A 55899-nucleotide genomic window follows, 5' to 3' on the forward strand; every position below is an offset into this window, starting at 1 on the left:
GCCTACCGGCTCCACCCACCCTAAGGGTGGGCGGAGCGCAGCGATACCCGCCAGCTTAGGTCAGCGATTGCGCAGGCGGATGCGACGGAAGCGCGCCTCCAGGCTGAACCGCTGCCCCAGCGCCAGGTAGAGCTGGTGTTGGCTATCGACATGGCGATAGACCCGGACCCGGTCTGCACCCAACAGCATCATGATTTCCAGATAGTTGAAGAAACCCATCCACTGGCCGCGTCCGTCGCGGTCGTCAAAATCGATGTCGCGCGCTACACGGCTGAGCAGGCCTTTGCCGACGTATTCGCGGTTGTCCTTCATCCATTGCAGCAGGTGGGCCGCGCATTCGCGGCCGTAGGCGCTGTCGGCGGGGTAATCCTTACGGGGCGTGGGCATTTGCCAGTAATGCCGATAGGTGCGGCCGGGACAGAGGCGGACGAAGGGAAGCAGGGCTTCCTGCTGCTCCAGCGAGTGCAGTTTGTAGCGGCGGCGACGGGGAAAGTTTTGAGCGTGATGCATGGTGTTTCTCCTGCTGTGACACAAGATAAACCACCTGCCGGGGAAGGCTGAGGTATTAGGCAGGCGCGTGGCAGGATTGGCGTACCGGGTGTGTACCAGACCGGTGAGTGCATGGCACTCTCCCACCATGCGCCTGCCAAACGGCACAGCCATGGTGAAACAGCCCGCGCAGTATGCAGCGTAGGCTGGTGGTACACACGAACGGGACGCCAATCCCGTGTGCCGCATGTGGGCGGCAACGGGGGGATTGTTGCCGAGGGGGCGATTGGGGTCAAGGTGGGGTGGTCAGTTTTGAATCCGCTGTGCGGATGATGATTTAGGAGCCGCTTCCGCGTTGACCGATCGAGGCAAGCGTAGCGTCGCGAGGGAATAAGACGGGGAGGGGGAGGGCCGCCGCCGCCTTCCTGCCCCGCTCGTCCCCTAGGGAGCGAAACCCGAAGCGCGCTCCGAGGGGACACTTGGGCGCTACACGAGGTGGTCTGCTCTCTTAAAAAAGATCAATGACTTGGCTTGGCAGGTCATTTTTGGGGATAACTATCCAGTTCCACCCGATCTGTGGATATCTCCAAAGAGCCAAGAATAAACCACGTATCCGACGCGCCCTGAGTCCCTTCCTGCCTGCCGGGCAGCCCCGGCAATGCAAACCATCATCCGCGCAGCGGATACAACAGAATAATCATTGGCACTTGCTAGCAATGCCGAGTGCTCCACCCGGCAGAGCCCCCTCACGCAAACACCAAAGCCCCGGTCAAATCCCCCGGCGGCTGCGCGCCGCGCGTGCGGAAGGCCGCATTGCGCGCGCTCACCCCCTCCAACTCCGGCAAGTTATGCAGCCGGCTGATGAAACGAATGATGGACGTCGTATCGTAAAAAGTGTGATCCACATGCCCGCGTTTGGCGAACGGCGAGACGATGATGGCCGGAATCCGCGAGCCCGGTCCCCAGCGGTCCCCCTGCGGCGGCGCCACATGATCCCACCAGCCGCCGTTCTCATCGTGGGTGATCACCACCAGCATATGCTTCCATTGCGGCCCGCTCATCAAATGCTGCAACACATTGGCCACGTGACGGTCTCCGGATTCCACGTCGGAATAGCCGGCATGCATGTTCAGATTGCCCTGCGGCTTGTAGAACGTCACCGCGGGCAGTTTGCCGGCCACGGCGTCGGCGATGAAGCGGTTGGAAATCGGGCTGTCGCCCAGGCCGCCGTCCAGCAGATGGCGCTCGCGGGCGGCGCTGCCGGGCGCGAACTGGCGGAAGTAATTGAAGGGTTGGTGATGGTACTGGAAGTTGGGCGCGTCGCCGCCGCCCTTGCCGTCCAGCGCCGCTTGCCAGCTGCCGCCGTACCAGGCCCAGCCGATGTGCTTCTCGGACAAGAGGTCGCCAATGGTGCGGTAGCTTTGCGGCGGCAGGGTGCTGGGGTCTTGCGGATCGGCGTAGCGTTTGTCTCCGCCTTCCGCCGGTCGTACGAAGCTGGGCTGGTAGGGCGGGGCCATGGTGTTCACCGCGTAGCCGTCAGGGGTGATGGCGCCGTTGTTGACGAATTTGGGCGGGCCGTCCAGCGCCGAGGCCGGGGATTTGGGGTCCAGCGCCAACTGGCGGCCGGTGGGGCCATCGGCCAGCACGGCGATTTTCTTCTTGGCCGGGGTCTGGGCGGCGTTGAAGTATTCCGGGGTGCGCGCGGCGATCAGGAACTGGTGGTTGAGGTAGGAGCCGCCGAAAGCCGCCATGAAGAAGTTGTCGCACAGGGTGAAGCGGCGGGCGATCTGCCATTGATTGAGGGTGTGCGCGGTGTTCGGGTAGTGGCCCATGACCAGGGCGCCGGAATCGGCCCAGGCGACGAATTGGTCGTTGCGGCCGTCGTTGATCTGCATCTGGTTGTGATAGAACAGATGACAGAGATCGCGGGTGATCACCGCTTCCGGCAAGGGCTGACCCTCGGCGTCTTTCAGCGGGAACGGCGCGTTGGGCAGGCCGTGAATGTCTTTTTCTTCGATGAAGTAGCGTTTGCCGGCCACGGTCTGCCCGGTGGGCACCAAGCCGCCCCAGATCTTGGGCAGGCCGGACAGCGGTTGGCCGTCGCGGTCGCGTTGCAGCGCCTGTTGCTGTCTGACCGCGCTCAGCGGCTGGGCCACGCCGGGGAAGTTGCCGTAGAGGTTGTTGAAGCTGCGGTTTTCCAGATAGATCACCACCACGTTCTTGATATTGGCCTTGAGCAGGGCGTCTAGCTGGCCGTGGCGCGGGTGGCTGCTTGCCGCCGGCGCGGCGGCGGCCGGCAGCGCGCAACTGGCGCCGATGGCGGCCAGGCCTTCGAACAGGCGGCGGCGGGAGGGGTCTTGCGGGGCGTCCGCTTCGGTTTGCGACGGGCTGTCCTGATCTTCGCTGGCGTTCATGCTGTGATCCTTGGTCTAGGGTGTGCGGTGGCGGCGCGCGTCAGCCGGATGGCCGGCGTGTTCCATTGTCCATCATCCCGCCGCGGTGTTGCGGCGGGATGTCGGCGTGCGGAGATAAGATTAATCGATGCGCAACGTGGCGGCGCGCGCTTCCGCCAGCGGTTGGATAATTTCTTCCGGTAGGAATTCGCGGAACAGCGTATCCGCCGGCGGCTGATCGCGCAGCAGTTCTATCGGGTCGCGGCCGTCTATGCTGCCGAGATTGGGCGCGTGGACAAAGTAGCCCAGCAGCCGTTGCAGCCGCGGCGGCAGCGCGCGGGCCAGTTCCCGGGAAACGGCGAGGTATTGGTTTTCCGCCTGGCGCAGCCAGCCCAGGTTGTAGCTGATGACGACGCCGGTGCGCGCTTGGGCGCTTTGGTTGGCGCCGCCGCCGTGGGTCAGCGAACCCAGGTAGATCAGAACGGAGCCGGCGGGCATGGCGGCGCTGATGACTTCTTCCGGCTGGGGATCGCGCGGTTCCGGCCAACGGTGGCTGCCGGGCACGACGCAGGTGGCGCCGTTCTGCTCGGTGAAGTCGTCCAGCGCGTACATGCAGTTGATCATTTTTTCCGATCCGGGCGCGGTGCCGGGAAACATCAGGTCGTCGCTGTGCAGGAATTGACGCGGTTCGCCGGGGCCGATGCTGATGGCCTGGGTGAGGTTGAGTTGGTATTCGCGGCAGCCGCGCAGCAGGAAGGCATCCATCACTTGCAGGATCAAGGGGTGGATGGCAAGTTCGCGGGCGGCGGGCACGCGCTCTATCAGGCCGCTGACCCTGCGGGTGGCGTAGCCGTAGAAGTCGCCCTGACAGGGGGCGGAGCGGTCCAGCAGCGGTTGCAGCTGGGAGCGGAACTGCGCCAGGCCATCCGGGGTCAACAGATGTTCTATCACGATGCCGCCGTCTTGTTCTAGCGCGGCGATCAGGGTTTCCGGCGCGGTGTCCGGGAGGAAGCGTTGCAGGCAGGGCATGTCTTGGGTTCCATCGCTTTATTAAAGAACCGGCGGCCGGGCCGCGGCGGTGTGGATGTCGAGAGATGTTATCTTCAGGATATTTACCGTGTCTGCGGAGCCGACCTTTAGGTCAGGTGGTAGATTATCTTTATGGTGAATGTATTTATTAATGTGAATTGGCGCCTGCCGCGCCTTGTAAGCTGCGGGTTTTCGACCTTACCCTGAGCCTTCCCCGCCACCCCTGTCTGGAGTCCACATGAGTGTGTCCTTGTTGAGCCGCTACGCTTTTTTCTCCTGTTGCCTGTTGTTCACGCTGTTCAGCTTGCCCTTCGTTCACTATGAGTGGCTGTGGCCGTTCACGCTGGCCGCCGCCGCGTTGACGCTGCTGGGGGTGTTCGATTTGCTGCAAACGCGCCACGCGGTGCGCCGCAACTATCCGATTTTGGGCAATATTCGTTACCTGGTGGAAAGCATCCGCCCGGAAATCCGCCAGTACTTGCTGGAGTCCGACCGCGAGCAACTGCCGTTCTCGCGCGCTCAGCGCTCGCTGGTGTACGCGCGCGCCAAGAACGAGGGCGCGGACAAACCGTTCGGCACCTTGATCGATGTGTATCAGCCGGGTTTCGAGTTCATCAGCCATTCGATGCGGCCGGCGCCGCTGAGCGATCCGGCCGGTTTTCGTGTGGAAATCGGCGGCCCGCAGTGTGCGCAGCCGTATTCGGCGTCTTTGTTCAATGTATCGGCGATGAGTTTTGGCGCGCTCAGCGCCAACGCCATCCGCGCCTTGAACCAGGGCGCGCAGCGCGGCGATTTCTATCACGACACCGGCGAGGGCAGCATCAGCCCTTACCACTTGGAGCATGGCGGCGCGCTGGTGTGGGAACTGGGCAGCGGTTATTTCGGCTGCCGAGACGCGACCGGCGGTTTCGATGCGGAGCGCTTTGCCGATCAGGCGCGCAACCCGCAGGTGAAAATGATTGAGATCAAGCTGAGCCAGGGCGCCAAGCCCGGCCACGGCGGCATTCTGCCCAAGCACAAGGTGACGCCGGAAATCGCCGCCACCCGCGGCGTGCCGCTGGGGCAGGATTGCGTGTCGCCGTCCCGCCACAGCGCGTTTTCAACGCCGATTGAGCTAATGCGTTTCATCGCCCGGCTGCGCGAGCTGTCCGGCGGCAAGCCGGTGGGCTTCAAGTTCTGTCTGGGTCACCCGTGGGAGTTCATGGGCATCGCCAAGGCGATGCTGGAAACGGGGATTCTGCCGGACTTCATCGTGGTGGACGGCAAGGAGGGCGGCACCGGGGCGGCGCCGCTGGAGTTCACCGACCATATCGGCGTGCCGCTGCGCGAGGGATTGCTGTTTGTCCACAATGTGCTGGTGGGCTTGAATCTGCGCGACAAGATCAAGATCGGCGCCAGCGGCAAGCTGGTCAGCGCTTTCGACATCGCCAGCGTGCTGGCCATCGGCGCGGACTGGGCCAATTCCGCGCGCGGCTTTATGTTCGCCATCGGCTGCATCCAGAGCCAGAGCTGCCACACCAACCGTTGCCCCACCGGGGTGGCGACGCAGGATGCCTTGCGTCAGCGCGCCCTGGTGGTGCCGGACAAGGCGGACCGGGTGTTCCATTTCCATCGCAACACCATGAAAGCCTTGGCGGAGATGCTGGCCTCGGCCGGGCTGGAGCACCCGTCGCAGTTGCGGCCGCACCATTTGGTGCGCCGCGTCAGCGACACCGAGATCAGGCTGTTCTCGCAGCTGCATGTCTTTTTGCAGCCGGGCGAGTTGCTGGAGCCTGAGATCAAGGCGGCGTTCTACGGCCGAATGTGGCAGATGGCGCGGGCGGACAGCTTCGAGGCGCAGCCTGTCTGAACCTATTGCGCAGAGGGCGCGGCGCCGGCCTCTTCGTCGTCCGCGTCTTTGGGCGGGGGCACGATGCGCCATTGGCCGTCCTGGCGGCTGAAGCGCATCCGCTGCTCGCGCTCCACCGGCTTGCCGGTAAGTTTGCGGCCCTGGTAGCTGACTTCGCAATCCAGGGTGGCGTTTTCCTCGTCGTTCTGACAGTCGCTCACCGAGGTGACGCGCAGGTCCTTGAGCATGGATTCCACCATCGAGCGCATCAGCAGGGTGTGGGTGGATTCCGGCTTGGCGTCGAACTCGGCGAGCGCCTGGGTTTTGAAGGCGGCTTCCGCCTCGGCCGGCGTCGGCTGTTCGCTCGGGGCGGCTTGGGCGAGTCCGGCGGCCAGGCCGGCGAGCGCCATGATGATGTATTGTTTCATGCCGCGACTTTAAGCCGGTTTGACCGGCGGCGGCAAGATGGCCGGCGGCTTGCCGGCCTTTACTTGCGGTGGTGGGCGATCAGCTTGGCCAGCGCGGCGCTGACCAGCGGGTTGCTGACGCTGGCGGCGGCCTCTTCCATGCCGTCCAATGCGTTCTGGCTGATCTTCAGCGTTTTTTCCTTGGGTTTGCGCGCCAGGCGGATATCCACTTTGACCCGCACTTTGCCGGCCACATAGCCTTGCTGCGCCAATTGCGGCAGCAGGCCGGGCGCCAGCATGCGCAGGCGGGCGGCGATGATGCCGGTATCGGTGTAAATCACCAGTTCGTCGTCGCGGATGCGCACGGCGCGGCAAGTGCCGGCCAGCAGCGGCGGCAGCAGTTTCTGGAAGGCTCGGTTCAGCTTCATCAGTGCTTGAGCCTCGGCGGTGAGCCGGGTCAAGGTGCTGTCTTTGCGGGCAATGTCGTTGAATTGGCGTCCGTACATGGCGGGCTGTCGAGTGAAAACAGTTCATTGTAGCCGCTGACGGGGGCGCTTGGGGAGGTCGCGGCCGACGCGCTTGCGCCGGCGGACCGGATTTGTCGACGGGACGGCCGGGCGCCTGCCCGGCCGGAGGCCTTATTGACCGCCTTCCACGTCTTCCAGGCTGAAGGTTTCGGTGTGGTCGTTGTAGGAGAAGATTTCCGCGTAGCGTCCCCAACTGATCACGGTGTCCAGCGTCTCCTCGGCGGTTTCGTCGGACAGCGAGTCTTCCAGCTCCTGGGCGAAGCGTAGCCGCGGCGCGCGCTGGCCCGGACGCTCCTGCAGCACTTTGCGGATGTGGGCTGCCATGGGCACGTGGCGCAGCAGGTGTTCGGCGAACTGCACTTTGCGTTCCTGGGTGCCGTAGTCGGCGAACAGCTTGCCGGCGGCGGTGAGCAGGATGTCGCCGTCCTTTAGTTCGGCAAAGCCCAAGTGTTCCAGGATTTCGGCCACCGGGAACAGTTCGTCCACTTCCAGCCTTAGTTTTTCCGCGATTTCCGGCATGTCCGCCTTGCCGTGATAGGGCGCTTGAGCCACTTCCTCAATCAAGCCGGCCATCAGGTTGGTGGACACCTCGCTTAACTGGCTGCCGATTTCCAGCGGCAACTTGTGCAGGGTGTGGGCGCTGCGGCGCGCGGTCATCAGCGCGTAGATGTCGTCCACCATTTTGCGGAAGGCCGGGTCCAGCCGGTTGCGGCGGTGCGGGAAGGGCACTTTGATTTCCGCCACCACGCGGCCGGGATTGGACGACAGCACCAGGATGCGGTCGCACATGAATACGGCTTCTTCGATGTTGTGGGTGACGATGAGCACGGACTGGATGGGCAACTGGCCTTCGCTCCACAGGTCCAGCATATCGGTGCGCAGCGTTTCGGCGGTGAGCACGTCCAGCGCGGAGAAGGGCTCGTCCATCAGGAGCAGGGTGGGGTTGACCACCAGGCCGCGGGCGAAGCCGACGCGCTGGCGCATGCCGCCGGACAGTTCGCGCGGGTAGGCGTTCTCAAAGCCGTCCAGGCCAATCAGGTCGATGGCGGCCAGCGCGCGGCGGCGACGCTCCTTGGCTTCCACGCCCAGCGCCTCCAGCCCGGCTTCCACGTTTTGCAGCACGGTCAGCCAGGGGAAGAGCGCGAAGGTCTGGAACACCATGGCGACGCCTTCGGCAGGGCCGGTCAGCGGCTTGCCGTGGTAGCTGACATCGCCGCTGCTTTGTTTGATCAGGCCGGCGATGATGCGCAGCAAGGTGGATTTGCCGGAGCCGGAACGGCCCAGCAGGCCGACGATCTCGCCTTCGCGCAGCGTCAGGTTGACGTCGTCCAGCACCTGGATTTCGTCATTGCCTTTGTTGAAGCCGCGGCAGACGTTTTCCAGCCGGAAGATTTCCCGCCCAAGGGTGGTGGTGTCTGGTGTCATGGTTGCCCCCTTAGTTGAGACGAAGTTTGTTTTCGGCGATGGCGTACAAAGGACGCCACAGCAGGCGGTTGAACAGGACGACAAAGATGGACATCACGGCGATGCCGAGCAGTATCTTGGGATAGTCGCCGGCGGCTGTGGTTTGGGCAATGTAGGCGCCCAGGCCGTGGGCGGCCAGCTTGTCGTCGCCCCAGGAGACGTATTCGGACACGATGCTGGCGTTCCAGGCGCCTCCCGATGCGGTAATCGCGCCGGTGACGTAGTAGGGGAAAATGCCGGGCAGCATCACTTGCCGCCACCATTGCCAGCCGCGGATGCGGAAATTGGCCGCCGCCTCGCGAAAATCGTTGGGAAAGGCGCTGGCGCCGGCCACCACATTGAACAGGATGTACCACTGGGTGCCCAGCACGATCAGCGGCGACAGCCAGATGTCCGGATTGAGCTTGAAGTGGACGATGAAGACCACGAACACCGGGAACAGCAGATTGGCCGGGAAGGCGGCGAGGAACTGGGCCAGCGGCTGGATCTTTTCCGCCAGCGCCGGACGCAGACCGATGTGCACGCCCAGCGGTACCCAGACGATGGAGGCGAGCAGTATCAGCAGGGATACCCGCACCAGGGTGATCAGGCCCAGGCCCAGCACGCGCAGGACTTCGGCCGGTCCCACTTCGGTGTGGATGAAGCTCACCAGTTTCCAGCTGGCCAGCAGACCCAGCGTCGCCACCAACAGCCACCAGACTACATCAATGCCGCGCGACACCGAGGTTTGCGCTTCCGAGTGCAGGCCTTGCGGCAGGCTGTAGTTGAGGCGCAGCCGGGCGGTTTTGCGCAGTAACTTGCCAAAGGGCTTGAGCAGCAGCTGGATGGCGCGGGTGCGCTGGATCAGCTTGAGCACCCAGGACTCCGGCGCGGATTGGCTGGCGGTGTCTTCCAGGCGGAATTTGTCCGCCCAGGCCACCATGGGGCGGAACAGGAATTGGTCGTAGATGACGATGACTACGGTCATGGTCAGAATCACCCAGCCCACGGCGGCCAGATCCTTATGTTGGATGGCCATGGCGAGGTAGGAGCCGACGCCGGGCAGGGTGACGGTCTTGTCGCCGACGGTGATGGCTTCCGAGGCCACCACGAAAAACCAGCCGCCGGACATGCTCATCATCATGTTCCAGATCATGCCGGGCATGGAGAACGGTACTTCCAGCTTCCAGAACTTCTGCCACGGCGTCAGCCGCAGATTGAGCGAGACTTCTTCCAGATCGCGCGGCACGGTGCGCAGCGATTGGTAGAAGCTGAAGGTCATGTTCCAGGCCTGGCTGGTGAAGATGGCGAAGATGGCGGCGAATTCCGCGCCCAGCACCCGGCCGGGAAACAGCGCCAGGAAGAAGGTGACGGTAAAGGAAATGTAGCCCAGCACCGGCACTGATTGCAGGATGTCCAGCATGGGCACCAGCAGCAGGCCGGCGCGGCGGCTCTTGGCCGCCAGCGTGCCGTAGATCAGGGTGAAGACGAGTGCGGCGGCCATGGCGGCCAGCATGCGCAGCGTGGTGCGCAGCGCGTATTCCGGCAGATTGGCCGGGTCCAGCGTGATGGGAACGGTTTGCAGCGCGGTCAGCGGCGCCCAGGTTTCGCGGATGCCGGTGGTGGCTATCAGCAGGAAGCCGAGCAGGAGCGGAAACGCGATCAGATCCCAGCGGTTGGGAATCAACCGTTTGGCCGTGGCGGGCATGAAATGGCGGACAACGGTAGTCATCTGGCCTCTCCGATTGAGCGCCGCCGACAGCGCCGCCAGCGGCGGTCAGCGGTTTTTTAGTCTGTTTTATTCGGGCGGAGCCGCGGCAGCGTGCCATGCGGCAGGAATCAGCATGCCTGTCACCTGAAGCATAGGCCAAGGGCATCGGGCGCAGACTGCCAGCAAGGCCATGCATCGGGAATGGGAGAGCAGGGCGTCGGCGCTGGATACTAGCAGAGTTGCGTGGACGGGAATGTTACCGACGCGGCAGATTTGTTGGGGTTTTGTGACGGATTGTACTGTTTGAAACTGAGTGGCGTTTCGCTCTCGGGCGCCCGGCTGGGCCGGGCGCTCGGAGCGTTTGGTTTGTGCTCGGGTTTACAGCACGTTGACGGCGGGGCTGCCGGCCGCCACCTCCACGGTTTTGACGCCGGCTGTGGCCGGGGTGGGGGCCGAGCCGCCGCTCAGCGCGCCCACTTTGTGGAAGGCGCAGCTGAGTTTGGCCGGCGTCAGCGTCACCAGCGCGTAGCCCTGGGCGTCGCTGTCCACGTATTTGAGCCAGCTGTTGAAGTTCTGCAAGGTGCTGGTGAAAGTGTTGACCACTTGGCCGCTGACCGTGGTGTAGATCAGGGGCTTGGCCTTGGAGAAGGCCGGCACGGTGTCCACCACGTTCTTGAAGTAACTGAACAGCGAGTTGCTGGACACGCCGGCGGTGACCAGGTCCACCATCACCGGGCTGGGGCTGGCGGCGTCGTAGTCATCCATCACCGGGCCGGCGAAGAAGGCGTGGATGTCGCCGGTGAGCGCCACCACATTGGCGATGCCCTGAGCTTTCAGATAGGCCATCAGCGCTTTGCGCTCGGCGTTGTAGCCGTCCCACTGGTCGGCGTTGAGGATGAATTTGTCGAAGAACATCGACGGCGGCAGGCTGGCGTCCAGACCGGGCTTGATGGCGGCGTTGAACACGCCGGCGGAGATCGCGCCGCCGCTGAGGGTGCTCAACAGCGGCTGGGTGTTGGTATAGCTGACCACGGGTGTGGCGCCGCTGGTGTTGGCGGCGGCCAGGTCCAGATAGAGCGCGCCTTGCAGCTGGGCGATCTGCGGCTGGGTCAGCGTCAGACCCATGCCGGCCAGTTGCGGCGCCAGGCCCTGGGTCAGCAGCGAGGCCACCGCGACGGTGCCGTCGAAACCCATGCGCAGCAGCGAGACTTCATTGCCCCACAGCTTCCAGGTGGTGGAGGCGGACTTCATCTGGTTCTGCCACCAGGCGCGCTGGGTTTCGCCCAGGATGGAGACATTGAGCAGATTGCCGCCGGTGGAGGCCATCTTGCTGGCTTCCACCTGGGCCAGAGTGTTTTTCTGCACGAAATAGCGGCTGCCTATCTCGCTGCCGGCCTGGGTTTCCGGAATGATGTGGTCGCTGCGGTACAGACGCTCGTCGGTCATCACCAGGGTGGCCAGGTCGCCGAAGGTGAAGCTGCGGTAGATCTGGATGTTCTGGAACGAGGGGGTGCTCAAATCCAATTGCACGTCGGCCGGCATGTTTTCGAACCAGGCCTGGCTGGCGCTGCGGCGGCGCGCGGTTTGTGGCGAGCTGTCGTCGGTGGCGGTGTATTCCTGGCGGTCCTGCCAGCAGTCGTCGGAAAACTCGTGGTCGTCCCAGATCGCTATCATCGGGAAGCTGGCGTGCAGCTTCTGCAAGCGGGCGTCGTTGCGGTAAGACTTGTACAGCGAGCGGTAGTCCGCCAGCGTGGTGGCGTAGCGGGCGCCGTCGGCGCGCTGGGTGCCGTTGGGCAGGCTCAGCGCCGGATGGCGGGTTTCGTTGCCGCCGCTCTGGAAGCCGGCGCCGACGGTTTCGTAGATGTAATCGCCCAGATGAACTATGAAGTCCAGGTCCTGATTGGCCAATTCCTCGAAAGCGCCCCAGTGGTTGACGCTCCAGTCCTGACAGGAAATGAAGGCGAACTTGAGCTGGGACAGTGGCGCGCCGGCGGCCGGCGCGGTCTTGGTGCGGCCGGTCATGCTGACCGCCTGGCCGGTGAGGAAGCGGTAGTAGTAGGTGGCGGCGCTGCCAAGGCCGGTGACTTTGTGGCGTATGGTGTAGTCCCAGTCAGGCTGGGCGCTGAGCTCCACGTTTACCAGCAGGGTGGAGAAGTCCGCGCGGTCGGACAATTGCAGCGTGACTTTGACGTTCTGGCCGCCGTCGCCGCCGTCGACACGGGTCCACAACACGATGCTGTCCGGCTTGGGGTCGCCGGAGGCCACACCCTGGCTAAAGCCGCTGCCGTTGACGCCGATCGCGGCGCCGGAGCCCCCGGGCAGGCTGCCCGCGCCCCCGCCGCCGCATGCGCTCAAGCCGCCGGTGGCGACGGAGGCGGTCAAGAAGCCGCTCCACTTCAGAAACTGTCTGCGATCCATCGATGTCTCCCCTCTATTGTCTATGCGTGCTTGTGCTTGAATCGGGCCGTGGACGGCCCTTGTTGGAAAGGCGCTATTGTTGGAGGGGATTATTAAAGTGGCATGACAGCCAGTGTCAATTTAATTGAGTGTTTGCTCGAATTCGTCCAGGAAACGTGGATTAAAACCAACACTTGTTTGAGTTCGGCTCGGCGCCGCCGGCAAGCGCGGCGCCATGGCCGCGCGCTTGCGGACGAGGCCGCGACGCGACGGGCGGTTTTCACGCGCGCCTCCGGCGGCGGTCGTGCGTAAACGAAAATAAAGACCGCGCGCAGGCGCTTGCCCCCTTGATACAGCGCAAGCGCGCCCCCATAAAATAAGGCGGCTAATGTGCTACACTTTCAAGCATTTTTGCGGACACCTTACTTAAACAGCCCGCTGGTCTCTGGAATTCGATTACATGATTTCTTCTTTGCTTAAAAAAGTATTCGGCAGCCGCAATGACCGGCTTCTGAAGCAATTCCACCAGACGGTGGTGCGCGTCAATGCTCTGGAAGAGGGCTTGAAAGCGTTGTCCGACGAGGCTTTGGCGGCCAAAACCGATGAGTTCAAGCAGCGTTTGGCCAAGGGCGAGACGGTGGACGAGCTGTTGCCGGAAGCCTTTGCGGTGTGCCGCGAGGCCTCGCGCCGCGTGCTGGGCATGCGCCACTTCGACGTGCAGCTGATCGGCGGCATGGTGCTGCACTACGGCAAGATCGCCGAGATGCGGACCGGCGAGGGCAAGACTCTGGTGGCCACGCTGCCGTCCTACCTGAACGCGCTGACCGGCGACGGCGTGCACGTCGTCACCGTCAACGACTACCTGGCCAGCCGCGACGCCGGCATCATGGCCAAGCTGTACAACTTCCTGGGCCTCTCCGTCGGCGTCAACCTGTCCCAGATGCCGCACGACGAGAAGCAGAGCGCCTACGCCTGCGACATCACCTACGGCACCAACAACGAATTCGGCTTTGACTATCTGCGCGACAATATGGTGTTCAGCGTGGAAGAGAAGGTGCAGCGCAAGCTCGCCTACGCGGTGATCGACGAGGTGGACTCCATCCTGATCGACGAAGCGCGCACCCCGCTGATCATCTCCGGCCCGGCCGACGACAATATCGACATGTACCAGCGCATGAACGCGGTGCCGCCGATGTTGAAGCGCCAGGAAACCGAAGAAGGCGAGGGCGATTACTGGGTGGACGAAAAGGCCAACTCGGTGATGATGTCCGAAGCCGGCCACGAGCACAGCGAAGAAATCCTGACCCGCTTGGGCCTGCTGAAGGAAGGCGACAGCCTGTATTCCGCCACCAACATCACGCTGATGCACCATCTGATGGCCGCCTTGCGCGCCCACTCGCTGTTCCATAAGGACCAGCACTACGTGGTGCAGGACGGCGAAGTGGTGATCGTGGATGAATTCACCGGCCGCCTGATGGCCGGCCGCCGCTGGTCCGAAGGCCTGCACCAGGCGGTGGAAGCCAAGGAAGGCGTGGAGATCAACCGCGAAAACCAGACGCTGGCCTCGATCACCTTCCAGAACTACTTCCGTCTGTACGGCAAGCTGGCCGGCATGACCGGCACCGCCGACACCGAAGCTTACGAATTCCAGAGCATTTACGGCCTGGAAACCGTGGTGATCCCGACTAACCGGCCGATGATACGCAAGGACGCGCAGGACAAGGTCTACCGTTCCGCCAAGGAAAAGTACGACGCCATCCTGGCCGACATCAAAGACTGCCACGAGCGCGGCCAGCCGGTGCTGGTGGGCACCACCAGCATCGAGAACTCCGAGCTGATCGCCAATCTGCTGCAAAAAGCCAAGCTGCCGCACAATGTGCTGAACGCCAAGGAACACGCGCGCGAAGCCGACATCGTGGTGCAGGCCGGCAGCCCCGGCGTGATCACTGTGGCCACCAATATGGCCGGCCGCGGCACCGACATCGTGCTGGGCGGCAATCCGGAGCCGGAAATCAAGGGCGTCGAGACCGACGACAGCCTGTCCGCCGAGGAAAAGCGCGCGTGCATCGACAAGATTCGCGCCGATTGGAAAGTGGTGCACGACCAGGTGTTGGCCGCCGGCGGCCTGCATATCGTGGGCACCGAGCGTCATGAGTCGCGCCGCATCGACAATCAGCTGCGCGGCCGTTCCGGCCGTCAGGGCGACCCAGGCTCTTCCCGCTTCTATCTGTGCCTGGAAGACCCGCTGCTGCGCATCTTCGCCTCCGACCGCGTCGCCGCGATCATGGACCGCCTGAAGATGCCGGAAGGCGAGGCGATCGAGCACCCGTGGGTGTCCCGCTCCATCGAGAACGCCCAGCGCAAGGTGGAAGGCCGCAACTTCGACATCCGCAAGCAATTGCTGGAGTACGACGACGTCGCCAATGACCAGCGCAAAGTGATCTACCAGCAGCGCAATGAAATCCTGGTGGAAAGCGATGTGTCCGACGTGGTGGTCAATATGCGCGAAGGCGTATTGTCCGATTTGGTGGACCAACACCTGCCGCCGGAATCCATGGAAGAGCAATGGGACCTGACCGGCCTGGAAAAAACGCTGGAAGCCGAATTCCTGCTGCCGATCAAGGTTAGCGAGTGGCTGAAGGCCGAGCCGGCGCTGGACATCGAAAGCATTCGCGAACGCATCATCGAGCAAGCCGCCGAGACCTATCAGGCCAAGGTGGAGCTGGCCGGCGACGGGGTGATGCGTCAGTTCGAGCGCAGCCTGGTGCTGCAGATGCTGGACAATCACTGGCGCGAGCACTTGGCGGCGATGGATCACCTGCGCCAGGGCATTCATCTGCGCGGTTATGCGCAGAAGAACCCGAAGCAGGAGTACAAGCGCGAAGCCTTCGAACTGTTCGCCGACATGCTGGAGCGCATCAAGCGCAGCGTGGTCAATGTGTTGATGACGGTGCAGATTCGCAGCCAGGAAGACGTGGACGCGGTGGAGCCGCACCAGGTGGGCGAGTACGAAATGCAGCATGCCGCGCCGGGTTCGGCGCTGGGCGATGACGAGGACAATCCGTTGTCTCCGGACGCGCTGGCTGCGCAGGGCCTGCGCATCGGCCGCAACGACGCTTGCCCTTGCGGCAGCGGCAAGAAGTACAAGCAGTGCCACGGCCGCCTGGAGTGATCCGGTAGCCGCAGGGCCAAAAGCCGACGCGAGAGCGTCGGCTTTTTTCATGTTCACGCGCTTTGCAAGCCGGCGGCGAGGTGTTAGCATCGTCGCGGGTCAACAGTTCACCCAGGCGTCGCCGGTGCCCCCACCACGCTAAACCTGTCTTGGCTAGATTCATCTCGCTTGGCTCGAACCCGTGCCAGGCCGTAAAGGCGACCGCGGCAGTCCCTCCCGACCTTGGCGCGACGACAGGATTCGAACCATGTCTCGTACGCTTTATCCCTTTTATTGCAGCGACATCTCCGCGCTGGCGCGTTCGCTCAAGCAGCAATGGGCGCAGGAAAGCGTTCCGCCCAGCCATGTGCACATTCTCAATATGCTGGCGCGTTCCGCCGGTTTTCAGAACTTCCAACACTGGCGCGCGGAATGCGAACGTCCGGCTCCGCCCGCAGGCCTGTCCGCGGAGACGACGCGGCTGTTGCGTCATTACGACGCCGAGGGGCGCTTGACGCGCTGGCCGAAAAAATTCAGCGAGCAGCGCGTCTGCCTATGGGCGCTGTGGGCCGGCTTGCCGCAGGGTGGGCAATGGTCCGAGCCGGAGGTAAACGCCATGATCCGCGCCGGCGAAGCCTTTGGCGATCATGTGCTGTTGCGGCGAGAACTGGTGGAGCAGGGCTTGCTGGGGCGGACGCCGGATTGCCGGCGCTATTGGCGCGTGGAGCGGCAATTGACGGCGGAGGCGGGGGAGCTCGCGGCGGAAGTGAGCCGGCGTAGAGCCGGCCGTTGAGGCGCGCTTGGCGGCGGTTGACGTCAGAGGCCGCCGCCGGCTGATTTACAACTGGGCTTTGATCGTCGCTTCCAGCTTTTTCTCGTCCAAGAGGCCGGTGAGCTTGGCGGCGATCTTGCCTTTGCGGTCCAGGATCAGGGTGTAAGGCAGGCCGCCGGTGGCGTTGCCCAGGCTGCGCATCAGGCCCAGGGTGTCGCTGTCGCCCAGCAGGATGGGGTAGCTTATCTTCAACTGGTTGACGAAGGCGCTGACTTCTTCCTTGTTGTCCAGCGCCACGCCCACCACTTCCACGCCTTTGGGCGCCAGCTTGGCGCGCAGGCGGTTCAGCATCGGCATTTCTTCGCGGCAAGGCCCGCACCAGGTGGCCCAGAAGTTCAGTACCGTGACCTTGCCCTTATAGGCGGCGATGGTGGTGTTGCCGCCTTGCAGCTTGGCGAAGTTGGTTTGTTCCAGCGTGGGCGCGGCCATGGCGGATAGCGGCAGCAGCGCGATCAGCGCGGGGGCGAGCAGTCGTTTCAGCATCGTGTTGAGCTTCCGATAGGTGTTTGAAGTGTATTGGATATCCGACAAGGTCAAAGTTCTCGACGTGAACCAAACAAATGTTTCATGTTAAAATGGTCGATTGACCTTTTTGCGGAGTGGGCATGTCTATCCTCGTCTGCGGGGCCCTCGCATACGATACCCTGTTCTCGTTTCATGGCCGTTTTGACAGCCAGATCCTGCCGGATCAGCTGCACAAAATTTCCACGACTTTCCTGGCCCCGACCATGCGCCGCGAATTTGGCGGCATGGCCGGCAATATCGCCTACAGCCTGTGTTTGCTGGGCGAAACCCCCATCGTCATGGGCGTGGTGGGTGAGGATTTCGAGCCGTATCGCCAACATCTGAAACGCGCTGGCGTGGACGACCGCTTCATTCGCTTGATCCGCAAGCAGTATACCTCGCAGTGCTTCGGCATCGCCGACAAGGATGGCAATCAATTGATGGCCTTCCATCCCGGCGCCATGGATTTTGCCATCGAAAACCACGTATCGGATATCCCGGATCCGATCGAGCTGGCGATTCTGTCGCCCGGCGGCTACAGTGCCTTCCTGCAGCACTCCAAGGAGCTGGCCGCGGCCGGCATTCCCTTCATCTTCGATCCGGGCCAGGAACTGCCGCTGCTGTCGCGCGACGAGATCCACGAGATCGTAGAGCTGGCCAGCTATGTGGCCATCAACGACTACGAGAGCGAGCTGATGCGCGAACGCGCCGGCCTGTCGGTGGAGGACTTGCGCAAAAAGGTGGAGGCGCTGATCGTCACCCGCGGCTCCAAGGGCGCGGAGATCTACGTCGGCGACACCGTGCACTTGATCCCGCGCGTGCAAATGCCGATCAAGCCGGTGGACCCGATGGGCTGCGGCGACGCCTTCCGCGCCGGCCTGCTCTACGGCATCAGCCGCGGCCTGGACTGGAAGATCACCGGCCGTCTGGCCAATGTGATCGGCGCGATCAAGGTCACCACTCCGGGTTGTCAGAATCACTTCTTCGACTGGGAGTCGCTGAAGGACTTGTATCAACAGGCTTACGGCGAGCCCTGGCCATTGTGACGAGGCGGCCTGCGGGCCAAACCGGCAAGGACGCGCAAGCGTCCTTTGCTTTTTGACGGTCCCAACACAACAAGTCTTGAATTCATCCCGCGCCACCCCCACCATTAGCGAATTCAATTCGAAAACCCAAGGGGATTCCATGCCGCCCGTTCCGCATCTGGCAACCGCACTGACCGGCCCGCTTTACGAACTGGAAAGCCGCATCCTGACTGCCCAGCCTCAGATCGAACACTGGTTCCGCAGTCAGTGGCATAATCACGCGGCGCCGTTCTACGGCTCGGTGGACCTGCGCAACAGCGGTTTCAAGCTGGCGCCGGTGGACATGAACCTGTTTCCCGGCGGCCACAATAACCTGAACCGCGATTTTCTGCCGCTGGCGGTGCACGCCGCGCAAAGCGCGGTGGAAAAAGTGTGTCCGGAAGCGCGCAGCGTGCTGCTGATTCCGGAAAACCACACCCGTAATACCTTCTACCTGCAGAACATCGCCGCGCTGGTGCATATTTTCGAACAGGCCGGCCTCAAAGTGCGCCTGGGCTCGCTGAACCCGGAAATCACCGAGCCGACCGAGCTGCAATCAGCCAACGGCGACACCGTCCGCCTGGAGCCCATCGAACGCCGCGGCAACCGCCTGGTGCTGGCGGACGGCTTTAATCCCTGCGTGGTTCTGCTCAACAACGATTTGTCCGGCGGCATTCCGGACCTGCTCAAGGGCTTGGAGCAGAATCTGTTGCCGCCGCTGCACGCCGGCTGGGCGGTGCGCCGCAAGAGCAACCATTTCGCCGCCTACGACAAGGTGTGCGAAGACTTCGCCCGCTTGATTTCCATTGATCCCTGGACCATCAATCCCTATTTCGCCAGCTGTAGCGGCCTGGATTTCCACGCCCGCACCGGCGAGGAGCAGTTGGCGGACGAGGTGTCGCGAATGCTGGATAAGATTCGCGTCAAATACCGCGAATACGGCATCGACAACGACCCCTTCGTCATCGTCAAGGCCGACGCCGGCACCTACGGCATGGGCGTGATGAGCGTGAAGAGCCCGGACGAGGTGTTGGGCCTGAACCGCAAAGCGCGCAACAAGATGTCGGTCGTCAAGGAAGGCTTGGAGGTGTCCGAGGTCATCGTGCAAGAAGGCGTGTACACCTTCGAAACGGTGGAGGACGCGGTGGCCGAGCCGGTGGTCTACATGATGGACCGCTACGTGACAGGCGGTTTTTACCGCGTGCACACCGGTCGCGGCATCGACGAAAATCTGAATGCGCCCGGCATGCACTTTGTGCCGCTGTCGTTCGAAACCGCCTGCCTGCCGGACAAGCAGGGCACGCCGGACTGCGCGCCCAACCGCTTCTACGCCTACGGCGTGATTTCGCGGCTGGCCTTGCTGGCCGCCTCGCTGGAGCTGGAAGCCACGGATCCGGACGCCGACGAATGAAGGCCTGGCTGAGCCTGGCCTTGTTGGCTGCCGCGGCCTCTGCGGCCGCCGACGAGGCCTTGACGCCGAAAGCGCTGGCGGAGCTGGTGGGCTGCGCGTCGTTCGAGCGCTATCAGGCCCTGCAGCCGGCCTTGCTGGACGTAGTGTTCGACAAGGGGCCGACCTGGATCCGCAAGAACGAGAAGGCCAGCAGCCTGGGCGTTTATGTGTACGATCTGCAACAGCCGATCCGGGTGTTCGGCGTCGAGGCGAAGCAGCTGGCGCTGCATCAGGAGTTTGTGTCGGTGCCCTTGCCGGCGGGTTGGAAGCTGGCGGATGCCGCGGCCAAACTGCAGCTGAAGCGGGCCCCGGTGAAAGCGGCGGAGCAACATTACCGTTTCGTCGGCGGCGATGGCCCGATGCTGTCGGCCTATGAGATGCCGGCCAACCCGATGGCGGCGCTGCTGGGCGCGCCGCAGGGCGAGCCGCTGCGCTACCTAGGCTGTTCCTATAATGGGGCCAGCGAAGAAACCTTTCTTTCCGTCGCCGCCCAGGCCGACGAGATGATGCAAAAAGCGCGCGGCGACATGGAGCGCATGTTGCGCGACGCCGCCAAGCCTAGCGAGGACCAATAAACATGCGCATCCTGTTCATTGCCGATCCCCTGGATCACTTCAAGCTTTACAAGGACACCACCTTTGCGATGATGCAGGAGGCCGCCGCGCGCGGCCACGCCCTGAGCTTCGCCCAGGCCCACCAATTGTCGGTGGAGGGCGGCCGCGTGCTGGTGGACGCGCGCGATCTGAGCCTGACCGGCGAGTACGAGGGCGAGCACCCGGCCTGGTTCAAGCTGGGCGAGGTGCATCGCCAGCCCCTGCAGTCCTTCAGCACCACCGTGATGCGCAAGGATCCGCCGTTCGACATGGAATACCTGTACGCCTCGCAGCTGTTCACGATGGCGGAGGCGCAGGGGGCCAAGGTGTTTACCAGCGGCCAGGCCCTGCGAGATTTCAACGAGAAGCTGGCTATCCTGCAGTTCCCGGAACTGACCGCGCCCACCTTGATCACCGGCGAATCGCATCGCTTGCGTGCCTTCGTCAACCTGCATCAGGATGTGATCCTGAAGCCGCTGGACAGCATGGGCGGGGATAGCATCTTCCGGGTGCGTCCAGACGACGCCAACCTGTCGGTGATCATCGAAACCATCACGCTGCGTGGCAAGCGCACGGTAATGGCGCAGCGCTACATTCCAGAGATCCGCGACGGCGACAAACGCATTCTGGTGATAGACGGGGTGCCGGTGGACTGGTGCCTGGCGCGTATTCCGGCGGCGGGCGAGACGCGCGGCAATCTGGCCGCAGGCGGTCGCGGCGAGGCGCGGCCGCTGACCGAGCGCGATCGCGAAATCGCCGAGACGGTGGGGTCGGAGTTGAAGAAGCGCGGCATTCTGCTGGCGGGCCTGGATGTGATCGGCAATTATCTGACCGAGGTTAACGTCACCAGCCCGACTTGCTTCCGCGAAATCATGGACCAGACCGAGATCAACGTCGCCGGCCTGTACATCGACGCGCTGGAGCGGCGCTGCCAGCCGCACTGACGCCGCTGTTTCTCCATTTCGTCACGGCCGGCCGCGTTGCCGGCCGTTTTGTTTTTTATTGGCGTCATCTTGGGCTGGCATGCTGAGGCGCCGGCCGCCGCGCCAATCTTACGGACTCCCCTATGAAAGAAAGTCCATTCAAAGGCAAAACCGGGATTACCCGCCTGATCAACGCTTTCGGCTATTCGCTGGACGGCCTCAAGGCGGCATTCCGGCATGAGGACGCCTTCCGCCAACTGGTGTTGCTGGCGGCAGTGCTGATCCCGCTGGCCTTCGTCATCCACGCTCAGCCGCTGGAGCGCGCCTTGCTCGTGGCCAGTTCGCTGGCGACCCTGATCATCGAGTTGCTGAACTCCGCGATTGAGGCGGCGGTGGACCACACCTCTCTGGAGAGGCACCCGTTGGCCAAGCGCGCCAAGGATATGGGCAGCGCCGCCCAGTTGCTGGGTCTGATCAATCTGGCCGTGGTGTGGTGCCTGGTGTTGTTTGCCTGAAGCGGGTAAGGTGACGGCTGCCTGAAACAAGAGGAAGCCGTCATGATGATGTCGCCAGTAGAGTCCGGGGTCGAGGAGTGGGTGTTGAACATTGTGCTCTGGCTCAAGCTGGGCGTGGAAACGCTGGGCGCTTTGGTGATAGGCGTCGGCATCTTGACCTTGGGCCTGCGTTACCTCCGTCGCTGTTTCAGCTCCAGCCACGACGATTACAACCAGGTGCGGCTCAGCTTCGCCCGCTTCCTGGCGCTGGCGCTGGAGTTGCAATTGGCGGCCGACATCCTGTCCACCGCTGTGGCGCCCAGTTGGGACCAGATCGGCAAGCTGGGCGCCATTGCGGTGCTGCGCACCGCGCTCAATTACTTTCTGGGCAGGGAAATTCGCGAAGCCGAGGCGGCGCGCCAGTCCAGAGGCCGGCCTGCCGGCTGAGCCATGTCCTGTTTGACGCGCTTGTCGCGCGCCAGATGCTTTTTTCCTAGCGAGCGCCTGCTCCTGACCTTTTGACCAGTTTGAACCGGGCCCGGCCAATTCCCGCAGTTTATAGGCGTGGCAAGGTATAGGCTTACGCCATGTTAAAGCGAGGCATGGGATGCCGCCTGTCAGGCGTGCAGAATCTATATTGCCCGCGAGCGAGACCTGTTATCGGGAGAGTGTTTTCTCTTAAATCCATGCGAATAGGAGTTTAACTCATGAACGATAAAGTCAACGAGGCAATAGTTTCTCCCCCCAATATCGGCGATATCGACGGGCTGTGGCTGGCGGCAATCAACTATCGTTTGAATGGTGTCAATGATGTTCAGGCGATGGATCATATCTATGATGCGCTGCCGGCAAGCCTAGGATTTCAGGATATGGCAAACGTCTTCAGCGGAGTTTACTGTGATGCTTACTGGGAAACCGACCGCGAGAAACCGGCCATCCTTGCTCAGCATATGACCCAGGCTTTGTCTATTGCCCTGACTTCGTCCACCCAGTACGCCAATAGGGCGATGCAACAGTGGCGAGGTGTTTTATGCCGTAAGAACTTTGGCGATAACGGGGTGATCCCAACCATAGGGGCTTATACCGACTCGCCTGATATTATTTGTAATCAGGACGTGGAGCTATCGCCGGCCAAGTTGATTGATAATTGGAATACTGAATTCTGGAAAGTGCCCAAGGTTGGGAAGAACTATATCTACATGCGGTGCCAGAATAAGTCATTCTTCGGCAAGATCAATGATGCCAAGGTGAGGATGTACTACGCCAATGGCGGCTTCAACCAGCCGCCGTCGTCTTGGATACAGTGTTTGACCGTGAGCGGCAAAAACAAGGATGGCAAGGTGTTGAACAGGGATGGTCGGAATGCGATTCTGACTGTGGGCGAGCGCGGCGCCTCTGAAGGCTTCATGCTGGATTTGAAGTCTACGCAGCATATTTGCCTGATTGCTACCGTCAGCTACCCCTTTTTCACTGAAAATAATCCCTTGCAATTTTCCGAGGGCAACTGGAATTCCGTGCAATGGATTCTTTATAACGGCGCCGGGGCATGGCGTAATGTGACACCTGTATCCAAGAGCGGGGGAGAGGAATCCCTGACGTTCCATAACCAGGATTCCACGCCTGAGCAGTTCAGCTTCAGCATGAGGTGCCGCCGGGTGCCGGAAGGCTCCACCTTGCGGATGTATTCCGACGACCCAGCCGCCGCTTTCGACACCCGGCGCGTGAAAGTGCTGAGAAGCAGCCAGGAGCTCAATATTGCGGTTCAACTGCCGCCGCACTACGCCGGTCACATCAAGGTGCAGCTGGAGGGGCCGGATGGCAAGCCTTTGCCCAGCAGCGCTGCGGTGCAGATTTGCATGCATTGGTGCGTGCCGCATTCGAGTCCCCATTATCTGCGGGCGGCGGCGATGTTGGGGGCCTTGGAGGCGGTGCCGACTTTGCAGAGCCTGCAGTTGCCGGTGGGCTACTTCACGTTTGTCGGCGCAGGAGACTAGACTCGCGCAATAAACAACAGCCCTGCACGGAAAACCGTGCAGGGCTGTTGTCGCAAGCGCGGGCCGTGTTAGCCCGGCTCGGCTTCCTTGCCTTCCGGCGGTGCGATCACCTCGCTGTAACCACACTCCTTCTGCGGGCAGACTTTCTCAGTGCCGCGGCGTTTGGTGGTCTTGAGGGTCAGGATGGGCCAGTTGCATTTCGGGCAAGGCTCGGCCACCGGCGGGTTCCAAGTGGCGTATTTGCACTTGGGATAGGTGTTGCAGCTGTAGAACAGTTTGCCGTAGCGGCTCTTGCGTTCGATTAGCTGGCCGGCCTTGCATTCCGGGCACTCCACACCGGTTTCGCGAGGCTTTTCCAGCGGCTCGATGTGTTTGCACTTCGGATAGTTGGCGCAGCCGATGAACTTTCCGTAGCGGCCCTTCTTGATGTGCAGTTCGCCGCCGCATTCCGGGCAGCTGCGGCCCTCGATCACCGTCGGCGCTTCCGCCTCTTCCGCCGCTTGTTCGGCGGTTTCGCCCATATTGCGGGTGTAATCGCAGTCGGGATAACCGGTGCAGGCAATGAAGCGGCCGCGTTTGCCGAACTTGATGGACAGCGGCTTGCTGCATTTTGGACAGGCTTCGTCCAGGCTCTCGGTGGTGACTTCGGCGCGGGAAATGCTTTCCTTCTCGGCGATTTGCTTGGAGAAGTTCTTCCAGAAGCTGTCCATCACCGGGACCCACTCGCGTTGGCCGTTGGCCACTTCATCCAGCTGGTTTTCCAGCTTGGCGGTGAAGTTGTAGTCCACGTATTGCGCGAAGTGTTCGGTCAGGAATTTATTGACGATGTCGCCGGTGTCGGTGGGCAGAAAGCGCTTCTTGTCCAGCACCACGTATTCGCGGTCCTTCAGCGTCGAGATGATGCTGGCGTAAGTGGAAGGTCGGCCGATGCCGAATTCTTCCAAAGCCTTCACCAGCGAGGCTTCCGAATAACGCGGCGGCGGCTGGGTGAAGTGCTGGGTGCCGTACAGCTTGTCCACCGGCAGGGTTTCGCCTTCTTCCAGCAGCGGCAGCTTGGCGTTGTCCTCGTCCTCGGCGTCGTCGACGTCCTCTTCGTACACGGCGAGGAAGCCGGCGAAGGTCTGCACCTGGCCGGTGGCGCGGAAGACGCCTTCGCCGACGGCGATGTCGATGCTGGTGGTGTCGAACTTGGCTGGCGCCATCTGGCAAGCCAGCGTCCGTTTCCAGACCATGTCGTACAGCTTGAACTGATCCGAGGTCAGGAAGGGCTTGACCATGTCCGGGGTGCGCAGGATGGACGTGGGGCGGATCGCCTCGTGAGCTTCCTGGGCGTTCTTGGACTTGTTCTTGTAGGCCACCGGGTTCTTCGGCAGGTAATCGCCGTCGAATTTAAGGCCGATATAGCCGCGGATTTCCTCCACCGCCTCGCCCGCCAGCGCCACCGAGTCGGTACGCATATAGGTGATCAGGCCGACGGTGCCCTGGCCGATGTCTATGCCCTCGTACAGCTGTTGCGCGGTGCGCATGGTGCGGTCGGTGGTCATCCCGAGCTTGCGCACGGCTTCCTGTTGCAGCGTGGAGGTGGTGAACGGCGCGGCCGGGCTGCGCGATTTCTTTTTCTTCTCGATGCTGCTGACCACCGCCGGGTGGCCTTCAAGCCGCGCCAGTATGCTGGCCTGTTCGGCTTCGTTGGGGATGTCGAACTGCTCCAGCTTCTTGCCGGCCATCGTGGTCAGCTTGGAGCCGAACTTGGTGCGGCCCTTGTGGCTGTCCAGATGCACAGACCAGTATTCCTGCTCGACGAAGGCGCGGATTTCGTTTTCGCGCTCGCAGATCAGCCGCAAAGCCGGACTTTGTACCCGGCCGGCGGACAGGCCGCGGCGGATTTTCTTCCACAGCAGCGGCGACAGGTTGAAGCCCACCAGATAGTCCAGCGCGCGGCGGGTCTGCTGCGCATCCACCAGGTTCTGCGCGATCTCGCGCGGGTTCTGGATTGCTTCCAGCACCGCGTTCTTGGTGATTTCGTGGAACACCACGCGCTGAGCGGTCTTGTTTTTCAGCAGCTTCTTGCCGTTGAGGATCTGCACCAGATGCCAGGAAATGGCCTCGCCTTCGCGGTCCGGGTCAGTCGCCAGGTAGATGTGCTGGGCATCGCCCACTGCTTTGACGATGGCGTCGACGTGCTTGCTGTTGCGCGCGATCAGCTGGTATTTCATCGCGAACCCTTTTTCAGGGTCCACGGCGCCGTTCTTGGGCACCAGGTCGCGCACATGGCCGTAGGAGGCCAGGACTTCAAAGTCCGGGCCTAGGTATTTCTTTAGCGTTTTCGCCTTGGAGGGCGATTCGACGATCAAGAGACTGGTGGGCATATTATCTTTTCGTATGTGCAATCGCCGGCGTGCCGGCCGGTCCGTCCGGACCGGGCGCTTCTGCGAAGCGGCAGAATGGCGCCTGGCCCGTGCGTGGGCTGCTGCGTTCCCGTCGACAAGAGGATGAAGGCTTCATCCTAAAATTTCGCGCCGACAGAAAATATATTCGTCAAATAAAACAAGAGCGCAAGAGCGCTCTTGGATTGGACGCCGGCATCGGCGTCCAAGGGCGGCATGTTAAGCCCGCTCCATGAGGCTGACAAGTCATTGCATGGTGGGTTCGCCATGCACGGCATCCAACAGCGCCTCGCCCAGCAGAATGGGCAGTTCCGCCTGTTGCGCCCACAACACCATCAAGGCCACCAGCTTGGCGCTGCCGACGTTGATGTCGTCGGCGTGCAGTTCCATCAGGCGATCAATGACCATTTCGCGCTGCGCGGGCGTCAAAGCGCCGTGGTCCTCCAGAAACTGAAGCAGGCCGCGCACGTCGGCGGGCAGGTGCTCCAGTTCGTCTTCGGCGTAAACGCGCATGCCGCTGGCTTCGTTGGCGCCGACGTAGACGCTGTCGTCCAGACCGCTGATGCCGTCCAACCAATCCAGCGCGTCGTTGATCTCTTCGTCCTCGAAACCGGCGGCCTCCAATTGGCGCATCAGCACGCCGCGGTCGCCGAAAGCGTCCGGATCGCGGAATTGTTCAAATAGGAAGGCGAGTACGTCAAACATCAATCTATCTTCTTAAAGTGCGGGTTAGCGCGGTTCAGCTCGGATTCAGGCGCTGAAAAAGCCCGCCGGGATGGCTGGCCACCAGGCCGGCCAGCTCAAGTTCGAGCAGCATCGCGTAAAGCTCCCCTACAGTCAACCCGAGCGTGGTCGAAAGCGCATCCATACTGATGGGGTCAAATCCCATGGCTTCAAGCAGCGGCGATTCCGCGGTGGGGGCCGCCGGTTTGGCGCGGGGGCGTTTGCGTTGCAGTCTGCCGACTTCGTCCAGCACGTCATCCACGGTTTCCACCAGCTTGGCGCCGTCCTTGATCAGCCGGTGACAGCCGCGAGACTGGGGGTTGTGGATGGAGCCGGGGATGGCCATCACCTCTCTATTGTTCTCCATCGCCAGCCGCGCGGTGATCAGCGAGCCGGATCCGGTGTTGGCCTCCGCCACCAGGCAGCCGCGGCTGAGGCCGGCGATGATGCGGTTGCGGCGCGGAAAATGAGCGGCCAGCGGTCCCATGCCCAGTGCGAACTCGGACAGAATCAGTCCTTCCTCGGCGATGCGGTGCGCCAACTGGCGGTTGCTGGCCGGGTAGACGCGGTCTATGCCGGTGCCGACCACGGCGACGGTGGCGGATGGTTGTCCGAGCGCGCCGTGATGAGCCGCAGCGTCTATGCCGCTGGCCAGGCCGCTGACGATGCAATAGCCGTGTTCGGCCAAGTCGCGGGAGAAGTTTTCCGCGTTCTGCTTGCCCTGAGGCGTGGCGGCGCGGCTGCCTACGATGGCGAGCATGGGTTCGGCCAGCAGTTCGCGTCTCCCGCGGGCAAACAGCAACGGCGGCGGCGCGTTGGATTCGGCCAATTGCGGCGGATAGTCGTCGTCCAGCAGCGACACCAATTGGCAACCCGGCGCCTGCGTCCACTCCAACGCCGCTTCGGCGGAGGCGGCGGCCTCGCGGCGCTGCAGGGCTTCGGCCGCTTCCTTGCCGATCAGGGGCTCCGTTTGGCGGCTGTTGGCGTTCAGAGCGGCGTCCGCGCCGCCGAAGGCGTCGATCAACCGGAGAAAGCCGGCCGGGCCGATGCCGGGGGTCAGCGCCAGTAGCAGCCAGTCGTGCGGCGGAGCTTTCATTCTTGCTCGGGGCTGGCCACGCCGTCGCCCACGTAGATCGGACCGCGGCTGTCCAGCACCAGCGCGTAGGAGACTTTATCGAATACGCGGTAAACAAAGGCGTTGCCGGATCGTTCCGCGGGCAGCGTCACGGTGCGCTTGCCCTGTTCGTCCTTGATTTCCAACGGGCGTCCTTTTTTGAACAGGCCGAACACGTGGCCGTTTTCGACGCCCTGCGACTGCCCCAGATTGAGTACAATAGTGGAGTATTGGGCCGCGCCGTCCACGCCGTTGTAGACCGAGACCACCTTGCCGCTCAAATGAGAGTCGGCGGGGTGCGGAGCGTAGTTGTTGAAGCTCTGCAGAGGCGCCCGCATCAGGTGGTCGCCCACCAGGATTTCCTCGCTGACGTTTCTGACTTTCAGAGTCTGAACTTCGCCTTGGGGTTTGTCTGCGGTCAGGTCGCCGCTGTAAGTCGCCTCTACGCCCAGCACCTTCTTGGTGTCCGGATCCAACAGGGGTTTGCCCAGCCGGTAAGCTTGCCAGGTGCCGGCCTCGTTGACGCCGGTGGCGTAAACCCGGTCTCCGGTGGCTAGGGTGAGATGCTCTTCCGGTCCGGCGATCAGCTTGGGCGATTGCAGGAACTGCGCCATGTCCACCACCAGCGGCCGTTTGAGGAAGGGCTCGATCGCCGAGGCGGGAATGCTCGCCACCGCCTGGTCCAGCATCTCGACGCGGGTCTGCGGCGACAGCTTGACTTCGCGCTGAGCGCCGCGCGCCAGCGATAGCCGCGGCTGACCGTCCACGTAGTCCAGCGCCAATACATCGCCCGGGTAGATCCAGTGCGGGTTTTTGATTTCGCCCTGGTTCATCCGCCACAAGCGGGGCCACTTCCAGGGGCTGCTCAGGTAGCGCCCGGAAATGCTCCACAGCGTGTCGCCGCGCTTCACGGTGTAGCGGCTGGGCGCATCCGCTTTCAGTTGCAGGTCTGCTGCGAAACCGGGTGCGGCGAGCCCGAGGGCCAAGGCGAAGGATATAATGCTTTTACGCATGGGAAATGCCCCAATATGAAGGTGGACGGACACCTGCGGGGGTGGCCCGCATGCAACGAATCGCGTTTCGAACATGTCTATTATCGGCGTGCCGATTGCGATACGACAACTTGATGAGTGATTGAAACGATGGGGAGTCATTAAATCCGATGGCATTGTTGAATATTTTGCATTACCCGGATGAACGGCTGCACACCGTGGCCAAGCCGGTGGAGGTCTTCGACGAGGCCTTGCAGACTCAGATCGACAATATGTTCGAGACCATGTACGAAGCCAAAGGCATCGGCCTGGCCGCGACTCAGGTCGATTTTCACCGCCGCCTGGTGGTGATGGATATTTCCGAGGAAAGAAATGAACGCCGCGTGTTCATCAACCCGGAAATCCTGAGCAAGGACGGCGAGACGGTGTATGAAGAGGGCTGTTTGTCCGTGCCCGGCATTTACGACAAAGTGACCCGCGCCGAGCACGTCAAGGTGCGCGCGCTGGACCGCAACGGCAAACCGTTCGAACTGGAAGCCGACGGCCTGCTGGCGATCTGCATCCAGCACGAGATCGATCATCTGGACGGCAAGGTGTTTGTCGAATACCTGTCGCAGATGAAGCAGACCCGTATCAAGAGCAAGCTGAAAAAGCGTGAAAAACAGAATATGTGACGGCGGCGCCGTGGGCGCCCTGTCCGGAATGGTTTGAATGAAATTGATCTTTGCCGGTACGCCGGAGTTTGCCGCCGCCGCGCTGCGCGAGTTGATCGCCGCCGGCCATGAAATCGCCCTGGTGCTGACCCAGCCGGACCGACCGGCCGGCCGCGGCATGAAATTGAAGCCCAGCCCGGTCAAGGAAGTCGCGCTGGAGCACGGTCTGCGCGTGGAGCAGCCGGCGTCCTTGCGCAATGACCAAGCGCAGCAGATGCTGCGCGACATCGGCGCCGAACTGATGGTGGTGGCCGCTTATGGGCTGATCCTGCCGCAGGCGGTGTTGGACATTCCCGCGCGCGGCTGTTTGAACATCCACGCCTCGCTGCTGCCGCGTTGGCGCGGCGCGGCGCCGATACAGCGCGCCATCTTGGCGGGCGACGCCGAAACCGGCATCACCATCATGCAAATGGACGTGGGTCTGGACACCGGCGACATGCTGTCCATCCATCCGGTGGCCATCGCCGCCGACGAGACCGCCGCCACGCTGCACGATAAGCTGGCCGCGGAGGGCGCGCGCGCCATCGTGTCCACGCTGGCCGGATTGGCGACGATTCAGCCGGTCAAGCAGCCTGAGGCGGGCGTCACTTACGCGCAGAAGCTGAGCAAGGCCGAGGCCTTGGTGGACTGGAGCTTGCCGGCGGAGGACGTTGCGCGGGCCATCCGCGCCTACAACCCGGCGCCCGGCGCGCATACGCTGCTGGCCGGCGAAGCCCTGAAACTGTGGATGGCCGTCGCGGAAGCCGGCCAGGCCGAGCCGGGGCTGGTCATCGTTGCGGATGCGGACGGCGTGTTGGTGGGCTGTGGCTCCGGTCTGGTACGGTTGATGGTGTTGCAGGCTGCCGGCGGCAAGCGATTGGCCGCGCGCGACTTTGTCGCCGGCAGAAGCCAACTGACGGGCACGCGTTTGGGCGAGTGATCGGATCGACTGAGGCGAGAGGAAAGGGTAGGGGATGACGGATAACTGGTTCAAGACCACCTTGCTGATGGCGGCGATTCTGGCTTTGTTCGCCGTGATCGGCGGCATGATAGGCGGCAAGAGCGGCATGATTCTGGCGCTGCTCTTCGGCGGGGCTATGAATGTGTTCGCTTGGTGGAATTCCGACCAGATGGTGCTGCGCATGTACAACGCGCAGGAGGTGGACGCCCAGAGCGCGCCGGAGTTCTACGGCATGGTGGCGGAGCTGGCGCAGCGCGCCGGCCTGCCGATGCCGCGCGTCTACGTGATCCACGAAGAGCAACCCAACGCCTTCGCCACCGGCCGCAATCCCGAGCACGCGGCGGTGGCCGCCACCAGCGGCATCATGCGCATGCTGGACTATCGCGAATTGCGCGGGGTGATGGCGCACGAGCTGGCCCACGTCCAGCACCGCGACACCTTGATCTCCACCCTCTCCGCCACCATGGCCGGCGCGATTTCCGCGCTGGCCAACTTCGCTATGTTCTTTGGCGGCCGCGACGAGAACGGTCAGCCGGTGGGTTGGCTGCCGCGCCTGGCCATCGCTCTGCTGGCGCCGTTGGCGGCCAGCCTGATACAGATGGCGATTTCCCGCGCGCGCGAATTTGAAGCCGACCGCGGCGGCGCCGAAATTTCCGGGGATCCGCTGGCCTTGGCTTCCGCATTGCAGAAGATCGAGTACTATGCGCAGGGCATTGTGATGCCCACCGCCGAGGCGCACCCGGAAACCGCGCAGATGATGATCATCAATCCGCTGTCCGGTGGCGGCGGGATGGGCGACCTGTTCCGCACCCATCCGCAAACGGCGGACCGCATCGAACGGCTGCAAGCGATGGCGCGCGGCGTATATTAATTTAAAGAGCGTTGGGCGGCCGCCGCGCCGCCTAGATCGCGCAAGGCCAATGCCGAAGGGTATTGGCCTGTTTGTTATGGTTTGATAGAAAGCACCCATGCATCATATTCAGCAATTGGCCGCCAATATTCTGTTGCGCGTTGAATCCGGAACCAATCTGACCGAGGCGCTGGCCGAGGCTCAACGCAAGGCGCCCGACCTGAGCCCGTCCGAGCGCGGCGCTTTGCAGGATTTGGCCTACGGCAGCTTGCGTCATTTGGCGCGACTGCGTTTTTATCTGCGCCAATTGGTGGCCAAACCCTTGCCAGAGCCGGTGTTGGAGCGGGTGTTGATTGTGGCTTTCTATCAATTGCTGCACACCCGCGCCGCCGAGTACGCGGTGGTGAACGAGGCGGTGATCCTGGCCAGCCGGCTGGCCAAGGGCAATTTCAAGGGACTGATCAACGGCGTGTTGCGCAACTTCCTACGGCAGCGCGCGGCCTTGGAGCGCGCAGCGGAAAGAGACATCGAAGCCAGCTTTAACCACCCTCTGTGGTGGATAAAGGGTTTGCAGCGCGCTTATCCCGACGCCTGGCAAGCCATTCTGGACGCCGACAACGGCCATCCGCCGATGACTTTGCGCGTCAATCGCCGCCATGGCGACGCCGCGGCCTATCTGGAGCGGCTGCGGGCCGCCGGACTGGACGGGGAGACGCTGGACGGCGGTTCGATCAAGCTGGCGCGGCCGGTCAATGTGCGCGAGCTGCCCGGCTTCGCCGACGGCGAAGTGTCGGTGCAGGACTGGGGCGCGCAGCAGGCCGCGCATTGGCTGGACCTGCGCGCCGGCCTGCGGGTGCTGGACGCTTGCGCGGCGCCCGGCGGCAAGACCGGCCATATCCTGGAGAGCGCCAATGTCGAAGTCACCGCGCTGGACATCGACGAGCAGCGCTTGCAGCGCGTGGCGGACAATCTGGAGCGCATCGGCGCCACCGCGCGGCTGCATGTGGCCGACGCCGGTCAGCCGGCCGGCTGGTGGGACGGCCAGCCCTTCGACCGCATCCTCGCCGACGTGCCTTGCTCCGCCAGCGGCGTGGTGCGTCGCCATCCGGACATCAAGTGGCTGCGCCGCCCGGGCGATTTCGCCGCGCTGGGCGTGCAGCAGGCGGCGATGGCCGACGCACTGTGGCCTTTGCTCGCCTCCGGCGGAAAAATGCTTTACGCTACGTGCTCCATTTTCCCTGAAGAGAATCAGCAACAGCTAGACTCCTTTCTGAAACGCCATGCGGATGCCGCGTGCCTGAGACAGGAGCAGTTGCTTCCTTGTGAGCGTCATGACGGCTTTTATTACGCGTTGCTTGAAAAACGTTAGCCTGCTGCTGTGTTTGCTGGCCGGCCTCGCCATGGCGGCGCAGGCGGAGACCATCGGCTCGCGTCGTGCTGAAGCCGAGGTGACGACGGACGGCCAACTGTCCGTCAGCACCCGTTTTCAGACGCGACTGACGCCCAGCCTCAGCGACGCGCTGGAGCAGGGCGTGGTATTGCCGTTCCGGCTGGAGTTCCAGCTGACCAAACCGCGGCTGACCGCTTACTATCTGAACTTCAGCGAGTGGTTCGACCCGCACGCCCAACTGGGTTTCAAGCTGTCCTATCAGTCTTTGACCAATCGCTATCGCGTCACCATCGGCGGCCTCTCCAATTACTATCCCACCCTGCGCGAGGCGCTGGGCGCGGTGGGCGCGATCCAGGGCTGGCGCGTGCTCAATAACGGCACTCTGGACCCGCGAGCGCCGGGCCGCGTGGCAGGCCAGGTGCGTTTGTTGCTGGATATCGGCGAACTGCCTAAACCGTTTCAGCTGAATGCGCTGGGCTCGGCGGATTGGTCGCTATCGTCCGACTGGGTCAAGCTGGATGTAAAGGATGGCAACTGATGCGCTACGCTGGGGTCGCGCTGGCGACGCTGGGCGCCATCCTGCTTTATCTGCTGGCCCTGGCCACCGGTAACGCCTCCAAACTGAACGAATACTACTGGTGGGTGTTCGGCCTGAATAGCCTCCTGCTCGCCACGCTGCTGGGCGTGGTGGCGCGCCAGTTGCTGCGCCTGCGTCAGCGGGTGCGGCAACGGGTGTTCGGCGCCAAACTGACCCAGAAGCTGGTGATGATGTTCGCGGTAGTGGCCTTGGTGCCGGGTATTCTGGTGTTCACCGTTTCCGCCCAGTTCCTGACCCGCAGCATCGAAAGCTGGTTCGACGTTCGAGTCGAGTCGGCGCTGGAGCGCAGCCTGGGCCTGGCGCGCAACTCGCTGCAGTACGTGCAGGAGGATCTGGGCCGCCGCGCGCGCTCGGTCCAGGACGATATCGAATCCTTGCCGGAAGGCCTGCTGCCGGCGCGGTTGGAGCGCTTGCGCGAGCAATTGGGATTGCGCGAGCTTGCTGTCTATAGCCGCAGCGGCCAGCTGCTGGCCTTCGCCGGCGGGCTCAGCGAGCGAGTGCCTCCTCCATTGTCGCGCGAGAGCATAGGCAAGCTCAAACCGCGTCAGACGCTGGACAGTTTCGAGAATGACGGCGGCAGCGGGCTAGTGCTGAAATCGCTGTTGATTTACCGCAATCTGGACAGCCAGCAGCGTGTGTTGCAGGCCCTGCAATCCGCGCCCGGACGCATCGCTCAGGACGCGGAGCAGATCGAGACCGCGCGGGCGGAGTATCGCCAGCTGTTGTTGGGCCGCGAAGGCCTGACGACCTTCTACATGCTGACGCTGGCCTTGTCGGCGCTGCTGGCTTTGACCGCGGCGCTGGCTTTCGCCTTATTCCTGTCCGAGCGACTTTCCGCACCCTTGTCCGAATTGGCCGCCGGCACCCGGGCAGTGGCGCAGGGCGACTTTTCCAAGCGCCACCCGGTGTACCGGCGCGACGAACTGGGCATGCTGACCACCTTGTTCAACCGGATGACGCAGCAGCTTGAGGACGCGCGCCACGCCGCGGACCTCAGCCGCAGCGAACTGGAAAGCAGCAAACTTTATCTGGAAAGCATTCTGGCCAACCTGAGCGCCGGGGTGATCGCCTTCGGCGCCGATTGGCAGCTGCGCGCCGCCAATACCAGCGCTTCGCGCATTCTGGGCGTGGATTTCGTGGAAGTATCCGATCAGGACTTCCCGCATTGGGCCACGTCCATTCCGGCGGTGGCGCCGCTGGTGGAGTGCGTGCTGGAGTACGCGTCCAAGAACAGCGACAGCGACTGGAAAACTCAGCTCAATTATTTGACGGTGCAGGGCGAGCGCACTTTGTTGGTGCGCGGCGCCCATCTGCCGGAAGCGTCCGCCGTGGGGTATGTGGTGGTGTTCGACGACATCACCGAACTGGCGCGCGCCCAGCGCGACGCGGCCTGGGGCGAGGTGGCCAAGCGGCTGGCGCACGAGATCCGCAACCCGCTGACGCCTATCCAGCTGTCGGCCGAACGCCTGGCGATGAAGCTGCAGGACAAGCTGGCGGGTACCGACGCCGACATGCTGCGCCGCTCCACGGACACCATCATCAAACAGGTGGGCGCGCTCAAGGCCATGGTGGACGCCTTCCGCGATTACGCGCGCGCGCCGCGCACCAAGTTGACCGAATTGGACCTGAATCAAGTGGTGCGGGAGGTGATGGCTCTTTACGAATCCAACTCTGCTGTTAAGATGGCGCTTGATGAAAGGCCGTTGATGATCATGGCGGATGCGGCATTGTTGCGGCAGGTTTTACATAACCTGATTCAGAACGCGCAAGATGCGGTCCTTGACGTTGACATCCCGATGATTCAAATTAGCAGCCGAAAAGAAGAAGGCTATGCGCTCGTTTGCGTGGAGGATAACGGTCCGGGCTTTGCTCCGGAGATCCTGCAACGCGTGTTCGAACCCTATGTGACCAGCAAGACCAAAGGTACCGGTCTTGGCCTGGCGGTGGTCAAGAAGATTCTTGAAGACCATCACGGGCAGATCAAAGTGGGTAATCTCGAACCAAACGGCGCGCGCATCCTTCTCTCCCTGCCATTGCTGGAGGCCTAATGCGTAGCAGCGATATTTTGATTGTTGACGACGAGATCGGTATCCGTGAATTGCTCTCCGAGATACTGCAGGACGAGGGGTACACCGTCGCGCTGGCGGAAAACGCCGAGGTAGCCAGACAGTTGCGCAACCAGACGCGTCCGGCGTTGGTGTTGCTGGACATTTGGATGCCGGATTGCGACGGCGTGACTTTGCTCAAGGAATGGGCCAAGTCCGGTCAGCTGAACATGCCGGTGGTAATGATGTCCGGCCACGCCAGCATAGACACCGCGGTGGAGGCGACTCGCATCGGCGCTTTCGACTTCCTCGAGAAGCCGATTGCGCTGCAAAAGCTGCTGACCACGGTGCAGCGAGCGCTGAAGTACGGCGACATGCAGGCCAACACTTCGTTGAACCTGGACAAGCTGGGCCGCAGCGAGCCGATCCAGGAACTGAAGCGGCAACTGGAACGCGTGGCCAAGGTCAAGTCGCCGGTGTTGCTGACCGGCGAGCCCGGTTCCGGCTTCGAACTGGTGGCGCGTTTCTTCCATCAGGGGAATACCCCGTGGGTGACGCCGGCCAAGCAGGAGCAATTGGCGGACGCCCCGCTGGAGTTGCTGCAAAAAGCCAATAACGGCGTGCTGTTCCTGCCGGAGATCGGCCAGTACGGCCGTCGCGTACAGCAAGGACTGCTGTTCCTGTTGTCCAAACTGGACCGCTTCAATGTGAGGTTGCTGTGTTCCTGCAGCCGTCCATTGCAGGAATTGCTGGTGGATCCCGAGTGCGACAACCGGTTGTTGACGGCCTTGTCCAGCGTGATCGTGCCGATTCCGCCGTTGCGCGAGCACTCCGAAGACATCATCTTCATCGCCGAGCAGATTCTGACCGAGCTGGTGGAGTCCAAGCAGGTGCCGGCGCGCAAGCTGACCACGGCGGCGCTCAACGCGCTGCGACAGTACGACTGGCCGGGCAACCTTGAGCAGTTGCGCAGCATCATCAAGAGCTTGGCGCTGACTTCCGAGTCGGACGAAGTGGACGCGGGCGAGGTCAACAAGGTGTTGGCTCAGTTCCGCCACGAGAAGCCGGTGGAGGAGTCCGGTTTCGATTTCAACATGCCGTTGCGCGAGTTGCGCGAGCAGTTGGAGCGCCGTTACTTCGAGTACCATATCTCGCTGGAGAACGGCAATATGAGCCGGGTGGCGCAGAAGGTGGGCCTGGAACGTACCCATCTGTACCGCAAACTCAAGCAGTTGGGCATCAAGTTCGCCCGCAAGACGGTGGAAGAATAGTCCGCTTCGCTGTTTGATGCATAAGGCCAGCCGGCATACGGCTGGCCTTATGCTTTTGGGCGATGGCGCGGTGGCGATGTTCGGATTAGGCTAGCAATCATGATTGAACTCAACGATGAGGCGCTATTGCGCTACAGCCGGCACATTCTGCTGCCGGAGATCGATATTGTCGGCCAACAACGGCTGAGCCGGTCACGAGTGCTTATCGTCGGCGCCGGCGGGCTGGGCTCGCCAGTGGCGCTTTATCTGGCCAGCGCCGGCGTAGGGCAGATCAGCATCGCCGACGACGATGTGGTGGAGCTGTCCAATCTGCAGCGTCAGATCGTTCACGACAGCGACAGCCTGGGGCGTTTGAAAGCGGAGTCCGCCGCCGAGCGGATGCGCCGCATCAACCCCGAGGTGGACGCGCGGCCGCTGGCGCGGCGGCTGGACCAAGCGGCTTTGGACGAGCTAGTGGCCGGGCATGATCTGGTGCTGGATTGCAGCGACAATTTCACCACCCGCCACGCGGTGAACCGCGCTTGTGTGGCAGTCGGGAGGCCGCTGGTGTCGGGCGCAGCGGTGCGTTTTGCCGGCCAACTGGCGGTGTTCGATCCTCGTGATGCGGCCTCTCCTTGCTATCACTGCCTGTTTCCGGACGAGGGGGAGGCCGGCGACGGACCATGCGCGACTTTCGGCGTGTTGTCGCCGTTGGTTGGAGTGATAGGAAGCCTGCAGGCGGTGGAAGCGGTCAAGCTTTTGACGGGCATTGCGCCGCATTTGGGGCGGCTGACCCTGTATGACGGGCTGAGCGGAGAGTTCCGCCAGATCAAGGTGCCGCGGGACCCGGCTTGCGCGGTGTGCTCCGCGCGATGAGAAACGCCCCGGCGGACCGGGGCGTTTATTGTTGAGGGAGCGAGCTCACAGGTGCTGCTGCACCAGCTTGCGCACCTCCTTGAAGTCCATCACGCCGACATAGCGTTTGATGATCTTGCCCTGTTTGTCGATCAGGAAAGTGGTCGGCGCCAACTGGATGTCGCCGAAAGCCTTGGCGATCTCGCCGTTGCCGTCCAGCGCCACAAAGAAGGGCAGCTGGTATTTTTCCACGAAGCTCTTCACGTAATTGGGCGGGTCGTAGCTCAGCGCCACCGCGATGGTTTCATAGCCCTTGCCGGCGAACTCCTGATGCATCTTCTTGATTTCCGGCATTTCCTCCACGCAGCCCGGGCAGCTGGTGGCCCAGAAATTGACCAGCACCACCTTGCCTTTCAGCGACTCGGTGCTGGCGGACTGGCCGTTGAGCGACGTGTAATTAACCTGGGGAGCCGGCGAGCCGGCAAACAGCGTCATGTAGGCGACAACGGCGACCAGAGCGACGCCCAGCAGCGCGAGCAGACCTTTCTTCATTTTCTTGTCCTGCGGTAAAGTCCGGGCACGGCCCGGACGGTTCATGCCATGACGATCAAGCCTGTTCGGCCAGCATTTGTTCCAGTAGTTCCTTCAGCTTGCCGTCCAGCGCCACCGCCTTGCCTTGCTTGGCGTCAAACACAGCGAAAGTGACGTCGGCCTCGGCCACCAGCTTGCCGCTGCCGGCCAGGCTCACGCGCTGATGCATCACCGCGCTGCGGGTGCCTATGCTCTTGACCCCGGTTTCGATCACGAGCTCGTCGCCCATGGTGGCTGGGTAGCGGTAGTCGATATTGATGTTGACGACCACCAGCGCCAGGCCGGACTGCAGGAACCAGGGTAGATCCCCGCGGCTCTCGAAGTAGTTCCAGCGCGCTTCTTCCAGAAACTCCAGGTAACGCGCGTTGTTGACGTGGCCGTACAGGTCCAGATGGTAGCCGCGCACTTTGATCTTGGTATTGTGCTGCATGATGGTGTTTCCCCCTTTGCTCGTGATGGCACCCGGCGCCGCCATGGGCGACGCCACGGCGCGTATGCTTATTCGCCCAGTTCCAGCGGCGCGAAGGCCTCGCGTTCCAGCGCCTCATCGACCAGGTCGGTGACGATGGAATGGATCTCCAGCGAGAACCATTGCTGGAACAGTTCCAGCGAGAGTTCTTCCGGCCACAGGGCGTCGTCGTCGCACCAGTCGGCCAGCTCGGCCTGGAACAATTGTTGGTAGCGTTCGAAAACGAAGGCCTGGGCGTCGGCGTAATCTTCCGCCGCCGGGATCAGCAGGGCGTTGCAGTCCTGGCCCAGATGCGCCAGAGAGATCTCCTCGTCCAAGCCGCCGGGCAATGCTTGCAGCCAGGCGTGGAAGGGGGCGAGGGGGCGGATCAGGGCGATGCTGCGATTGACTTCGTACATAGAGATTCCTTGATGATGTGTCAGCGACTGGACAGTTGGTTGTCGCGAGTGAAAACGAATTTTTGACGGATGCGTTGCGAGCTGTATTGTTCGGCGAGCGAGGCCGGAAACGGCGGGTAGGGCGCGGCCAGTTCCACGATGCGGCGCGCGGCTTCGTCCAGCACGCCAAAGCCGGAACTGCGCAGCACGCGCACCTCGCGTAGGCCGCCGTCGGCGGCGATCAGCACTTCCAGGGTCACCGCGCCGTGAATGTTTTGGCGGCGAGCGGCTTCCGGGTAGTTGAGGTTGCCGATGCGCTCCACTTTCAGCCGCCAGTCTTCCTGATAACGCGCCCAGGGATAGCCGCGGGCGCTTTCGGCCAGCTTGCCCTGTTTGCCGCCGCTTTCCTGTTCGTTGTCGGCGAGACCGCTGTCGCCCAATTGCCTGCTCAGCTCCCCGACCTGGGCCAGCAGGCTGCCGGCGCTGACATGCCCGACTACGCCGGATTGCGATGGCGGCAGTGCTGGCTTGTTGCCGGCGTCCGGTGGACGGGCGATGGTTTGTTGCCGCGGGGAGGCGTCGGCGGGCTCTGGCGTGCCGGGTTCCACCGGCGCGGCGACCGGCTTCGCGCGATGGCTGGCCAGCTTGTCGGTCTGAGCGCTATTGCCGGCCCCCAGATTGTTCTGCTCCGCCAGCCGGCGGGTTTTGGGCGTCAGGCGGCTGGGCGTCTGGTTCAACTGAACATTGATGATTTGGGCGGAGGCGGGCGCGGGCGGGCTGGAGCGCGGGCGCATCTCCAGGCTGAACAGCAGCGCATGGACCAGCAGCGAGGCGAGCAGCGTCAAGCCCAGCGGCAGCATGGTGGTGGCGCTGGAGGATGAGGGCGAGGATGGGCTAGTGGACATGGATGGCTGTTGGCTTTCACCGGGTAAGCGGAGTTCGCCGCGGCTGCCGCCGTAGGCGGAACCGAGTGCAGCTGAAAGTGTAGCACGATGGCCAGCAAAAACGCCGCGCTGAGCGCGGCGTGGCGGATGCTTCGGGATCTGCGGGGATTATTTTTCCAGCAGGCTGCGCAGCATCCAGGCGGTCTTCTCGTGAACCTGCAGGCGCTGGGTCAGCAGGTCGGCGCTGGGCTCGTCCGAAGCGCGCTCAACCACGGTGAAAATGCTGCGCGCGGTGCGGCACACGGTTTCATGGCCGTCCACCAACTGGCGGATCATTTCCTCCGCCTTGGGCGGGGCGCCGGCGGCTTCCTGGATTGCGGTCAGCTTGGCGTAGTCGGCGTAGCTGCCCGGCGCGTGGTGGCCCAGCGCGCGGATGCGTTCGGCCACGGCGTCCACCGCCAGAGCCAGTTCGTTGTACTGAGTTTCGAACATCAGGTGCAGGGTGTTGAACATCGGCCCGGTGACGTTCCAGTGGAAGTTGTGGGTTTTCAGGTACAGGGTGTAAGTGTCGGCCAGCAGGCGGGACAAGCCATGGGCGATTTCCTGGCGGTCTTGTTCGTTGATTCCAATATCCATCGCGATATCCTCATAAGTGAAGGGAGAGCCGACGCCCCGTCGGCTGACGCCGGCGCAGGGGCTTTTGCACTACACTCTCCCGATTTGCGGGAAAAAAATCATGAAACCTTGGCTGGACTGCCGCAACGGCACCATCCGTCTTACTCTGCACGTGCAGCCCGGCGCCAAGAAAACCGAGGCGGCGGGAGAGCATGGAGACTGCCTGAAAATACGCTTGGCGGCACCGCCGGTGGATGGCAAGGCCAACGCGGCCCTGCTGGCCTGGCTGGCGCAACGCTTCTCCGTCGCGAAACGTGATGTCCAACTATTGTCCGGCGACAAGAGCCGGCGCAAGGTGGTTTTGCTCCAGTCCGAGGCCTCCGAGGAGGACGCTCTGCTGCGGCTGGACCTTTAGTGAAGGCGCCGGTCGGGCGGCGTGGTTTTGTCCACCCGGGTATATTCTCCATCGATAATATCGGGGTCGGCGGCGGAACCGGGTTCCGGCGCCGAGCGAGTATTGACGGCAATGCTGGGGCCTTTGAAAGGCAGCAGCAATAGTACGGCGGCCAGGTCGCTGATGACGCCTGGTATCAGGAACAGCACGCCGGCCAGCAAATAACGCAGCGGCCAGAGCAAGGAATACAGCGATACGCGGTCGCCTTGGCGCATCACGCTGCCCAGGGTGAACAAGGCACCGATCTGCTGATTGCGAAGCATCCACAGGCCCAGCAATGAAGACAGCACGACGAACAGGAAAACGGCCAGACCTCCGAAGCGATCCGCCAAAGCCACCAGGGCGGCGATTTCTGCGAAGGGGTACAGCAACAGCAGGATGAGGAAGGTGCGCATGGGCAACTGAATCCGATAAGTGGGTGTCGCGATCAGGCGACGGAGGCGTCAATCTGATCCCTTGTTGTACACATGGGTATGGCTTGACGGCTTTCAAGGCCGGCTTGGAATTATCGTTCGGGCTTAGATGATATCTCGACGCTTCAGTTCCCGTTTCAATCCGGCTTTTCCTAGCGTGCCAGCGTCATTCTCATGAAAAAAAATACAAAAACCCGTTGACGACCCTGAACTGTTTCATTATAGTTGCGCTCTCTCTTGGGTCGTTAGCTCAGCTGGTAGAGCAGCGGACTTTTAATCCGTTGGTCGCAGGTTCGAATCCCGCACGACCCACCAGTTTCCGATGCCGGAAATTGCCAAGAGTTTTGTTAGGGGGTCGTTAGCTCAGCTGGTAGAGCAGCGGACTTTTAATCCGTTGGTCGCAGGTTCGAATCCCGCACGACCCACCACGACAATCTCTTAGCGCCCAGGATCGGGTCGTTAGCTCAGCTGGTAGAGCAGCGGACTTTTAATCCGTTGGTCGCAGGTTCGAATCCCGCACGACCCACCAAATTTATAGCAATCAGGCCAGTTCGCGAGAACTGGCCTTTTTGTTTTCGCTTTACTTCCCCGTTCCTGTGTCTCCTCTCCCCGCGTTTGCCGGTCGTCTTGGCGCGTCTCCATACGGCAATGCCATAGACATGGTAAATTTGATAATGATTGTAAGAATCATTCGCATTATAATGGCGAGTTAATCGTGTCTTCCCGCCATCCGCGCCGCTGCGCACGGAGCGTCGGTTTCGCATCAAACAGGAAACGCAGAGCATGACTACCGTTGTCGAGAACACCCGCACCCAGGATCTGAAAGCCCGCACCCACGAAACGCACGACGCGTTGGACCAACGCATCATGGCGAATCAGCCGTTCGCCACCCGTGAAAACTACGCGCGCTTCTTGCTGGCGCAATACCGCTTCCTGCGAGACGCCGACGCGCTTTACGACAATCCCGAGCTGGCTCGCCTGTTCCCGGATCTGGCCGAGCGCCGTCGTTACGACAGCATCGCCGCCGATCTGAGGGATCTGGACCGGCCGCTGCCGGAATTGCGCGAAGCGCCGATCAGCAGCACGCTGGACGTGGCCAGCGCAATGGGTTGGCTCTACGTGGTGGAGGGCTCCAAACTGGGCGCGGCGATTCTGTACAAACTGGCCGGTAAGCTGGGCCTGGATGAGAACTGCGGCGCTCGCCATCTGGCCGGCCACCCGGACGGCCGCGCCCGTCACTGGCGCGCGTTCACCGCCGCGTTGGACGGTTTGCAACTGGACGAGGCGGCCGAGCAGCGGGTTACCGCCGGCGCAGTGGCGGCATTCGCCTGCATGAACAGCCATCTGGACCAGGTGTACGCTTGAGTCATCGCGCGCGGCATCCCGCGGTGCGCTGGCTCTACTTGTGCGCCGGCGTGGCGATGCTGGTCTTGGGCATCATCGGCGCTCTGCTGCCGGTGATGCCCACCACGATCTTCCTGATTTTGGCGCTGGCCTGTTTCAGCAAATCCTCCCCGCGGCTGGAGCAGCGGCTGTTGGCGCATCCGCGTTACGGGCCGGGCCTGCGCCGCTGGCGCGAGCAGCGGGTGGTGCCGGTCAAGGCCAAGTGTTTTGCCACGCTGGGCATGGGTGCGGGCTTCATCGCCTTGCTGCTGGCTCGGCCGCCGCATTGGGTGCCGTGGCTGGTTGGAGCGATTGAGTTGAGCATCTTGCTTTACTTGTTGTCGCGGCCTTCGCATGCGGCGGAGCCGGCCTTGGCTCCGCAGCCGGATTTAGCCAAACCTCTGCCGCCGCGTTAAGCTTGCGCCTCTACACCGAAAACGGGAGCTGTGTGATGAAGGTAAACAGAATCGTCGCGGCCTTGACCGCCCTGGCGTTGCCGGCGCTGGTTTTGGCGCAGACGGCGGATGAACAGTTGTTGGCGGCACAGATGTACTACCAGCAAGTGCGTGGCACGCAGCAAAAAGCGGACGCGCGTTTGGCGCAGGCCGAGTCCGACAAGGTCAAGGCGGAACAGCGTTTGACGGAAGCGCAGGCGGGTTTGAGCGGGGCCAACGCGGAGTTGGAGGCGGCCAAGTCGGCTCAAGCCGCCGCGGCGCAGACCAGCGAGGCGGCCACCAAGGCCTTGAACGAGGCTTGGCAGCGCAAGGACGGAGGACAGTAAGACTGTCCGGCGCGCTATTCGCCGCGCAATTGCCGGTAACGGTTCAGATCGTTCTGGGTTTTTTGGCGGAACGCGGTCAGCTCCTGCTGTTTAGCGGCGATTTGCCTGGCCAGTTCAGCTTGCTCCGCCTGCAGCACGTTCAGATTACGCTGACTGTTTTGCGGAGGCGCTTGTTTGTTGCGCAGGCTCTGGGCTATGTCCTGCTGAATGCCTTGAACTTGCAGCGTCAGGCCGCGGGCGCGTTGCTGTAGCGCGTCCAGCGCGCTTTGCAGCACAGCCTGCTGTTTGGCTCGCTCGGCTTGCAGTTGCTGCAGGTTGGCGTAGCTTTCCACCAGCGCGTTGTCGCGGCGGGTATTTTCCAGTTGATGGGCGTCGCGTTGTTTTTGAGCCGCTTCGGCGGCCTCGCGCGCTTGGCGCGCGGCGGGGCTTTCCGCCGGTTTGGTGACGGAGCCCTGCTTGGAAAGCTCGGCAACACCCTGCTGCTGACTCTGGAGCGGAGGAGAGTCGCTGTAATGCACTTTGCCGGACTCGTCCACCCACTTGTAGAGGCCGCCGGCATAGGCGACGGTTCCCAGCATCAGCAGCGCGAGTCCGGCAAGCGGTTTCATTAGTCGTTGACTCCGTATTGCGCCCGGTAGGCGCGCACTGCGTCCAGATGCGCCGCCAGTTCCGGACTATGTTCCAGGAAGCCGAGCAGGTCTTTCAGCGTGGCGATGGCGATGACCGGCAGGCCGTGTTGCTGGGCGACTTCCTGCACCGCCGACAATTCGCCGCTGCCGCGCTCCATGCGGTCCAGCGCGATAGCCACCCCAGCCGGTTCGGCGCCGGCGGCGCGGATCAACTGCACGGATTCGCGCACCGAGGTGCCGGCCGAGATCACGTCGTCGATGATCAGGACCTTGCCTTGCAGCGGGGCGCCCACCAGGGTGCCGCCTTCGCCGTGATCCTTGGCTTCCTTGCGGTTGTAGGCGAAGGGCGCGTTGCGGCCTTGTTCCGCCATGGCCATGCACGCGCCGGCTGCCAGGATGATGCCTTTATAGGCCGGACCGAACAGCATGTCGAATTGCACGCCGCTCTCGAGTATCGACTTGGCGTAGAAGCGGGACAAGTGCAAAGTGGACAGGCCGTCGTTGAACAGGCCGGCGTTGAAGAAGTAGGGTGACTTGCGGCCGGCCTTGGTGATGAACTCGCCAAACTTCAAAACCTGCTTGTCGAGCGCAAAACGAATAAAATCCTGACGGAAATCGCTCATCTTTACTCCTTATTAACTGTTAACTGTTTGAACGGCTGAAAAAATTGCCGGCAAGCATATCACGGGAGAGTCTCTTGCTTCGAATCGTTTCCGCCAATTTGAACGGCATCCGCTCCGCCGATAAAAAAGGTTTCTTCAACTGGTTGGCCGGCATAGACGCCGACTTCGTCTGCGTGCAGGAACTGAAGGCCCAGGCGGCGGACCTGTCCGAACGCATGCGACAGCCGGACGGGATGACCGGTTATTTCCACTATGCGGAAAAGAAAGGTTATAGCGGCGTGGGTCTATACACCCGCCATCAGCCGGACGCGGTGGTGGAAGGGCTGGGTGTTGACTGGATCGACGCCGAAGGCCGCTTTCTGCAACTGGATTTCGGCAATCTCAGCGTAATTTCGCTGTATCTGCCCTCAGGCTCCAGTAGCGACGAGCGCCAGCAAGTGAAGTTCGATTTTCTGGACGTGTTCATGCCGCATCTGGAAACGCTGCGCGCGGCCGGCCGCGACATCGTGATCTGCGGCGACTGGAACATCGCCCACAACGAGATCGATCTGAAAAACTGGAAGGGCAATCTGAAGAACTCCGGCTTCCTGCCGGAAGAACGCGCCTGGATGACGGACTTGCTGGGCCGCGTGGGCTGGTGCGACGCGTGGCGCCGTCTGTATCCGGACACGCCGGGCTACACCTGGTGGAGCAACCGCGGCCAGGCTTACGCCAAGGACGTGGGCTGGCGCATCGATTACCACATTGTGACGCCGTCGTTGATGGCGTTGGCGCGCAGCGCCTCGGTATACAAGGACGAGAAGTTTTCCGACCATGCGCCGCTGATCGTCGATTACGAGCGGAGCCTGTGATGTTGGACGAGGACGACGTCACCTTGATCACGGTGCCGGGTTGGGGCAATTCCGGCGCCGAGCACTGGCAGACCAGCTGGGAGCGCTGCTATCCGTTGGCGCGCCGGGTGGAGCAGGAAGATTGGCTGTACCCGGAATGCGAGGCCTGGGTGGCCGGTATCCGGCGCACGCTGGAGCAGGTGCCGGGCCGCTGGATGCTGGCGGCGCACAGCTTGGGCTGCCATGCGGCGGCGGCCTGGCTGCGGACCTTGTCCCTGCGCGAACAGAAGCGCTTGCAAGGGCTGTTGCTGGTGGCGCCGCCGGCCTTGCCCATCAGCGAGGCGCGGGCGCGCGCCAGCGGTGAACTGCCGGACGACGCGCCCTTGCCTGCGTTCTCCGGCTTCAGCGCGCCCACCCTGCGCTTGCCCGCTCCAGCCTTGCTGGTGGCCAGCCGCGACGACCTGTTCTGCGACATGGCCGAAGCCGAAGCGATGGCGCAAGCCTGGGGCTGTCCCTTGGTCGACGCCGGCGCCCATGGACATCTGGGCAGCGCCGCGCGCCTTGGGCATTGGCGCTTCGGCCAGGATTTGCTGCAGGAACTGATGCTGGCTTGAGTCTAGCGCGCTACCGGCCGCGTTGGATCGCTGCTCCACTCGCTCCAGGAGCCGGGGTAGAGCCGGGCGCCTTCGAAACCGGCGTGACGCATCGCCAGCAGGTTGTGGCAGGCGGTGACGCCGGAGCCGCATTGATGAACGATGCGCGTCGGATCGACGTCGCCAAGCACGGCCAGCCACTCGGCGCGTAGTTGCTCCGCTGGCTTGAAGCGGTTGTCGGCGTCGACGTTGTGCATGAAGAAGCGGTTGGCCGCGCCGGGGATATGGCCGCCCACGGGGTCCAGTGTTTCGCCTTCACCGCGGTAGCGTTCGGCGGAGCGGGCGTCCACCACGGTGAAAGCCGGCTGATCGATATTGGCCAGCACGGCGGAGGCGTCGACGGTGTCTTCAAGCGCTGGCTTGATCGAGAAACGGCAGGGGCGGCGTTCCGCGGCCTGGTCGTCCAGGGCGTAGCCTGCCTGGGTCCAGGCCTGGATGCCGCCATCCAGCACCGCAACCGCGGGATGTCCCAGCCAGCGCAGCAACCACCAGGCGCGGGCCGCGTATTGCCCGGCGGCATCGTCGTAAGCGACGACCTGGGTGTCCGGCGTGATGCCGATTGCGCCAAAGTCCACTGCCAAGCGGCTGCCGTCGGGCAAGGGGTGACGACCATTGTCGCCGGTCTTGCTGCCGGAAAGGTGGTACTCCAGGTTCAGGTAATGCGCGTTTGGCAGATGGCCGGTTTCATAGACGGTCAAGCCATAATCGGGCTGTTCCAGCCGGAAGCGGCAATCCAGAATCACAAGGCGGTCGGTCGGCAGAGCCGCCAGTTGTTCCGCGAAGATCAAGGTTTGGTGCATGGCATTCCTCTTTCAGATTGGGGAGTTGGGGCCGCTGGTCCGGCGCTTGCCGAATTCGCAGCGTAATGGGCGGGGTTGAACGTCTTGATCCGGGCCTTTACGATGCGGAAGATGGCAAGCGGGCCTCAGCGCAGGAATTCGGCTTGATAAAGGCGCGGACAGGGCCGTTGCCGGTAGCTGCCGGGCTCCAGGCGCAAGGTTTCCACATGTTCGGCGCCATCCAGGCTGCCGTGGCGCAGGGCCAGCCAGTGACGTCCATCGGCGTCAATGCCGTCGACAGGCCAAGCCAGGCCGGATTCCGCGAAGAAGCGGTAGCAGGCCAGATCGGCGCCTTCGAGTCCGTCCGGAACCTGATCGACCTGTATCTGATAGTCCAGCCAGCAATGGGTCTGGGCGGAGGCGAGCTGCCGGCGCAATTGCTCCGCCAACTGCGGCCAAGCGCGCGAGGCGCCTTGGCGGCGGGCGGCGGCCCAGATCGGTGCGGGGAAGTGAGCGTCGTCGGCGAAGCGGGGGATCACGTGCCAATGCAGGTGCGGCACCATATTGCCGAGGCTGGCGAGGTTGATCTTGTCGGCTTGCGTGCAGCGCAGCAGCGCGGCTTCGACGTAATGGACCCAATCCAACAGGTGCAAACGGTCGCAGGCGGACAGGTCTGTCATTTCCTTGATGTGGGCCTTCCAGATCACCCGGCAGAAGCCGGGATAGCCCTCCTCGTCCACTAGTAAGACTTTGAGGCGGTCGTCTTCGTGCAATACTTGGCCGGACGGGCTCCGGCACAATTCACAATCCATGATGGCGGCCTTTTGAAATGCGGGAACCTTATTGTAACGGTTGCCGCGGGCTTCGGCTAAACCCCGGTTCGCTGCTATCATTACAAAAATTATGATTTGAACTATTTATCATGCCTTCTGCCGTATGCCGTCGCCTGTGCGGTGTTCAGGCGCTGCGGCGGGCAAAAATGGAGAGCTTGATGACGGATATGATGATTATTCTGGCGCTGATCCTGGCCAGCGCCTTTTTCTCTGTGTCGGAGATATCGCTGGCGGCTTCGCGCAAGATCCGTTTGCGTCAGATGTTGGACGAGGGCAACGCCAACGCCGGGAAAGTCTTGGCTTTGCAGGAGCATCCGGGCCATTTCTTCACCGTGGTGCAGATCGGTATCAATGCGGTGGCCATTCTCGGCGGCATTGTCGGCGAGGCCGCGTTCACGCCTTTTTTCGCCCGGGTGCTGGGCTTTTTCCTGTCTCCCGAGCTGGCGCAGAGCCTGGGTTTTCTGGCGTCCTTCCTGCTGGTGACCAGCCTGTTTATCCTGTTCGCTGACTTGACGCCCAAGCGCGTGGGCATGGTGGCGGCGGAGTCTGTGGCGGTTCGCATCGTGCGGCCGATGCTGTTCATGGTGCTGCTGTTCAAGCCGCTGGTGTGGTTGTTCAATGAAATGTCCGGCGTGTTGCTGCGCTTGGTGGGCATGCCCACCAGCCAACGCGACGAAATCACCAGCGACGATATCTCGGCGATGATGGACGCCGGTGCCGAAGCCGGCGTGCTGCACCGGCAGGAGCATCAGGTGATCGAGAATGTATTCGAGCTGGAGAGCCGGCTGGTGCCGTCGTCGATGACGCCGCGCGAGGGCATTATCTACTTCATGCTGGACGAGCTGGAGGACAGCATCAAGCAGAAAGTGGCCGAACAGCCGCATTCCAAGTTTCTGGTCTGCGACAACGGCATCGACAATGTGGTTGGCTATGTCGATTCCAAGGACTTGCTGCGGCGGGTGTTGGCGGGGCGCGCGATTTCCTTGAAGGAGCCCGGCTTGTTGAAAACGGTGTTGATGATTCCAGACTCCTTGACCTTGTCGGAGTCCTTGGACCAGTTCAAAGGCACCCGAGAGGACTTCGCCGTCATTCTGAACGAATATGGCTTTGTGGTGGGCTTGATCACGCTGAACGATGTGATGTCCACGGTAATGGGAGATCTGGTGGGCCAGGGGCAGGAGGAGCAGATCGTCAAGCGCGACGAGAACTCCTGGCTGGTGGACGGCATCACTCCGGTAGAGGATGTGCTGCGGGTGCTGGAGATCGACGAACTGCCGGACGACCAGAATTACGAGACGGTGGCGGGTTTCATGATGTATATGCTGCGCAAGATTCCGCGGCGCACCGATTGCGTGCAATACGCCGGTTACAAGTTCGAGGTGGTGGATATCGACAATCACAAGATCGACCAGATCCTGGTGACGCGGGTGGTGCCCAAGGAGCCGACGCAGGTTTGAGGTTTTTGTACGATCGGTTACATGATTTAACACAGGCCTCACAGACTGCGGCGAGGCGGCTTGCATATGATGAATACAAGGATGCGCCAGGACGGTGCCCTGACAACCGCTAAGTCGCAGATTTGGAGAAACACCATGAAAAAGATCGTCGCACTGATCCTGGCTTCCGTACTCGGCCTGACTTCCGCCGCCACCTTCGCCGCCGACGCTTCCGCTCCGGCCGCCAAGGCCGCCGCCCCGGCACACGCCAAGAAGCATCACGCCAAGAAACACCATCACAAGAAGCACGCCAAGAAAGCGGCTTCCGCTCCGGCCGCGCAAAAAGCCCAGGCCGCCAAGAAACACGTTAAGAAGCAGCACCACAAAAAAGCGCACGTGAAAAAAGCGGCTTGATTCTGCGGCTACAGGCAGGGTATCGGGAGGAGGCCACGGCCTCCTCTTTACGTTTCCGAAGCGTGGCGGGTTTCCCGTTCTGCATGATATTTAAAACATAATGGTTATGTAGTGGCATGGTTTTATAAAGCCAATATGGCTGTGCTGCTGTTTCTGTCTCAAATTGCCAACAGGCATATCCCTCTTGTCCGCCTTCCCTTCTCTGCGCGGAAACGCTGCTCTCACTGTTCTCCTCTCAATCTGTTTTTTGGTGGTTAATGCCACTATTTCCGTCAAAATTCGCTCAAATTCAGCTTTGTTTCCATTCTTTGAAGCTCACGGGGCCGCCAGTGACGTAAGGCAATCCTTTTGACCTGTTTTAACTGTTATTAAGGACAGGTTGGTGAAATTTGGGTTGGCAGTCATGGAGTGATTGCTCGAATCTGATACCACTGTAATACCACATGTCCGAACTAAAACGCCGGCTTGCGGTGCTGCAGCGGGGACAGCATGACGCTGCCGTGATCACTGACAGAATTGAGGAGGTCCGAATGTCGAAACTTTCGTTGACGTTGTCGGCGCTGTTTGGAGGGGCTGGCTTGTTGTTGAGCAGCGCGGCGGTGTTCGCCGCGCCGGCCTGCAGTGCGTGGAGCAATGCGCAGACCTATAACGGCGGCGATTACGCCTTGTACGCCAACAAGACCTGGCGCGCCAAGTGGTGGACGCAGAACAATCAGCCGGGGGCGGATCAATGGGGGCCGTGGGAAGAGCGGCCGGCAGCCGAATGCACGCCGGGCGGCGGCGATCCGGGACCGGGTCCGGGCACCGGCGTGCCGCCGGAACCCACGCCGACGGTGGGCCGCCATGTTGGTTCCTATTTTGCGCAATGGAGCATTTACGGCCGTAATTACAAGCTACGCAATCTGGTGGACGCCGGCGGCGACAAGAAGTTGACCTTCCTGAATTACGCCTTCGGCAATGTCTACGCCGACGGCAAGTGCGGCATGGTGACCCGCGCGGAGAACGGCAACGGCGACGGCGGCGACGCTTGGGCCGATTACCAGAAATCCTTCGGCGCCAACGAGTCGGTGGACGGCAAGGCCGATGCCTGGAGCGACCCGCTGCGCGGCAACTTCAACCAATTGCGCAAGTTGAAGCTGGCCAACCCCTCGCTGAAAGTGTTGATTTCATTGGGTGGCTGGACCTGGTCCAAGAATTTCGGCAAATTTGCCGCCACCGACGCCGGCCGTAAGACCATGGTCGCGTCCTGCATCGATCTGTACCTGAAAGGCAATCTGCCGGTGGGCGAGAATGCCGGCGGCGCCGGCGCGGCCAAGGGGGTGTTCGACGGCATCGACATCGACTGGGAATACCCGGGCGGCGGCGGTCTGCCAAGCAATAGCGTGGACCCTAACGACAAACAGAACTTCACCTTGCTGATGGCGGAATTCCGCAGCCAGCTGGACGCCTTGACCTCGCAGAATAAGCGTCGATACTACCTGACCGCGGCCATTGGCTCCGGCGTCGATAAAATCCGCCAGACCGAGCCGGCCAAGTACGCGGCCTATATGGACTGGATCAATGTGATGACCTACGACTTCAATGGCGGCTGGGACGCCAAGGGACCGACCAACTTCCAGTCCAATTTGTTCCGCGATCCGGCCGCCCCGGTGACCGGAGATCGCGTTTACTACAACGTGGACGACTCGATCCAGACCCTGGTCAAGGCCGGCGTGCCCAAGGTCAAACTGAACGTAGGCATCCCATTCTATGGACGCGGCTGGGCCGGCGTGGCCGCCGGACCCAAGGCCGACGGCTTGTACCAAGTGGCCACCGGTGCGGGCAAAGGCACGTACGAAGCCGGCATTGAGGACTACAAAGTGCTGAAAACCCGCTCCGCCAAACAGTTTGTGCACCCGGTGAGCAAGCAGCTGTGGACTTACGACGGCAACGAGTTCTGGAGCTATGACGATCCGGCCACCATCCGCACCAAGCTGGACTATGTGCGTCAGCAGCAGCTGGGCGGGGTGTTCAGCTGGTCCTTGGACGGCGACGACGCCCAGGGCACCTTGCTGAAGGCCACCAGTGAAGTGCGTCAGGACGCCGCCGCGGCCAAGAAGAAGGCGGCGGCCAAGGCCTCGGCCACGTCGCCGCTGAAGTAAGCCGCCTTACCCATAGACACCGCCGGGCATGCCCGGCGGTTTTTGTTTAAGCGTGTGTTTACGATCTCACTCTTGCCCGTGAGGTCGTAAACAGGCTATTACAACAGCACGCGCTCGATGCCGCCGTCGCGCGCTTGCTCCACGTACTGCTTCAACCAGTTCGGGCCCAGCACATGCTTGGCGATTTCCACCACGATGTAGTCGGCCTCGGTGCCGGTGTCCGGGCTGTAGCGCGACAGGCCTTGCAGGCAGGACGGGCAGGAGGTCAGGATCTTCACCGCTTGGGCCGGTTTGGCGCCGCCGGTCAGGGCTTGCAGATTCTTGTTGATTTCCTCTTCCTTGCGCGAACGCACCTGGGTGGCGATGTCCGGCCGGCTGGCGGCGAAGGTGCCGGATTCGCCGCAGCAGCGGTCCGATAGCGCCACGCCGCCGCCCAGCAGTTCATTGACCACCTTCATCGGCTGGTAGGCCTTCATCGGCGTATGGCAGGGGTCGTGGTACAGGTATTGTTGTCCGCCGACGTCGTCCAGCTTGACGCCTTTTTCCATCAAGTACTCGTGGATGTCGATAATGCGGCAGCCGGGGAAGATGTCCTCGAAGCGGTATTGCGACAACTGGTCGTAGCAAGTGCCGCAGCTGACCACCACGGTCTTGATGTCCAGATAATTCAGCGTGGTGGCCACGCGGTGGAACAACACCCGGTTCTCGGTGGTGATGGCGTCGCCCTTGTCCTGATAGCCGGCGCTGGTCTGCGGATAGCCGCAGCACAAATAGCCGGGCGGCAACACCGTCTGCGCGCCGACATGCCACAGCATGGCTTGGGTGGCGAGGCCGACCTGGCTGAACAGGCGCTCCGAGCCGCAGCCGGGGAAATAGAATACCGCTTCCGCGTCTTCCGAGAGCTTGGGATTGCGGATGATGGGCACGATGCTGGCGTCTTCCACGTCCAGCAGCGCCCGCGCGGTTTTCTTGGGCAGGCCGCCGGGCATGGGCTTGTTGATGAAGTGGATCACCTGTTCCTTGACTGGCGCTTTGCCGACGGTGGCCGGCGGTTGCCGGGTCTGGGAACCTATCAGCCCCAGGCGCTTGCCCACTGCGTTGCCCAGCCGCTGCGCCTTGTAGGCGACGCCAACCAAGCCTGTGCGTAGCGCTTTAATAGTGGCCGGGTCCTTGGCGGTGAGAAAAGCCATGCCGACGGCGGTGCCGGGATTGAAGCTTTTATTGCCGGTCTTGCGCAGGAAGTTACGCATCGCCACCGAAACGTCGCCGAAGTCGATCTTGACCGGGCAGGGTTTGACGCAGCGGTGGCAGACGGTGCAATGGTCGGCCACGTCGGACAGCTCTTCGAAGTGTTTGAGGCTGACGCCGCGACGGGTCTGTTCTTCGTAGAGGAAGGCCTCGGTCAGCAGGCCGACGCCGAGGATCTTGTTGCGGGGCGAGTACAGCAGATTGGCGCGCGGCACATGGGTGGAGCACACCGGCTTGCACTTGCCGCAGCGCAGGCAGTCCTTGATCGAATCGCTGATGGCGCCGATGTCGGATTGTTCCAGAATCAGCGACTCCGCGCCCAGCAAGGAGAAGGACGGGGTGTAGGCCATGGCCAGATCTGCGCCGGGCAGCAGCTTGCCGCGGTTGAAGTGGCCGTTGGGGTCCACCTGCTGTTTGTAGGCGCGGAAGGGGGCGATTTCCTCCTCGCTGAGGAATTCCAGCTTGGTGATGCCGATGCCGTGCTCGCCGGAAATCACGCCGCCCAGTGCGCGCGCCAGCGCCATGATGCGTTCCACCGCCTTGTGCGCGGTTTGCAGCATCTCGTAGTCGTCGGAGTTGACTGGCAGGTTGGTGTGGACGTTGCCGTCTCCGGCGTGCATGTGCAGGGCGACGAAGACGCGGCTGCGCAGCACTTTTTGCTGGATGGCGCGGATGGCGGCGAGGATGGGGCCGTCGGTGTTGCCGGAGAACAGTTGCTCCAGCTCGGCCTGCATTTCGCGCTTCCAGCTGACACGTACGACCATATCGCGCAGTGCGTGGAACACGGTGTCTGGAGCGGCTGCGGCGTCTTCCAGCGGCGCATGCGGCCAGCGTTCGCGGTATTCGTGAAAGGGTCGGTCAAGGTGTTCCAACAGCCATTGCCAGCGGTCGCGGGTGATGGCGAGCTGGGACAGCGCCGAGGCGCGGCGGTCGCCGATCAGCTCTTCCGACGGCAGATTGGTGTCCAGCTTGTCCACGGGCAGCCGGCCGTGAAAATATTCGGTCAGGGTGTCGAGCAGGCGCAGCTTGTTCTGGATCGATAATTCAATGTTGATGCGCTCGATGCCGTCGCTGTAGTCGCCCAGGCGCGGCAGCGGGATCACCACGTCTTCGTTGATCTTGAAGGCGTTGGTGTGCTTGGCGATGGCGGCGGTGCGGCTGCGATCCAGCCAGAAGCGCTTGCGCGTTTCCGGGGTGATGGCGATGAAGCCCTCGCCGTGGCGCGCGTTGGCCAGCCGAACCACTTGGCTGGCGGCCTCCGCCGCCGCGTCCTCGTGGTCCGATACGAGGTCCGCAATCAACACCATTTTGGGCCGGCCCTTGCTTTTGGCCTTGGTCACATAGGACACCGCGCGCACATAGCGCCAGTCCAGGTGTTCGAGGCCGGCCAGCTGTACGCCGGCCGCCAGCGCGGCGCCGCCGGGCTTGAACAAATCGGTGATTTCGACGATGGCCGGCGTGGCTTCGGCTACGGTGCCGAAGAATTCGAGGCAGACGGTGCGAATATGCTTGGGCATGCGATGCAGCACGAAGCGCGCGCTGGTGATGATGCCGTCGCAGCCTTCTTTTTGCACGCCGGGCAGGCCGGCCAGGAATTTGTCGGTGACGTCCTTGCCCAGGCCTACTTTGCGGAAGGCGCTGCCCGGGATGTCCAACTGGCGACTAGACAGGATAGTCTGACCGTCGTCCTTGAGCTGGCTGATACGGAAGCGGGCGATGTCGACGTCGTGGATCTTGCCGTAGTTGTGGCCCAGGCGCTCGATGAATTGCCATTGGCCGTCGGCATCCACCATTTTCCAGCTGGCGAGGTTGTCTAGGGTGGTGCCCCACAGCACGGCTTTCTTGCCGCCGGCGTTCATCGCGATATTGCCGCCGATACAGGAGGCTTCCGCCGAGGTGGGGTCCACCGCGAACACCAGGCCGGAGGCCGCCGCGGCCTCGGCGACACGGGCGGTGACCACGCCGGCGCCGCACTGTATGGTGGCGTGCCGGCCGTCCAGGCCGGGCAGTTCGATCTGTTCGACGTCGAGGTGGCGATCCAGCTTCTCGGTGTTGATCACCGCGCTCATGCGGTCCAGCGGCACTGCGCCGCCGGTGTAGCCGGTGCCGCCGCCGCGCGGGATGATGGTCAGGCCCTGCTCGATACAGGCGCGCACCAGCGGGGCGATTTCAGCCTCGTTGTCCGGACTCAGCACCACAAACGGATATTCGACCCGCCAGTCCGTGGCGTCGGTAACGTGGGCGACGCGGGACAGGCCATCGAACTGGATGTTGTCGCGGCGGGTGAGCCGGGACAGCTTCTTGAGAATCTTGGCGCGCAGCTCGCGGGTGTCTTCGAACTGTTCCGCGAAGCGCTCGACGGCGGCGCGCGCCGCCGTCAGCATTTTGCCCACCTTGTCATTGCCCTCGCGGCGTTTCTCCACCTCGGCCAGCCGGTGGCGCATCGCGTCCACCAAGGCCGCCAGCCGCTTGGGGTTGTCCAGCAGGTCGTCGACCAGATAGGGGTTGCGGTCCACCACCCAGATATCGCCCAAGACCTCGAACAGCATGCGGGCGGAGCGGCCGGTCTTGCGTTCGGCGCGCAGCTCCTCCAGCAGTTTCCACATCGGCGCGCCCAGCAGGCGGATGAAAATCTCGCGGTCGGAATACGAGGTGTAGTTGTACGGGATCTCCCGCACACGGGCTTGGGTGGTGGTGGTCATTGTCCGTGCAGCTGTCATTATTGGAAAAACGTCCACCAGTGTAGCCCAATTGTTGCGTTGCGAAAAACCCGCATTCACTAGGGATTTCCCTCTTTACTTCAAGATATTGGCGCGGATTGTATATTGTTGGGCAAGGAGGAGGGCGCCGGTCTTGGCGGCTTGGGCGCGCAGGGGAAGGAATGGTGTGCGCTATTCCATTTTCAGGGCGAAAGCTGCTGATTTTATGCTTTTTATGGGTAAACTGAGGCCTGAACGCGCCGCGCTCATCGGGATGGCGCGGCCACGACGGGAATGGAGAATGTGATGATGTGGAAGAAGTGGGCTATGGCCTTGCTGCTGGCGGCGTCGCTGAGCGGCTGCGGTTACAACGCGATGCAGACTCAGGACGAGGCGGCCAACGCGGCCTGGTCCGAAGTCATCAATCAATACCAGCGACGCGCGGATCTGATTCCCAATCTGGTCAAGACGGTGCAAGGCTATGCCAAACATGAGAAAGAAGTGTTGACCCAAGTGACCGCCGCGCGGGCGAGGGTGGGCAGCATCCAGGTGGATCCATCG

Annotated in this window: 52 protein-coding genes and 3 tRNA genes (1 of these 55 running past the window's edge); 31 read left to right on the forward strand and 24 right to left on the reverse strand. The window is 62.5% G+C overall.

Annotated elements, in window-relative coordinates; translation table 11 throughout:
- Positions 1-60 precede the first annotated feature (60 nt).
- The 3 genes from HA052_RS05665 to HA052_RS05675 form a co-directional block, all read right to left on the reverse strand.
- A complete protein-coding gene (locus HA052_RS05665) occupies positions 61-510 on the reverse strand; it encodes a hypothetical protein (RefSeq protein ID WP_081576142.1) in 450 nt (149 codons plus the stop codon).
- Between the two features lie 725 nt (positions 511-1235).
- Positions 1236-2903, reverse strand: coding sequence for an acid phosphatase (locus HA052_RS05670; RefSeq protein WP_166451162.1), 1668 nt, complete (start codon positions 2901-2903; stop codon positions 1236-1238).
- A gap of 120 nt (positions 2904-3023) precedes the next feature.
- Positions 3024-3911, reverse strand: a complete 888-nt coding sequence (locus tag HA052_RS05675) for a phytanoyl-CoA dioxygenase family protein (protein ID WP_166451163.1) — start codon at positions 3909-3911, stop codon at positions 3024-3026.
- 238 nt (positions 3912-4149) lie between these two features.
- On the opposite strand from HA052_RS05675, the gene HA052_RS05680 reads away from it, so the two are divergent.
- The gene (locus HA052_RS05680) at positions 4150-5760 is read left to right on the forward strand and encodes an FMN-binding glutamate synthase family protein (protein ID WP_081546902.1); all 1611 of its coding nucleotides are present in this window, start codon (positions 4150-4152) and stop codon (positions 5758-5760) included.
- Between the two features lie 2 nt (positions 5761-5762).
- Here HA052_RS05680 and HA052_RS05685 read toward each other — a convergent pair whose 3' ends face one another.
- From HA052_RS05685 to HA052_RS05705, 5 genes are all read right to left on the reverse strand, one after another.
- Complete coding sequence (locus tag HA052_RS05685) at positions 5763-6167, reverse strand: hypothetical protein (protein WP_166451164.1); 405 nt, start codon at positions 6165-6167, stop codon at positions 5763-5765.
- A gap of 59 nt (positions 6168-6226) precedes the next feature.
- Positions 6227-6652 (reverse strand): DUF721 domain-containing protein, encoded by a 426-nt coding sequence (locus HA052_RS05690; protein WP_166451165.1) that lies wholly within the window; start codon positions 6650-6652, stop codon positions 6227-6229.
- Positions 6653-6784: 132 nt separating this feature from the next.
- Positions 6785-8098: an ABC transporter ATP-binding protein gene (locus tag HA052_RS05695; RefSeq protein ID WP_166451166.1), complete on the reverse strand. Its 1314-nt coding sequence runs from the start codon at positions 8096-8098 to the stop codon at positions 6785-6787.
- A 10-nt stretch (positions 8099-8108) separates the two neighbouring features.
- Entirely contained in the window at positions 8109-9848 is a 1740-nt protein-coding gene (locus HA052_RS05700; protein ID WP_166451167.1) for an ABC transporter permease, read from the reverse strand.
- Positions 9849-10205: 357 nt separating this feature from the next.
- Complete coding sequence (locus tag HA052_RS05705; protein ID WP_166451168.1) at positions 10206-12245, reverse strand: alkaline phosphatase D family protein; 2040 nt, start codon at positions 12243-12245, stop codon at positions 10206-10208.
- A gap of 439 nt (positions 12246-12684) precedes the next feature.
- On the opposite strand from HA052_RS05705, the gene secA reads away from it, so the two are divergent.
- Together secA and HA052_RS05715 are read left to right on the forward strand one after the other, a co-directional pair.
- Positions 12685-15396 carry a preprotein translocase subunit SecA gene (secA, locus tag HA052_RS05710; RefSeq protein WP_166451169.1) on the forward strand — a complete coding sequence of 904 codons (2712 nt, stop codon included), beginning with the start codon at positions 12685-12687 and terminating at the stop codon, positions 15394-15396.
- Positions 15397-15643: 247 nt separating this feature from the next.
- Positions 15644-16168, forward strand: coding sequence for a DUF2087 domain-containing protein (locus tag HA052_RS05715; RefSeq protein ID WP_166451170.1), 525 nt, complete (start codon positions 15644-15646; stop codon positions 16166-16168).
- Positions 16169-16213: 45 nt separating this feature from the next.
- On the opposite strand, the gene HA052_RS05720 is transcribed toward HA052_RS05715, so the two are convergent.
- Positions 16214-16690, reverse strand: a complete 477-nt coding sequence (locus tag HA052_RS05720) for a TlpA family protein disulfide reductase (protein WP_166451171.1) — start codon at positions 16688-16690, stop codon at positions 16214-16216.
- A 122-nt stretch (positions 16691-16812) separates the two neighbouring features.
- On the opposite strand from HA052_RS05720, the gene HA052_RS05725 reads away from it, so the two are divergent.
- The 7 genes from HA052_RS05725 to HA052_RS05755 all read left to right on the forward strand — a co-directional run bounded on the left by HA052_RS05725 (position 16813) and on the right by HA052_RS05755 (position 23229).
- Positions 16813-17757: a carbohydrate kinase family protein gene (locus tag HA052_RS05725; protein ID WP_166451172.1), complete on the forward strand. Its 945-nt coding sequence runs from the start codon at positions 16813-16815 to the stop codon at positions 17755-17757.
- A gap of 139 nt (positions 17758-17896) precedes the next feature.
- The gene (gene gshA / locus HA052_RS05730) at positions 17897-19186 is read left to right on the forward strand and encodes a glutamate--cysteine ligase (protein ID WP_166451173.1); all 1290 of its coding nucleotides are present in this window, start codon (positions 17897-17899) and stop codon (positions 19184-19186) included.
- Positions 19183-19800 carry a hypothetical protein gene (locus tag HA052_RS05735; protein ID WP_166451174.1) on the forward strand — a complete coding sequence of 206 codons (618 nt, stop codon included), beginning with the start codon at positions 19183-19185 and terminating at the stop codon, positions 19798-19800. Before gshA ends, HA052_RS05735 begins: the two co-directional genes overlap by 4 nt.
- Before the next feature lie 2 nt (positions 19801-19802).
- Positions 19803-20762 (forward strand): glutathione synthase, encoded by a 960-nt coding sequence (gene gshB, locus HA052_RS05740; RefSeq protein ID WP_166451175.1) that lies wholly within the window; start codon positions 19803-19805, stop codon positions 20760-20762.
- A gap of 122 nt (positions 20763-20884) precedes the next feature.
- Positions 20885-21256 (forward strand): diacylglycerol kinase, encoded by a 372-nt coding sequence (locus HA052_RS05745; protein ID WP_166451176.1) that lies wholly within the window; start codon positions 20885-20887, stop codon positions 21254-21256.
- Between the two features lie 42 nt (positions 21257-21298).
- On the forward strand, positions 21299-21682 hold the full coding sequence (locus HA052_RS05750) for a DUF1622 domain-containing protein (protein WP_166451177.1): 384 nt from the start codon (positions 21299-21301) through the stop codon (positions 21680-21682).
- Positions 21683-21942: 260 nt separating this feature from the next.
- Positions 21943-23229, forward strand: coding sequence for a hypothetical protein (locus HA052_RS05755; protein WP_166451178.1), 1287 nt, complete (start codon positions 21943-21945; stop codon positions 23227-23229).
- A 68-nt stretch (positions 23230-23297) separates the two neighbouring features.
- On the opposite strand, the gene topA is transcribed toward HA052_RS05755, so the two are convergent.
- The 4 genes from topA to HA052_RS05775 all read right to left on the reverse strand — a co-directional run bounded on the left by topA (position 23298) and on the right by HA052_RS05775 (position 28466).
- A complete protein-coding gene (topA, locus tag HA052_RS05760; RefSeq protein ID WP_166451179.1) occupies positions 23298-25598 on the reverse strand; it encodes a type I DNA topoisomerase in 2301 nt (766 codons plus the stop codon).
- 264 nt (positions 25599-25862) lie between these two features.
- A complete protein-coding gene (locus HA052_RS05765; protein WP_166451180.1) occupies positions 25863-26321 on the reverse strand; it encodes a Smg family protein in 459 nt (152 codons plus the stop codon).
- A 34-nt stretch (positions 26322-26355) separates the two neighbouring features.
- On the reverse strand, positions 26356-27435 hold the full coding sequence (gene dprA / locus HA052_RS05770; RefSeq protein ID WP_166451181.1) for a DNA-processing protein DprA: 1080 nt from the start codon (positions 27433-27435) through the stop codon (positions 26356-26358).
- Positions 27432-28466, reverse strand: a complete 1035-nt coding sequence (locus tag HA052_RS05775) for a LysM peptidoglycan-binding domain-containing protein (RefSeq protein WP_166451182.1) — start codon at positions 28464-28466, stop codon at positions 27432-27434. Before HA052_RS05775 ends, dprA begins: the two co-directional genes overlap by 4 nt.
- A 149-nt stretch (positions 28467-28615) precedes the next feature.
- Here HA052_RS05775 and def point away from each other — a divergent pair, with 149 nt between their 5' ends.
- The 8 genes from def to HA052_RS05815 all read left to right on the forward strand — a co-directional run bounded on the left by def (position 28616) and on the right by HA052_RS05815 (position 37107).
- Positions 28616-29119 (forward strand): peptide deformylase, encoded by a 504-nt coding sequence (gene def / locus HA052_RS05780; RefSeq protein WP_019103371.1) that lies wholly within the window; start codon positions 28616-28618, stop codon positions 29117-29119.
- A gap of 37 nt (positions 29120-29156) precedes the next feature.
- Complete coding sequence (gene fmt, locus HA052_RS05785) at positions 29157-30077, forward strand: methionyl-tRNA formyltransferase (protein WP_166451183.1); 921 nt, start codon at positions 29157-29159, stop codon at positions 30075-30077.
- Positions 30078-30111: 34 nt separating this feature from the next.
- The gene (htpX, locus tag HA052_RS05790; protein ID WP_166451184.1) at positions 30112-30969 is read left to right on the forward strand and encodes a zinc metalloprotease HtpX; all 858 of its coding nucleotides are present in this window, start codon (positions 30112-30114) and stop codon (positions 30967-30969) included.
- Between the two features lie 97 nt (positions 30970-31066).
- The gene (gene rsmB, locus HA052_RS05795; protein ID WP_166451185.1) at positions 31067-32317 is read left to right on the forward strand and encodes a 16S rRNA (cytosine(967)-C(5))-methyltransferase RsmB; all 1251 of its coding nucleotides are present in this window, start codon (positions 31067-31069) and stop codon (positions 32315-32317) included.
- The gene (locus HA052_RS05800) at positions 32280-32876 is read left to right on the forward strand and encodes a DUF4390 domain-containing protein (RefSeq protein ID WP_141111200.1); all 597 of its coding nucleotides are present in this window, start codon (positions 32280-32282) and stop codon (positions 32874-32876) included. Before rsmB ends, HA052_RS05800 begins: the two co-directional genes overlap by 38 nt.
- Complete coding sequence (locus tag HA052_RS05805; protein WP_166451186.1) at positions 32876-34984, forward strand: sensor histidine kinase; 2109 nt, start codon at positions 32876-32878, stop codon at positions 34982-34984. The genes HA052_RS05800 and HA052_RS05805 overlap by 1 nt, the downstream gene beginning before the upstream one ends.
- Positions 34984-36252, forward strand: coding sequence for a sigma-54-dependent transcriptional regulator (locus tag HA052_RS05810; protein WP_019100015.1), 1269 nt, complete (start codon positions 34984-34986; stop codon positions 36250-36252). The genes HA052_RS05805 and HA052_RS05810 overlap by 1 nt, the downstream gene beginning before the upstream one ends.
- Before the next feature lie 99 nt (positions 36253-36351).
- Complete coding sequence (locus HA052_RS05815; protein WP_166451187.1) at positions 36352-37107, forward strand: HesA/MoeB/ThiF family protein; 756 nt, start codon at positions 36352-36354, stop codon at positions 37105-37107.
- A gap of 45 nt (positions 37108-37152) precedes the next feature.
- Here the strand turns inward: HA052_RS05815 and HA052_RS05820 are convergent, their stop codons facing one another.
- From HA052_RS05820 to HA052_RS05840, 5 genes are all read right to left on the reverse strand, one after another.
- Positions 37153-37638 carry a TlpA disulfide reductase family protein gene (locus tag HA052_RS05820; protein WP_081547007.1) on the reverse strand — a complete coding sequence of 162 codons (486 nt, stop codon included), beginning with the start codon at positions 37636-37638 and terminating at the stop codon, positions 37153-37155.
- A 55-nt stretch (positions 37639-37693) separates the two neighbouring features.
- A complete protein-coding gene (locus HA052_RS05825; RefSeq protein WP_081546864.1) occupies positions 37694-38107 on the reverse strand; it encodes an acyl-CoA thioesterase in 414 nt (137 codons plus the stop codon).
- Between the two features lie 68 nt (positions 38108-38175).
- Positions 38176-38544, reverse strand: a complete 369-nt coding sequence (locus HA052_RS05830) for a VacJ (RefSeq protein ID WP_081546862.1) — start codon at positions 38542-38544, stop codon at positions 38176-38178.
- Between the two features lie 20 nt (positions 38545-38564).
- On the reverse strand, positions 38565-39428 hold the full coding sequence (locus HA052_RS05835) for an energy transducer TonB (RefSeq protein WP_166451188.1): 864 nt from the start codon (positions 39426-39428) through the stop codon (positions 38565-38567).
- 147 nt (positions 39429-39575) lie between these two features.
- Positions 39576-40043 (reverse strand): Dps family protein, encoded by a 468-nt coding sequence (locus HA052_RS05840; RefSeq protein WP_081546858.1) that lies wholly within the window; start codon positions 40041-40043, stop codon positions 39576-39578.
- A 100-nt stretch (positions 40044-40143) separates the two neighbouring features.
- Between HA052_RS05840 and HA052_RS05845 the strand changes: the two genes are divergently transcribed.
- A complete protein-coding gene (locus HA052_RS05845) occupies positions 40144-40437 on the forward strand; it encodes a DUF167 domain-containing protein (RefSeq protein WP_081546856.1) in 294 nt (97 codons plus the stop codon).
- On the opposite strand, the gene HA052_RS05850 is transcribed toward HA052_RS05845, so the two are convergent.
- Positions 40434-40871, reverse strand: coding sequence for an FxsA family protein (locus HA052_RS05850; protein WP_166451189.1), 438 nt, complete (start codon positions 40869-40871; stop codon positions 40434-40436). The two genes, HA052_RS05845 and HA052_RS05850, sit on opposite strands and share 4 nt — an antisense overlap.
- 257 nt (positions 40872-41128) lie before the next feature.
- Here HA052_RS05850 and HA052_RS05855 point away from each other — a divergent pair.
- The 6 genes from HA052_RS05855 to HA052_RS05880 all read left to right on the forward strand — a co-directional run bounded on the left by HA052_RS05855 (position 41129) and on the right by HA052_RS05880 (position 43053).
- A tRNA-Lys gene (locus HA052_RS05855) sits at positions 41129-41204 on the forward strand.
- A 37-nt stretch (positions 41205-41241) separates the two neighbouring features.
- Positions 41242-41317, forward strand: a tRNA-Lys gene (locus tag HA052_RS05860).
- A gap of 25 nt (positions 41318-41342) precedes the next feature.
- Positions 41343-41418 (forward strand) — tRNA-Lys (locus tag HA052_RS05865).
- A gap of 254 nt (positions 41419-41672) precedes the next feature.
- Positions 41673-42254, forward strand: a complete 582-nt coding sequence (locus tag HA052_RS05870; protein WP_166451190.1) for a biliverdin-producing heme oxygenase — start codon at positions 41673-41675, stop codon at positions 42252-42254.
- Complete coding sequence (locus tag HA052_RS05875; RefSeq protein ID WP_240937277.1) at positions 42251-42688, forward strand: YbaN family protein; 438 nt, start codon at positions 42251-42253, stop codon at positions 42686-42688. Before HA052_RS05870 ends, HA052_RS05875 begins: the two co-directional genes overlap by 4 nt.
- A gap of 35 nt (positions 42689-42723) precedes the next feature.
- Entirely contained in the window at positions 42724-43053 is a 330-nt protein-coding gene (locus HA052_RS05880) for a hypothetical protein (RefSeq protein ID WP_166451191.1), read from the forward strand.
- A 14-nt stretch (positions 43054-43067) separates the two neighbouring features.
- Here HA052_RS05880 and HA052_RS05885 read toward each other — a convergent pair whose 3' ends face one another.
- Positions 43068-43661: a DUF4124 domain-containing protein gene (locus HA052_RS05885; RefSeq protein ID WP_081546848.1), complete on the reverse strand. Its 594-nt coding sequence runs from the start codon at positions 43659-43661 to the stop codon at positions 43068-43070.
- Positions 43661-44305 carry an orotate phosphoribosyltransferase gene (pyrE, locus tag HA052_RS05890; RefSeq protein WP_166451192.1) on the reverse strand — a complete coding sequence of 215 codons (645 nt, stop codon included), beginning with the start codon at positions 44303-44305 and terminating at the stop codon, positions 43661-43663. The genes HA052_RS05885 and pyrE overlap by 1 nt, the downstream gene beginning before the upstream one ends.
- Positions 44306-44379: 74 nt before the next feature.
- On the opposite strand from pyrE, the gene HA052_RS05895 reads away from it, so the two are divergent.
- Both HA052_RS05895 and HA052_RS05900 read left to right on the forward strand, forming a co-directional pair.
- Positions 44380-45156, forward strand: a complete 777-nt coding sequence (locus HA052_RS05895; RefSeq protein ID WP_166451193.1) for an exodeoxyribonuclease III — start codon at positions 44380-44382, stop codon at positions 45154-45156.
- Positions 45156-45749 (forward strand): RBBP9/YdeN family alpha/beta hydrolase, encoded by a 594-nt coding sequence (locus HA052_RS05900; RefSeq protein ID WP_166451194.1) that lies wholly within the window; start codon positions 45156-45158, stop codon positions 45747-45749. Before HA052_RS05895 ends, HA052_RS05900 begins: the two co-directional genes overlap by 1 nt.
- A gap of 2 nt (positions 45750-45751) precedes the next feature.
- Here HA052_RS05900 and HA052_RS05905 read toward each other — a convergent pair whose 3' ends face one another.
- Positions 45752-46588: a sulfurtransferase gene (locus HA052_RS05905; protein ID WP_166451195.1), complete on the reverse strand. Its 837-nt coding sequence runs from the start codon at positions 46586-46588 to the stop codon at positions 45752-45754.
- Between the two features lie 125 nt (positions 46589-46713).
- The gene (locus HA052_RS28130; RefSeq protein WP_166451196.1) at positions 46714-47379 is read right to left on the reverse strand and encodes an HIT domain-containing protein; all 666 of its coding nucleotides are present in this window, start codon (positions 47377-47379) and stop codon (positions 46714-46716) included.
- Positions 47380-47558: 179 nt separating this feature from the next.
- Between HA052_RS28130 and paeA the strand changes: the two genes are divergently transcribed.
- From paeA to HA052_RS05925, 3 genes are all read left to right on the forward strand, one after another.
- Positions 47559-48857, forward strand: coding sequence for a polyamine export protein PaeA (gene paeA, locus HA052_RS05915; protein WP_240937278.1), 1299 nt, complete (start codon positions 47559-47561; stop codon positions 48855-48857).
- Between the two features lie 135 nt (positions 48858-48992).
- Positions 48993-49250 (forward strand): hypothetical protein, encoded by a 258-nt coding sequence (locus HA052_RS05920; protein WP_081546838.1) that lies wholly within the window; start codon positions 48993-48995, stop codon positions 49248-49250.
- Between the two features lie 530 nt (positions 49251-49780).
- Entirely contained in the window at positions 49781-51391 is a 1611-nt protein-coding gene (locus HA052_RS05925) for a glycosyl hydrolase family 18 protein (protein WP_166451197.1), read from the forward strand.
- Positions 51392-51489: 98 nt separating this feature from the next.
- Here HA052_RS05925 and HA052_RS05930 read toward each other — a convergent pair whose 3' ends face one another.
- Positions 51490-55341, reverse strand: coding sequence for a DUF3683 domain-containing protein (locus HA052_RS05930; RefSeq protein WP_166451198.1), 3852 nt, complete (start codon positions 55339-55341; stop codon positions 51490-51492).
- A 306-nt stretch (positions 55342-55647) separates the two neighbouring features.
- On the opposite strand from HA052_RS05930, the gene HA052_RS05935 reads away from it, so the two are divergent.
- Positions 55648-55899: the 5' portion of a LemA family protein gene (locus HA052_RS05935; RefSeq protein WP_141111203.1), read on the forward strand. 351 nt of this gene lie beyond the right edge of the window; the window shows 252 of its 603 coding nt (coding positions 1-252); its start codon is at positions 55648-55650; its stop codon lies beyond the right edge, outside the window.

Source organism: Chromobacterium fluminis, from assembly GCF_011602385.1.
Lineage (GTDB): Bacteria > Pseudomonadota > Gammaproteobacteria > Burkholderiales > Chromobacteriaceae > Chromobacterium > Chromobacterium fluminis.

Coding starts and splice junctions, on each gene's coding strand:
- HA052_RS05665 (WP_081576142.1), bottom strand. CDS start 510: ATGCATCACGCTCAAAACTTTCCCCGTCGCCGCCGCTACAAACTGCAC.
- HA052_RS05670 (WP_166451162.1), bottom strand. CDS start 2,903: ATGAACGCCAGCGAAGATCAGGACAGCCCGTCGCAAACCGAAGCGGAC.
- HA052_RS05675 (WP_166451163.1), bottom strand. CDS start 3,911: ATGCCCTGCCTGCAACGCTTCCTCCCGGACACCGCGCCGGAAACCCTG.
- HA052_RS05680 (WP_081546902.1), top strand. CDS start 4,150: ATGAGTGTGTCCTTGTTGAGCCGCTACGCTTTTTTCTCCTGTTGCCTG.
- HA052_RS05685 (WP_166451164.1), bottom strand. CDS start 6,167: ATGAAACAATACATCATCATGGCGCTCGCCGGCCTGGCCGCCGGACTC.
- HA052_RS05690 (WP_166451165.1), bottom strand. CDS start 6,652: ATGTACGGACGCCAATTCAACGACATTGCCCGCAAAGACAGCACCTTG.
- HA052_RS05695 (WP_166451166.1), bottom strand. CDS start 8,098: ATGACACCAGACACCACCACCCTTGGGCGGGAAATCTTCCGGCTGGAA.
- HA052_RS05700 (WP_166451167.1), bottom strand. CDS start 9,848: ATGACTACCGTTGTCCGCCATTTCATGCCCGCCACGGCCAAACGGTTG.
- HA052_RS05705 (WP_166451168.1), bottom strand. CDS start 12,245: ATGGATCGCAGACAGTTTCTGAAGTGGAGCGGCTTCTTGACCGCCTCC.
- secA (WP_166451169.1), top strand. CDS start 12,685: ATGATTTCTTCTTTGCTTAAAAAAGTATTCGGCAGCCGCAATGACCGG.
- HA052_RS05715 (WP_166451170.1), top strand. CDS start 15,644: ATGTCTCGTACGCTTTATCCCTTTTATTGCAGCGACATCTCCGCGCTG.
- HA052_RS05720 (WP_166451171.1), bottom strand. CDS start 16,690: ATGCTGAAACGACTGCTCGCCCCCGCGCTGATCGCGCTGCTGCCGCTA.
- HA052_RS05725 (WP_166451172.1), top strand. CDS start 16,813: ATGTCTATCCTCGTCTGCGGGGCCCTCGCATACGATACCCTGTTCTCG.
- gshA (WP_166451173.1), top strand. CDS start 17,897: ATGCCGCCCGTTCCGCATCTGGCAACCGCACTGACCGGCCCGCTTTAC.
- HA052_RS05735 (WP_166451174.1), top strand. CDS start 19,183: ATGAAGGCCTGGCTGAGCCTGGCCTTGTTGGCTGCCGCGGCCTCTGCG.
- gshB (WP_166451175.1), top strand. CDS start 19,803: ATGCGCATCCTGTTCATTGCCGATCCCCTGGATCACTTCAAGCTTTAC.
- HA052_RS05745 (WP_166451176.1), top strand. CDS start 20,885: ATGAAAGAAAGTCCATTCAAAGGCAAAACCGGGATTACCCGCCTGATC.
- HA052_RS05750 (WP_166451177.1), top strand. CDS start 21,299: ATGATGATGTCGCCAGTAGAGTCCGGGGTCGAGGAGTGGGTGTTGAAC.
- HA052_RS05755 (WP_166451178.1), top strand. CDS start 21,943: ATGAACGATAAAGTCAACGAGGCAATAGTTTCTCCCCCCAATATCGGC.
- topA (WP_166451179.1), bottom strand. CDS start 25,598: ATGCCCACCAGTCTCTTGATCGTCGAATCGCCCTCCAAGGCGAAAACG.
- HA052_RS05765 (WP_166451180.1), bottom strand. CDS start 26,321: ATGTTTGACGTACTCGCCTTCCTATTTGAACAATTCCGCGATCCGGAC.
- dprA (WP_166451181.1), bottom strand. CDS start 27,435: ATGAAAGCTCCGCCGCACGACTGGCTGCTACTGGCGCTGACCCCCGGC.
- HA052_RS05775 (WP_166451182.1), bottom strand. CDS start 28,466: ATGCGTAAAAGCATTATATCCTTCGCCTTGGCCCTCGGGCTCGCCGCA.
- def (WP_019103371.1), top strand. CDS start 28,616: ATGGCATTGTTGAATATTTTGCATTACCCGGATGAACGGCTGCACACC.
- fmt (WP_166451183.1), top strand. CDS start 29,157: ATGAAATTGATCTTTGCCGGTACGCCGGAGTTTGCCGCCGCCGCGCTG.
- htpX (WP_166451184.1), top strand. CDS start 30,112: ATGACGGATAACTGGTTCAAGACCACCTTGCTGATGGCGGCGATTCTG.
- rsmB (WP_166451185.1), top strand. CDS start 31,067: ATGCATCATATTCAGCAATTGGCCGCCAATATTCTGTTGCGCGTTGAA.
- HA052_RS05800 (WP_141111200.1), top strand. CDS start 32,280: ATGACGGCTTTTATTACGCGTTGCTTGAAAAACGTTAGCCTGCTGCTG.
- HA052_RS05805 (WP_166451186.1), top strand. CDS start 32,876: ATGCGCTACGCTGGGGTCGCGCTGGCGACGCTGGGCGCCATCCTGCTT.
- HA052_RS05810 (WP_019100015.1), top strand. CDS start 34,984: ATGCGTAGCAGCGATATTTTGATTGTTGACGACGAGATCGGTATCCGT.
- HA052_RS05815 (WP_166451187.1), top strand. CDS start 36,352: ATGATTGAACTCAACGATGAGGCGCTATTGCGCTACAGCCGGCACATT.
- HA052_RS05820 (WP_081547007.1), bottom strand. CDS start 37,638: ATGAAGAAAGGTCTGCTCGCGCTGCTGGGCGTCGCTCTGGTCGCCGTT.
- HA052_RS05825 (WP_081546864.1), bottom strand. CDS start 38,107: ATGCAGCACAATACCAAGATCAAAGTGCGCGGCTACCATCTGGACCTG.
- HA052_RS05830 (WP_081546862.1), bottom strand. CDS start 38,544: ATGTACGAAGTCAATCGCAGCATCGCCCTGATCCGCCCCCTCGCCCCC.
- HA052_RS05835 (WP_166451188.1), bottom strand. CDS start 39,428: ATGTCCACTAGCCCATCCTCGCCCTCATCCTCCAGCGCCACCACCATG.
- HA052_RS05840 (WP_081546858.1), bottom strand. CDS start 40,043: ATGGATATTGGAATCAACGAACAAGACCGCCAGGAAATCGCCCATGGC.
- HA052_RS05845 (WP_081546856.1), top strand. CDS start 40,144: ATGAAACCTTGGCTGGACTGCCGCAACGGCACCATCCGTCTTACTCTG.
- HA052_RS05850 (WP_166451189.1), bottom strand. CDS start 40,871: ATGCGCACCTTCCTCATCCTGCTGTTGCTGTACCCCTTCGCAGAAATC.
- HA052_RS05870 (WP_166451190.1), top strand. CDS start 41,673: ATGACTACCGTTGTCGAGAACACCCGCACCCAGGATCTGAAAGCCCGC.
- HA052_RS05880 (WP_166451191.1), top strand. CDS start 42,724: ATGAAGGTAAACAGAATCGTCGCGGCCTTGACCGCCCTGGCGTTGCCG.
- HA052_RS05885 (WP_081546848.1), bottom strand. CDS start 43,661: ATGAAACCGCTTGCCGGACTCGCGCTGCTGATGCTGGGAACCGTCGCC.
- pyrE (WP_166451192.1), bottom strand. CDS start 44,305: ATGAGCGATTTCCGTCAGGATTTTATTCGTTTTGCGCTCGACAAGCAG.
- HA052_RS05900 (WP_166451194.1), top strand. CDS start 45,156: ATGTTGGACGAGGACGACGTCACCTTGATCACGGTGCCGGGTTGGGGC.
- HA052_RS05905 (WP_166451195.1), bottom strand. CDS start 46,588: ATGCACCAAACCTTGATCTTCGCGGAACAACTGGCGGCTCTGCCGACC.
- HA052_RS28130 (WP_166451196.1), bottom strand. CDS start 47,379: ATGGATTGTGAATTGTGCCGGAGCCCGTCCGGCCAAGTATTGCACGAA.
- paeA (WP_240937278.1), top strand. CDS start 47,559: ATGACGGATATGATGATTATTCTGGCGCTGATCCTGGCCAGCGCCTTT.
- HA052_RS05920 (WP_081546838.1), top strand. CDS start 48,993: ATGAAAAAGATCGTCGCACTGATCCTGGCTTCCGTACTCGGCCTGACT.
- HA052_RS05925 (WP_166451197.1), top strand. CDS start 49,781: ATGTCGAAACTTTCGTTGACGTTGTCGGCGCTGTTTGGAGGGGCTGGC.
- HA052_RS05930 (WP_166451198.1), bottom strand. CDS start 55,341: ATGACCACCACCACCCAAGCCCGTGTGCGGGAGATCCCGTACAACTAC.